Raw genomic sequence first — 57,671 nt, 5'->3', positions numbered from 1 at the left:
AACAATTCCTAATATAAGTGTCGTTGTCATTTGTTAATAAAAAATTATATATAAAAAAAGCCTACATTGATAAGAGTTTTGTAAACTCCTAAAAACAGGTTTAGGGCTACTGAGTTGGTCAAGTATCCGTTCTAGGACGGCTCGCTTTAACAACTCCACTTACCCTTTATTAGGTTGTAAATGTTGAGTTTACTAAAAAGTGCAATCAATGTAGGCAGTAACTTTGCTATTCTAAAGAACTTATTTTATTTAAATAATGGAATCCATTATTCTACTAATATTTTCCAATTTTTCTTTGATTGTTAAATCTTGGTTATTTTCATCAATCTTAGTTTGCTCAATTTTTGTTGCTAAAACAATGGTACACATTGCCAAAGCGTCTCTTTTATCTTTCAATTCGTAGTTTCGTTCAAAATTATGAATCATCTCATTAATCTCCTTTGCAGCTTTTCTGAATCCTTCTTCTTGCTGAGGCTCAATAACCAACGGATAAACTCTGTCAGCTATAGAAAGCTTTATTTTCAAGGTGTCATTCATTATTGAAACTATTTTGAAAGCTGAGCGATACAAGTATCAATCTCGCGAATTAAAGAGTTTATTTTTAATTTCGCTTTTGCTTTATCTTCATTACTGCCAAGAATACTATTTGCAATTTTTGCGGCTTCATTTTTTTCTTTCCAAACTAAAACTTCCCTTTCTAAATTTTCTTTTTCTTTGGTAAGAATTTCTATTGTTTGGTTAAGTTTTTGATTTTCAGATTTTAATTCATCTACTTTTTCTTTCAAAGAAGTCGCTTTTTCCTCAAGTAACTCCACCAAATTACTTATGTTATTCATTGCAAATTCTTTAATATTCTCTGGTTTGCAAAGTTAAAACAGAAATATGTAAAAAACAATTTTTTAATCAACTAATTACTTTCGTAGTTGAGTTTATCATTTATTTATGAATTTTATTTTTCAAGTAATCGCATAATATTTAAAGCTTTATCTATTGAGGTTATGCCTTCAAAGATAAGCAACAACCGTAGTCCGTTGCGGGTTTCTTTTTCTTGCATTCTGCATCGGTCGGGGTGGCGTTGCACAAATTGCAATACTTTTTGAAAACGAGAACTTTGATAAAACGGACTTTCTTGGTCGGAAATGAAATATCCTGTCATTTTTCCGTTTTTCATTACTAATTTTTCGATTCCCATTTTGGTCGCAAACCATTTCAGACGTACGCTATTGAGCAAATCGACAGCCTGAGGAGGCAACTGACCAAAGCGGTCAATCAGATTCTTTTCGTAGGTTAGTAAATCGGCTTCCGAACTGATGTTACTTAGCTCATTGTAAAGATTTAATCGTTCCGCAACTCGGTTTACGTAAGTATCCGGAAATAAAAGCTCAAAATCACTATCAATTTGTGTGTCATTCAGATATGATTTGTCTTCTTCCTTCGTTTGATACAATTCCGAAAACTCGTTTTCTTTCAGCTCCACGATGGCTTCTTGCAAAATCTTCTGATAGGTTTCAAACCCGATTTCGTTAATGAAACCGCTTTGCTCTCCACCAAGTAAATCACCCGCTCCTCGTATTTCCAAATCCTTCATCGCAATATTGAATCCGCTTCCTAAGTCCGAAAACTGAGCAATGGCTTGTATTCGTTTACGAGCATCATCGCTCATCGCTACAAACGGAGGTGTGATGAAATAACAGAAGGCTTTTTTGTTGCTTCTCCCCACACGTCCACGCATTTGATGTAGGTCAGACAAGCCAAAATTATGAGCGTTATTGATGAAAATCGTGTTGGCATTAGGTACATCTAAACCACTCTCGATGATGGTCGTTGCTACCAAAACGTCATAAGCTCCGTCCATAAAGGCAAGCATCGTTTCCTCGAGTTTTTTGCCGTCCATTTGCCCGTGACCTACGGCTATTTTGGCATCGGGAACGAGTCGTTGTAGCATTCCTGCCACTTCACGGATATTTTCCACTCGATTATTGATGAAAAATACTTGTCCGCCTCGCTGAATTTCGTAAGCAACGGCATCACGGATAATTTCTTCATTGAAATGGATAACTTGACTATCAATAGGATATCGATTTGGTGGAGGTGTATTGATTACTGACAAATCCCTTGCTGCCATCAAGCTGAATTGTAATGTTCTTGGAATTGGAGTTGCCGTAAGTGTCAGTACATCAAGGTTTTCTTTTAGTGTTTTGAGTTTGTCTTTCACACCCACACCGAATTTTTGCTCCTCATCAACGATTAGAAGCCCTAAATCTTTGTACTTAACACTTTCATTTACAATTTGATGTGTCCCGATGATGATGTCTAGCGAACCTTTGGCGAGTTCTTCCAGAATGTTTTTTTTCTCTTTTGCCGTTCGGAATCGATTTAAGTAATCAATCCTCACTGGAAAATCTTTCATTCTGTTACTAAATGTCTGATAATGTTGAAATGCCAAAATGGTTGTAGGCACCAAAACGGCTACTTGTTTTCCGTTATCAACCGCTTTAAAGGCTGCCCGAATAGCAACTTCCGTTTTTCCAAAGCCAACATCGCCACAAACGAGCCTATCCATTGGTTTGGGACTTTCCATATCGGCTTTAACTTCGGCAGTAGCTTTGCTTTGGTCGGGCGTATCTTCGTAAAGAAATGAGGCTTCCAATTCGTTTTGCAGATAACTGTCGTGAGCAAAAGCGAAACCGCTAGATTCTTTTCGCTTGGCATACAATTGAATAAGGTTGAAGGCGATTTCTTTAACCCGAGCTTTTGTCTTCTGTTTCAGGGCTTTCCACGCTCCCGAACCCAGTTTGTAAATCTTCGGAGGTTTGCCGTCTTTGCCGTTGTATTTCGTAATTTTATGCAAGGAATGAATGCTGACAAAAAGTACATCGCGGTCGCCATAGATAAGTTTGATGGCTTCCTGCATTTTGCCTTCTACTTCAATTTTTTGTAATCCTGCAAACTTTCCGATGCCGTGGTCGATATGCGTAACATAATCACCAACAGTGAGTTGAGTAAGTTCTTTAAGCGTAATGGCTTGTTTTTTAGCATATCCATTTTTTAGGTGAAACTTATGATAACGTTCAAAAATTTGATGGTCGGTAAAGACGTTGATTTTATTGTCCGAATCCACAAATCCGCTGTGTAGCGATAAAATGGCGGTTTGATAATGCACTTTTTGTTCCATTTCTTTGAAAATATCATCAAAACGCTTTGCTTGTTGCTCGGTGGAACAAATAATGTAATTGGTAAAACCTTCTTCGTGTTTTTCGTTTAAATAGCTGATTAATAGTTCAAATTGCTTATTGAATGCAGGTTGTGGATTAGTTCTAAAAACGATTTTTTCTGAAGAAAATAATGAGTTTGCTCCCGTAAAAATGGATTGAAAAGAGCCGATACGTTCCAAAAGTTCATTACTTTGACAGAAAAGCACTTCAGGAGCAATATGTTTAACTTCGTTCGATAGTTTTTCGTAAATTTCAACGGATTTATTGAATAATTTATCGATTTTTTGAGGAAAACTGTCAATATCTTTGGCGATAAAAAGCGTTTTTTCCGAAATGTATTCCAAAATGGACTGCCTTACTTCTTCATTTTCCTTATTTTCGATGTTTGGAATAATCGTGATTTTTGATAATTGTTGTGTAGAAAGCTGTGTTTCAACATCAAAAGTTCGGATACTTTCGATTTCATTGCCGAAAAACTCAATGCGATAAGGTTCGTTGTTCGAGAAAGAAAAAACATCGACAATACCACCACGAACTGAAAATTCCCCAGGTTCAGTGACGAAATCTGTTCGGTTGAAGTTGTAGGTGAAAAGCATTTCATTGAGGAAGTCCAAAGATAAAGAGTCTCCTTTTTTAATTTTTAAAGTGTTCTTCTCGAGTTGTTTGCGAGTAATTACCTTTTCAAAAAGAGCCTCAGGATAACTCACCACAATCAAAGGCGTTTGATGTGAACCCAATCGGTTTAACACTTCGGCACGAAGCAGAACATTGGCGTTATCCGTGTCTTCAATCTGATACGGACGGCGGTAGCTATCAGGGAAAAATATTACCTGCTCATCGCCTAGTAGGCTTTCCAAATCATTCAGAAAATACGCTGCTTCTTCTTTGTCCGAAAGCATCACAAACAAATTTCGCTTCGTGTTTCGGAAAAGATTGGCAATGACAAATGATAATGAAGCTCCTGATAAATGGTTGATAGTTAAACAACGTTCGCCTTCGTTTATTTTTGAAAGCAATTCGGTATATGATGTGTTTTCAGAGGTCTTTTGAAGAATAGGATTCGTTTTCACAAAAATTTTTCTGCAAAATTACTATTTATTTTTCAGAATGAAACAAAGAGAAATTAGTTTTTGTCTGGAAAATACAGAAGATTAAGACGCATTTTGGGATTTTCTTAAACGATTTTTCGCAAATTATTTTCTTTTTTATATGCTTAAAAAACAGATAATTTCAAAAACAATGTTTCTTTTTTTTGCGGTTTGTGTTTTTTTCTTAACTTAGCCGAAACAAATAAAAACGTGAAAGAAAAGATTTGATTACTTTTACGTAATTTCATCAATTTAAAATAGTAATAACAATGGGAAAAGGATTTTTTAAAGTGCCAAAGGCTGTGAACGAGCCTGTAAAATCATATGCCAAAGGAACACCTGAAAGAGAGGCAGTTCTGAAAGCATATAAAGAACTCTGGAACAATTCCGTAGATGTTCCTTTGTATATCGGGGCAGACCAAATCAGAACGGGGAAAACTAAAAATATGATTGCTCCGCACGACCATCAGCACGTGGTAGGCACATATCATCTTGCGGAAAAACAACACGTAGAGAAAGCAATTGCAACTGCTTTGGAGGCTCGTAAGAAATGGGCAGCACTTCCTTGGCAAGAGAGAGCGTCCATATTTTTAAAAGCAGCCGAACTCATTGCGGGACCTTATCGAGCAAAAATCAATGCCGCTACAATGATTGCACAATCCAAAACAATTCATCAGGCGGAAATTGACTCGGCTTGTGAACTTATCGACTTTCTTCGGTTCAACGTAGAATTTATGGCAAATATCTACAACGACCAACCAATATCATCAGAAGGAATTTGGAATAGAGTGGAATATCGTCCGTTGGAAGGATTTGTATATGCAGTTACACCTTTCAACTTTACAGCCATCTCAGGAAATCTACCAGCCAGTGCCGCTCTGATGGGGAACGTAGTAATTTGGAAGCCAAGTAACGCCCAAGTATTTTCGGCCAACGTAATTATGGAAATTTTTAAAGAGGCTGGACTTCCTGACGGGGTAATCAACTTTATTAACGGCGACGCTGCAATGATAACCGAAACATTGTTGGCAAGTCCCTATTTCGCTGGAATTCATTTTACAGGGTCAACAGGTGTGTTCCAAGATATCTGGAAAAAAATAGGTAATAACATACATAATTATAAGACCTATCCGAAAATAGTAGGCGAAACTGGAGGTAAAGATTTCATCGTTGCACATCCGTCGGCAATTTCTAAACAAGTGGCAACGGCAATCACACGTGGGGCATTCGAGTTTCAAGGGCAAAAATGTTCAGCAGCATCGCGGGTATATCTTCCCAAATCGAAAGCTGATGAAATTTTGAATTTTGTTAAAGAAGATGTACAATCTTTCAAAATGGGGTCACCAGAGGATATGGAAAACTTTATTACTGCCGTGATTCACGAAAGTTCGTTCGATAAATTAGTTAAGTATATAGACCAAGCGAAAAAAGACAAGGACGCTGAAGTATTTGTTGGGGGTAACTACGATAAATCGAAAGGATACTTTATTGAACCTACCGTTATTGTAACTACAAATCCGAAATATACAACAATGGAAACGGAGCTTTTTGGTCCGGTGGTTACAGTATATGTATATGACGATAATAAATGGGAAGAAACACTCAAATTAGTAGATGAAACTTCTGAGTATGCACTTACAGGGGCTGTTTTCTCACAAGATAGATACGCTCTTAACCAAGCAATCAAGGTATTGGAAGATGCAGCTGGTAATTTCTATATCAATGACAAGCCGACTGGAGCTGTGGTAGGGCAACAACCTTTCGGTGGAGCCAGAGCATCAGGAACTAATGATAAAGCAGGTTCAGCTCAAAACTTATTGCGTTGGGTTTCTCCTCGATTGATTAAAGAAACCTTTGTTCCGCCTGTAGATTATCGTTATCCGTTTTTAGGTTAAGAAATCTCGAATAATAAATCTTTGTCAGAAAACTATTTTGACAAAGATTTATTTTTATAAAAGAATAATGTATTTAGAAGTATATTTTCTATACTATAGAAAAAGTATTCTGAAAATTAAGATGATTACTTTTTAATGTGATAGTGAGATTAAAACTATAAAATAATTTTCTCAAATTGAGTGAATGAAAAATGAGTTGTGTAAATGAAATCTCATATCGAGAAAATATAAATTGTAGTTTTTTAATTTTTTACTCTTCTTTGTTTTTGTTAATTTTGTTGTTGTTTAGCTAATTACAAAAGAAGATTTTTAAAATAAATTTTTGTGTATAATTTTTCAAAGTGAGATGTGTTTGTTTTAAAATAGTTTTTATTTTCCTGTTTTGTATTTTATATAAAATAAAATTGATGATTGATAAAACAAACTATTTTATATGTATAATGAAAATATTGATAATATCTTATTTTGAAAAATTGTAAAATATAAATCGATTAAGTATAACTATAAAAAAATAACTTATTATGAAAAATTTAAAATTAACAACCATTCATCTTCCCAGTTTAAAAAATGCAGAGTTTGCACAATTGTTAGTTCGTTTTTTTGAAGATTTTGAAAAATCAGGATTGGATATAGAAACAGATGCTGATTTTAAAAGATTGTTTGAAGAAATTAAAACTAAAAAACCTATCTTTAATGAAGCAATAGACCAAGTTCGTGGTAATGCTGACTCTACTAAAATATTACAGGCTCATAAAGAACGTAAGTTTTCTTTAAAATCATTTAAGTCGGCATTAAATGCATATAAGTATTCAAGTAATCAAAAGGAAAAAGATGCATACACAAGTATAAATTTGCTCCTTGCAGAATACAAGGGCGTAGAAAATGAAGGATATGAGCAAGTGACATATCGTTTTGCAAATCTCACAGAGAGACTACAAAATGAAGAATATAAAAATCAGGTTAAAGAACTATCTTTAGCTAAATTTATTACAAATCTGTCAGAAGCTAATCGTCATTTTAATGAACTATTTGCTAATCGTTCTTCTCAATCATTGAAAAAACCTACTTATAATGTAAAGGAACTTAGAAAAGAAATTACCACTATTTATAAAGATTTGTCGGATTATATCTATATTTTAGCTCGTGTGCGTGATGATGAATTTTTTGTAAAATTACTTGGTGTTGTTAATAATGGTCGTAAATACTTTGATGATATGATTATCGCCAGACGCAACGCAGCTAAAATGACTTCAAAAAAAGATAAAAACAAAACCGAATAAAATATTCTAATTAAATTATTAATTGTAGATTTGGACTTTATCTTTTGTTTAAAGACTTTAGTAAGTGATTTTTGTGTGCATAATAATCATTTAAGTATTATCACATTACTTACTAAAGTCTTTATTTCTTTTTTATTATATTTACAATTATATAAAAACTAAACAATAATGTAAAGAATTAAGTATGAGAAGTAAAAGTATATTTTATATTTTTTTATTAGCTATTTTATGTATAAATTTTAGTTGTAAATCTCCTGTAAAGATATTAAAAAAAGGAGAAGTAATCATTACTGAAAATATAACGAAAGTTCCAATTGATATTAAGACAAAATTATCTTTTGTGAAAGTAGAAATAAATGGAAAAGAGTATAATTTTTTATTTGATACTGGAGCTATAACCTGTATTAGCTTCGATTTATATAAAGAACTTCAACTAAAATCAAAAAGTGTTTCTAACATATATGATTCACAAGAAAACAAAAAAGAAGAAACGATAACTATACTCCCACAGTTAAAAATGGGTAGTATTTTGATGAAAAATGTAGGTTGTGCTGTAATTAATTTTGATTCTTTTGAATTTAAATGTACAAAGATTGATGGAGTTATTGGGTCTAACCATATCAAAGATTTGTTTGTTAAGGTTAATAATCAAGAAAAGGTTATTGAATTTACAAAGGATTTTTCTCTTTTGGATAAAACAGGATTTGATAAAGAATGGAGCTTTATTGAAGATAAACAATACAGACCTATACTAATTTCAAACTTTTATGGTAAAAAAATGGGTTTTGTATTTGATACAGGAGCTAATTCATATATAGATATAACTAAAAAATTTGTTGATGAAGTAAAAGATAGTATTAAGTCACCTATTATTACTTTCGAGGGGCATAATTCTGTAGGTATTTATGGAAAAGATAAAAAGAATAAATCTATATACTATTTTAAACCTGAACAACTTGAAATAGCTGACCATTCTTTCAATAGTGAATTAGTTTCTACAGGTTCTACTAATCTTATTGGCAATGATTATTTGGAGCATTTTGATTATATTTTAGACTGGAAACATAAAAAAATATATTTCAAAGAACTTGATAGACCCAATACAAAGAAAAAATTTTCTTTCTCACCTGGTTATTCAGATAATAAATTCATTGTTTCATCTATTTTAAAAACAGAAAATCATCCTCTCCATTTGGGAGAAGTTATCGTAAGTATAAATGGGCAAAAAATAGATAAAATGTCGCAAGAAGAGTTATGCAATCTATTCTTAGACAATTATAAATTGGATACTATAACAGTAGAAGTTCTAAGAGATAATCAAGTTTTGCCTTTCACATTTACAAGAGAAGATTTTTTCAAGTAGTAATGTAGCAAATAAATATCTTATATCTATTTCTAAAAAATAGAAAACGAAAACAAAAAACCTGTTTCTTAATCAAGGAACAGGTTTTATTTTGTATGATTCACGATGATAGAATTTTAAAAATTTTCTTCTTGAACTGATAATTTTTAATGATATATAATTTTGAAAAAATTAGGTTGCTATATTTTTGATAATATCAATATTAATTTCTGCGGATAATTTCCCTGCTTCTACCACAAATTTTTCATAGGAAATGGCGTTTCCTTCTCCAGCCTTGTCCGAAATAGCACGAAGCATAATAAATGGCGTTTTGAGAAGATGACAAGTTTGTGCAATTGCCGCTGCTTCCATTTCAACGGCTAATGCTTGAGGAAAGAAAGCCTCAATCTGTTTCAATCGAGCAGGGTCAGAAATGAAAGCATCGCCACTGACAACCAATCCGCAATGTAACTGATTGCTATGCTTTCCTGCAACTTCTTTTGCTATGGAAAACCATTTAGTATCGGGCAAATAGGCAGGAGGCATCTGAGCTTGTTGCCCAACTTCGTACCCAAAAGCTGTAACGTCCACATCGTGATGACGTACTTCGGTGGCTAAAATAATATCGTGTACAGATGAAGTTCCTAATCCACCCGCTGTTCCTGTGTTGATGATAACATCAGGTTGAAAATGCTCAATAAGCAACGTAGTAGCCACAGCAGCACTTACTTTTCCTATCCCTGATAGCAAAACGACAACAGAAACATTATTTATCAATCCCTCATAAAATGAAAAGGAGCTAATTTGGGTTGTTTTTATGTTCGTTAATTCTTTTTTTAACGTATTTATTTCAAGCTCCATAGCCCCTATAATGCCTATTTTCATAGTATTAACTGAAAAAATGTGAATTAATTTTGTAAATCTTGAAATCCTTTTGTTGCAAAGGTCAGTACTTCGTTGTTTTCGTTATTGTAGATGAGTAATACGTTTAATTCAGGGTGATTTTCCAAAAACGCTTTACTTGCTTCTGTCCCTAAAACCATAAACATCGTAGCATATCCGTCGGCATACATCGCTGAATCGGTAATTACGGTGGCACTTAGTAAATTGCTCTGTTTGGCTAATCCTGTTTTTGGGTTGATGGAGTGGACGAACTTCTCACCTGTAAGGCTATCGGTTCTAATTTTGCGATAGTTTCCTGAAGTTGCCAATCCCTGATTCTCGAACTGAACGGTAGTTATTAATTCTCGTTTGTCCGAAGGCAAGGTTGGGTCTTCTATCCCGATAGTCCATTTCTTGTCGTCAATAGTGTTTTTTCCACTCAAATATATTTCGCCTCCCACTTCTACAACAAAGTTTGTAATGCCTTTTGATTTGAGGAAGTCAGCAATTACATCAACTGTGTAGCCTTGAGCAATGGCGTTGAAATCAAAGAAAATAGCTGGGTTCTCTTTTTCGATAAACTTCTCATCGGTAAGCTGAACTTTGTTAAACCCAACGAAGTTTTTCAAACTATCAATCTGTATTTGTGTGAGATTGTTTTGGTTTTTGTTGGCTCCAAATCCCCAAGCGTTCACCAAAATCCCAACGGTAGGGTCAAACATTCCATCACTTTGTTTCCAAATGGTTTGAGATGCTTTAAAAACATTTTCGAAGTGATTGTCAATCTGTACACGTTCTCCTCGATTGATTTTTGAGATGATGGATTCAGGACGATAGGTGGACATTGATAAATCGATTACCTCCAGAATAGAATCAACCGATTGTTGTAAGTTTTTGTCGCTGTTTGAGATGTATTTAATTCCGTAGGTACTTCCCTGAGCTTCTCCTCTGATGGTTTGTATTTTCTCGGTAGGAGAAACGCAGGAAGCAACTGCTATAAGCATAGCATAAAATAATATTTTTTTCATCTGAAGATAGATGGCGTAATTTATAAAAGGGTTAGAGGATTTCCAAAAGTCCTTTGAAATTTACTCGGTAGGGTTTGTTCTTGTAGATAGGATATTGCTCATTCTCAATATTAACCAGCCCCACCCCAGCAAAATAGGTTTTGGCACTATGTGTGTCGGCGTGTTTCTTTACGATTTGCATCAAAGCAGGGTCGTACTCATCGGGGTCGTCTCCGTAAGGGACAGCTCTTACAATGATGAAATGCTTCTGTTTGTTCTTGTCGACACAAACAAATTGTGGGTCTTTCTTCAACTGGCTATTAACCAGCAGAAATTCCCAATGCAATTCGTTCCGCAGAGCTTCGCCCACGATATTCATAGCTAAGTTATGTAACTCCTGACCCGTTAGAGGAATAGCCGACATAGTTTATACGTTCTTTGCAATTTGGTTCAACCCAAAAACAATTAGTTTTTCCACCGCTTGTTTTGTGTCCTTAGTGAACGTACCATTGGCTCGGTTCGCAATGATTACATTGAGGGAAACTGCTTGATGCCCCAAGAGTTTTGATAATCCGTAGATGGCAGATGTTTCCATTTCCAAGTTCGTTACTCGCAAATCATTGTGGCTAAAGTTGTGTAATTTGTCATTCAAGTTTGTATCCTGAACAGCCAACCGGAGAACTCGCCCCTGCGGACCATAGAAACCTGGAGCTGTACCTGTAATTCCTTCAAATACTTCTTGGGAGAGTAATTTCTCTTTGAGTTTCTGTCCACAACTTACGATGTAAGGTCGCCCTTTGTTGGTATTCCATTGTGTGTGTTTGATGAAGGCATCTTCAAGTTCTTTTTCGCTTATCTTATTAAGGTCAAGGTAGGAATGCATCATATTGTCCATACCCAACCCAAACGATGATAGCACGAAACTATCCACAGGAATATCAGTTTGTAGGGAGCCAGAAGTTCCAAAACGAATGAAATTCAGGCTTGTGAGATGCTTTTTCGGTTGTCTTGTTTTCAAATCGATATTGAAAAGAGCATCTAATTCATTGATAACAATGTCAATATTATCAGGACCAATTCCAGTTGAAATAACACTGAGGCGTTTGCCTTTGTAAGTACCCGTATGCGTACAGAATTCGCGTTTCTGAACTTGGTGTTCTATCGTCTCGAAATGAGAACTGATACGTGCCACTCGGTTCTGGTCACCTACTAATATAATCGTGGTCGCCACTTGTTCGGGCTTGAGATTTAAATGATAAATACTGCCGTCTGGGTTTAGGATTAGCTCAGATTCTTGAATCATATCTTTCAAAATATTAGTGTTGATGATATCTATAATTTTAGAAGTTTGCCTGAAGTTTCGTAGTACAAAAAGTCATATTTTAAAGCTCCGCCCAAATATTCATTTTCGTTTCTTAAAAGTGGATACATATTCATATCATTTTTTAAGACGTCGTTTCCTTGTAAGTTTATCTTCAACGGATTTAGAGAGGCGAATAAAGGTTTTAGTTTTTCGATGATTGCTTCGTATTGCAAGGTAGAATAACCTAAAGAAGGTTCCGTTTTCATTAAGTGATTAACGAACGCATCTTTGTTTCCTTTGAAAGAAGAGGCTTGGGTGAGAATATCATTTTCAACAAGGTTCAACCCATTTCTAACTGAGGGGAATCTCTTTAGGTGAATTTGGAGAATTGGGGCAAGGGCAGTAAGGTTCGTGTTTGTATTTCTGATGTGGTTTTCCAGTTGAATTGGGGATTCACTGCAATAAAGCTGCCATATGTAGTCGGCATATTCAACATCATCTTGATTGAAGAGAATTCGGTATTGGTAACTTGTTCTCAGTTCTTTCTGCGTTGGATTGTTTGTGATTTGGCTTATCCACGAAATTTGTATGTTCTCTCGATATTTTTTTAGCCAACTTATTACTGCAATCATATTTATCTGACTTTGTAAATCCTCGCCAAACCATAAAACGGCCTCATCTTGTGTCTTTTGATTGCATAAATTTCTGTATTCTTTCAGTACACTTTCAATAAAAGAAGATTTCCCAGTATTGTACTCATTTTTGAAGAAATTATAACGATTTTTCCAAAAATTTTCACTTCCAACATCTATTGAGGTTTTTCCCTCGCAAAGCATTTCATTCCAAGTAATTACTTCTGAAGTAGTATCTATTTTTTTTAGCGTTTCAGAAGCATTTTTGTTCCCTATAACGTGTAGTACTTTTCGCATAATAATCATATTTTAGTTTTATACGCAAAGGCAAACCTACAAAAAAAATAATTATGTTGTTCAAAAAACGTGTTTTTAACACAATTACATTTTCTTTTTCTATGTCTGTTTTGGTTGTTTAATTGTTTTATTTTCAGATTATTGTTTTTTGTTTTCAGATGGTTAAATTTAAGAATTGTTTGGATATTTTAAGTTTTAGATTTTTTTTACAAAAGAAAAGCTTTGGGGCGGAAAAATATAAAATTTTATTAAAAAATAATGTATGTTTCTCAGAATTTGTATATTTGTCCTGTTTTAACTGAGAGAAGAATTTTATGGAAAAATTTGGCAATGTAATTGATGTAAAAGTCCCTGTACTTATCTGCTTTTTTGCGGATTGGCACGAGGCTTCAATGCATATGAACGCTGTTTTGAGGGAAATACTTTCAATGATGGGAAATCGTGTGAAGGTTGTTAAAATAGACGTTGATAAAAATAAAGAACTTACTAAGGCTTTGAAAATCAATGGATTGCCTACTCTTGTTATTTACAATAATCGTGAGCTTGTTTGGAGAGGTGAGGGTTTTCACGATAGCGATGTGATTTCTTTGGAATTGAGTAAGTATATCTAAAAATTATAATGATGTTTGCAAATCATTTTATAGAAATTTGACAACCACTTTAGGGTTGTTTTTTTTTATAAAAATGAATCGTGAAATTATATTGTTCTGTCTCTGTTAAAAACATCAAACTTTAAGTTTTAAAATAAAAAAAATGAATATCAGATAAATATGGCTAATACAATTACAACCACGAACTTTAAGTTTCCAAAACAGAAATCTGTTTATAAAGGGAAAGTAAGAGATGTTTATCATTTGGATAACGATTTATTGGTGATGATTGCTACTGACCGATTGTCGGCTTTTGATGTAGTAATGCCTAAAGGAATTCCGTATAAGGGTCAGATTTTAAATCAGATAGCTACTAAATTTATGCGACAAACGGAAGATATTGTTCCAAACTGGTTAACCGCAACTCCCGACCCCAATGTAGCGATAGGGCATTTGTGTGAACCTTTTAAAGTTGAAATGGTAATACGTGGTTATTTGGCTGGTCATTCGGCACGTGAATATAAAGCAGGGAAAAGAGTTTTATGTGGTGTGCCACTTCCTGAAGGGCTGAGAGAGAATGATATATTTCCCCAGCATCCCATTATAACTCCTGCAACCAAAGCTGATAATGGTTTGCACGATGAGGATATATCCAAAGAAGAAATCATAAATAAAGGAATAGTAACTGCTGAGGACTATGCTCTTTTGGAAAAATATACGTATGCTCTTTTTGCACGTGGAACAGAAATTGCATCCAAACGAGGACTTATTTTAGTGGATACTAAATATGAATTTGGGAAGACAAAAGATGGGAAAATAGTTCTGATTGATGAAATCCATACTCCTGATTCGTCTCGTTATTTTTATAAAGAAGGCTATGAAGAACGCCAAGAGAAAGGAGAGCCTCAAAAGCAACTTTCTAAGGAGTTTGTTCGGCAGTGGCTTATATCGAATGGATTTCAAGGAAAGGAGGGGCAAAAAGTTCCAGAAATGACCGATGCTTACGTGGAATCTGTTTCTGAAAGATATATTGAGCTTTATGAGAATATTATGGGAGAAAAATTCATTAAAGCAGATACCTCAAATATAGAAGAAAGAATTTACGAGAATGTTTTAAGTTACCTCGATAAATAATTTTAAAAATACAAAAACTCAAAACCAGAAGTTACAAAACTTTTAGTTTTGAGTTTTTCTCTTTACATATCATTATGAAAACAAGAATAACAGAACTTTTTGGTATAAAGTATCCTATCATTCAAGGAGGAATGGTCTGGGCAAGTGGTTGGCGATTAGTTTCGGCAGTTAGTAATGCTGGAGGATTAGGATTGCTCGGAGCGGGGTCAATGTATTCTGAAGTGCTTCGAGAACATATTCAGAAATGCAGAAAAGCAACTGATAAACCTTTTGGGGTCAATATTCCCATTATGTATCCAGATATTGATAAGTTAATGGAAATTATTATTGAGGAAGGAGTGAAAATCGTTTTTACTTCAGCAGGAAATCCTAATATCTGGACATCTATTTTACAAAAAGAAAACATAAAAGTTGCTCATGTGGTAAGTAGTTCCAAGTTCGCCCTAAAAGCACAAAATGCCGGAGTAGATGCTATTGTAGCAGAAGGATTTGAAGCTGGTGGGCATAATGGAAGAGAAGAAACAACAACGATGGCATTAATCCCTTCTGTAAAACAAAATGTTAGCATTCCTTTAATTGCTGCAGGAGGAATTGCCACAGGAAGAGGAGTACTTGCAGCAATGGCATTGGGAGCAGAAGGTGTGCAGATAGGGAGTCGTTTTGTGGCAACTGAGGAGGCTTCTTCTCACATCAATTTCAAAAAACGTGTTTTAGAGACAAATGAAGGAGATACGATGCTTACTTTAAAAGAATTAGCTCCTGTACGTTTGCTTAAAAATCCATTTTACGAACAGGTTTTAGAACTTTATTACAAAGGAGAGGCTTCTCCGGAGAATCTTAAAACACTTTTGGGTAGAGGACGTACCAAAAAGGGAATGTTCGAAGGTGATTTGGTTGAGGGAGAACTTGAAATTGGGCAGATTGCTTCTGTGATTAACAAGATACAACCAGTTTCGGAAGTATTTCAGGAAATCATAGAGGAATACAATGTAGCTTTGTCAGAATTGAACCAAATAGGAAAGTTTAAATAGTAAAAACATTTTGTGTTTTAGATTGTTTCCTAAAAAAAATATCTGTACCTTTGGAACTCAAATTATAAGATTATTTAATTTAAAATCACTTAAAACATATGAGTTTTCCAATTGATTTAGAAATCGTACGAAATCGGAAGATGCAGCAGCAGATAAAAAATTTTAAAAGATTCAAAATTTATACTTTTTTGATTTGCTCTTTCTTTATTGTCCAAAATATTCAATCACAAACAAAAGTTGCTACCATTTCGGGGAAAACTGCCGGTAAAAATTATAATTTGATACTCGTAGAAGATGGAGGTAAAGTACGAAAAATTATCAAACCTAATGAAAATGCTGAATTTCGTGATACGCTTCATATTAAAAGCGAAACATATGAAATGTACGAAGTCAAATTTTCAAAAGGCTTTAACGTTGCACTTCGTGAAAACTCTGATATCGTTCTTGATTTGACTGAACCCACCGAGAATGTAAAGGAAATTATATCAGGGAATGATGCTTTTATATCGCATTTCTATATCGACAAAGAAAATTTCTTTAATACGCACTACGATGGGAACATCTATAAAGAAAAACCTGTTGTGTTTAAAAACAAACTTAAAGAACTGTTTGCAAATTGGGAAAAACAGTGGAAATCACATTCTTTCGAACCTATCCGTAAAAATGAAGAAAAGTGGAGTAAATATGCATTTGTACAAATGCTTGTGCACTACCCCAGAGCTAATCAAATGCATCGAAAATCATTTAAAGAGACCAAAGTTCCAGCAGATTTCTTTGAAGAAGAAAAAAGTATTGATTACGACAATGCTGATGAATTTGAAAAAGTAAATACATACCGAAAATTGGTTATGAGTAAGCTATTAAGTTTGCTGACCAACCCTAATGACACCAAACAAGTTCAACAACTTATTGATAAGACCGAAAAAGTTCGTTCGCAGAACATAAAAGCTGCTTATCAAGAAGCTGTTTCAGACCTTATTGATCACGGAAATCCTAATAACGAGCTCATTTATAATTATATAATGAAGAATTCGGCAAGTGAGAAGCTACGTAAAGAATGCGAATACATTTTTCTAAATACCGAAAAAAGTGTCAAAAAAGGAAGTAAATCACCATCGTTTTCATTTGAAAATGAAAAAGGAGAAAAAGTATCGCTCGAAGATTTTAGAGGAAAATTGGTTTATATTGACGTATGGGCTTCGTGGTGTGGACCTTGTATTTCAGAAATTCCATACTTAAAGAAATTGGAGGCTGACTTTAAAGGTAAAGAAGTGGTTTTTGTTAGTATTTCAAAAGACATAAAGAAAGAGCATTGGCAACAAGCCTTAGAAAAACATCAATTGAAGGGAATTCAATTGTGGGGAGGAAGTAAATCTGATTTCTATGATGCGTATTTTATAAATTCAATTCCTCGTTTTATATTGATTGACAAAAAAGGAAAGGTAATTTCCCCGAGTGCACCTGAACCATCAGCTCTTAAAATTAAAGAATTGATTGAAGAATCATTATAATAGAAATTTTAGTCATAAACAATTTATTAATAATTATTTACAAAAACATAAAACATATGAGTTTTCCAACCGATTTAGAAATCGCACAAAATGCGAAGATGCAAAACATTAAAGAGATTGCTAAAAAACTGAACATTAACGAAGACGATTTGGAGCAATATGGTAAATACAAAGCCAAATTGCCACTCACGCTCATCGACAAGGAGAAAATCAAGAAAAACAAACTGATTTTAGTTACTGCTATCACACCTACACCTGCTGGAGAGGGTAAAACGACCGTCAGTATTGGGCTTACCGAAGGTCTTAACAAAATCGGCAAACAAGCTGTGGCTGTTTTGAGAGAGCCTAGCTTAGGGCCTGTTTTTGGAATTAAGGGCGGAGCTGCTGGTGGAGGGTACTCGCAAGTGGTACCAATGGAGGACATCAATTTGCACTTCACTGGGGATTTTTCTGCTATCGAAAAAGCCAATAATTTACTTGCCGCAGTTATCGACAATAATATCCAAAGCAAAACTCATTCCATCGGAATTGACCCTCGTACTGTTGTTTGGAAACGTGTGATGGATATGAACGACCGAGCTCTTCGCCAAATTGTTATCGGGCTGGGCGGAAGTGCTAACGGTATTCCCCGAGAGGACGGATTCAATATTACACCCGCTTCCGAGATTATGGCAATCCTTTGCTTGTCAGAAAACTTTTCGGATTTGAAAGGCCGTATCGGAAACATTTACGTCGGAAAGAAATTCGATGGTTCTGCTGTTTTTGCACGTGATTTGAACGTTGTGGGAGCGATGGCTTTGCTTCTAAAAGATGCTATCAAACCTAATTTGGTGCAAACTTTGGAGAATAATCCTGCCATTTTACACGGAGGACCTTTCGCCAGTATCGCACAAGGAACGAACACAGTTCTGGCAACGAAGATGGGAATGTCGCTCAGTGAGTACACCGTTACGGAAGCTGGTTTCGGAGCCGATTTAGGAGCTGAAAAATTCTTGGACATCAAATGCGTTTCGGCGGGAATTGCTCCCAATGCTGCGGTGATTGTTGCTACAGTTCGTGCATTGCGTCATCACGGAGGAGCTTTGAAGGAAGAATACAATACACCAAGCCTCGAAAAAGTAAAAAAAGGTATCGGAAACTTGGAAAAACACATCGAGAATGTGCAGAAGTTTGGCTTGAAAGCCGTTGTAGCGATTAATAATTTCCCGAATGATAGCGAAGAAGAAATCAAGTACATTCAGGAAGTATGTCAGCAAAAAGGCGTTAAAGCTATTGTTTCTAAAGGATTTGCACAAGGTGGCGAAGGAACCAAAGAACTTGCCCAAGCAGTGGTAGAGATTGCCGAAAGCGGAGAAAGTAAATTCAAACCTTTGTACGACCACGCTATTTCCATTGAAGAGAAAATCGAAACAATTGCCAAAGAAATTTACGGAGCAAGTAATGTGAACTACACTTCAAAAGCTCGTACTCAACTGAAAAACATCAACAAACTTGGCTTTGATAAGATGCCTGTTTGTATGGTAAAAACACCAAAATCGTTGAGTGATGATGATAAGAAATTAGCTCGTCCTACTGGTTTTGAAGTTACTGTACGCGAGTTCGAATTTGCTTCAGGAGCAGGTTTTGTCATTCCTATTTTAGGAGATACAATGCGTATGCCAGGTCTTCCGAGTGTTCCCGCAGCCGAAGGAATGGATATTGATGACAACGGCGTAATCACTGGGCTTTCTTAAAAGAAGTATTAAGAAATAGGTAAGAGTGATTAGAATTTAGTTGTTAGTGATTAGAGGACTGGAAATATGCCTCTTGTACTGAAAAGGCTGACTTCTACTTTAATTCTTGTAATCTATTTTATAGGATATATCAAAAAGACATTCGTTAATTAGTTAATTATAAGTTAATTGATTGGCGAATGTTTTTTCTATTTTATAAATTTGTGCAATGAGTAATCCTAATCTAAAAACCATTTTGGGTATAACAAAAAACAGAATACTATGACTACTAAAAAGTTTACTAAATATTTAGAAAAGCAATGCAAAGAAATAATCAATTTTTCTTTAGAACCTATCTTTGAGGAATATATTGCCAGAGTAAATGGAAAACGTATAGGAGTAGTTTGCAAAGAGAAATTCTATGTGATATATGCTTCTACATTTAATAGATTTAAAAAAATAATGCCTGATGTAACTCCCGTAAATCCGTTTGGTTGGGGATATTACAATCTTGTTGAGGTAGAAAGCCTTGAAGATACACAAAAATTGAAAGAAATTGTATTAGCTGTGTATGATGATATGTATTTTAATGATGAATTTGTTGTAGATATTTCATCTTATTTTTATAGCTATAAAAACTATCCTGATGTGATTGAGAAAATTTACAACTTTCATATTACCTTTCTTAAGTTCTGTTATGAGAAGGAATTATTAGAGATAAACTGGATTGATAAAAATGATAGAATATTAAAATTCTATTTTAAAAATGAGGATTTAACAGAGAAAGGATATAAAATATTCAATGCTTTGTATATGAAATGGCTTACTTATAATGATAAAAATGATAACAGGTCTGAAATAAGAGCCAAAGATATTAAAAAATTAGAAAAATATTATCAAGAATTGATATAAAAATTTATTTTTAATCTTGAATAGAATAAAAGTGAGATGATTTATTCTTTGGGAAAGCTCTCCCAAGTGTTGGGAAAGATAAAAAATGCTTTGGGAAAGATGGATTTTCTCTTGGGAAACCTTTCCTAAAGAATGGGAAATATAAAAAATGACTTGGGAGAGATGAAAAATACTTTGGGAAAGATATTTTTTAAATAAAATTATATTGAAAATATAAAAAGTAATATAAATTAATTGTTTAATCATTAAAATTAGTTATTATGCCAAAATCATATGCGGAAAAGATAGCACAAGTTAAAGTGTTAATCGATGGACTTAGAGAATCAAAAGATGCTCTACCAGCAGGAATTACAGAAGAAGCTATTGATGAGTTAGAAAACTTACGAAATGAAGTAGAAAAACTCAATAGTGAACAAGAAAGCCTAAAAGCTGAACTGAAAAAGAAAACCGAAGAAGCTACTCAAAAGCAAAAACAGATGGAAGAACGTTCTTCAAAGATGAGAAAACGTATAAAAATTGATTACGAACAATCAATGTGGCGTAAATATGGAATAGAAGATAAGAGATAAAAAATAGTTAATGTAGAAACATTAAAAATCCAAGATTATGAATAAAGTTTAATCTTGGATTTTTTGTTTTTTGTAATATCTTAAAAGATAATAATTGTAAATGAATGCGTATTTCAGAATAAAAATCTAAAATTGGAAGTAGATGAAAGGATGTAAATCAGCTGAATAGGCTTGGTAACAAATGATAACAACAACAACAGCAATAGCACCTTTTACGGCAATGTGGCTTTCTGAAAAGATATGCTCTACAGCGTCTTTCCACTTCTGAGGAAGCCAATGGGTAATGTATCCGATAAGCATAATGAAGAATACATCTTGATAATGCGTCAGTACTTGCCAAGCGGAATCCCACCCCATATTGTTATTCACTTGGTCGAACCATTGGGAGATAGATTCCATATCTTTGCCACGAAAGAAAATTCTTGTAAAGGTAATGAAAGCAAACGTAAAGGTTATTTTCCAAGCAGTAGCAATCCAGTGCGTGGATTTTTCATAAGGACTTATCTTTCTCCAATACTTGTAAACAAGAATTCCTATCCCGTTTAATCCTCCCCAGATGACGTATTTCCAAGAGGCTCCGTGCCAAAGCCCTCCGATAAGCATCGTTAGCATTATGTTGATGTTAGTTACAACGTGGCGTTCAATGCTTCGGCTTATGTACATCATTCCCGAAACAACAACCAGTATGAGACCAACAAGAAGCGTAAAGTAAATTTCATTAATGGCAACGGTTACTCCTATGATGAAGATTAATGAGATGATAATCGTCCCGACGGAACTATTTCTATTCCCTCCCAAAGGAATATACAGATAATCCTTCAGCCAAGTGGAAAGAGAAATGTGCCAACGCTTCCAGAAATCACCGCAGTTAATAGCTTTGTAAGGAGAATTAAAGTTGATTGGCAGTTGGAAGCCCATAAGCAAAGCCAAGCCAATAGCAATATCGGTATAGCCCGAAAAGTCTCCGTAAATTTGTAGAGAATAACCAATCAAAGCCATAATGTTGGAGAATCCGGAGAACATTGTAGGGTTGTCGAACACTTGGTCTAAGAAGTGCATTGCAATGAAATCGGCAAAAATCATCTTCTTTATGAGTCCTTTCAGAATCATAAACGTTCCTTTATTAAAGGAATCGGTTGTGACTTGAGTTTTACTGATGATTTGAGGAACAAAATTCTCTGCACGAACTATCGGACCGGCAACTAATTGAGGAAAAAAGCTCACGTAAAATCCAAAATCAAGAATAGATTTAAGCGGAGTTGTTTTTCTTCTATAAATATCGACTGTGTAACTTATCGTTTGGAATGTGTAAAATGAAATACCTACTGGGAGAATAATCGTATCCGCTCGGAAATATCCCTGCGAGTTAAATCCATTTCCCCAATATGCCAGATAATTAAAAACTTGATGATTTGTATTAAAAAGAGCGTTGTAAGTATCTGTAAAAAAGTATGCGTATTTAAAATAAGCTAAAACACTTAAATTAATAATAACGCTGACAACTACCGCAATCTTTCGCTTTTGTTGCTGTGTTTGTTGGTAAATAAAATTACCTAAATAGAAATCAGTAATGGTGCTAAAGAGAAGTAGAAAAACGAATAATCCACTTGCCTTATAATAAAAATAAATACTTGCAAAGAGTAGGAAAAGATTCCTAAGGCGTATTCTTCGATAAATAAAGGAAAAGATAGTATATACAATGGCAAAGAATATCCAAAAATCAATTCGGACAAAGTTCAGAGGACTTTTTTCATCAAAAGAAAAGAAGTTTGTAATAAAATCCATATCTATTTAATTGCCAAAATATCGTTATGCAAGTGTTGGAAGAATAATTCCGAAATGATTTGCGTTCCTTTTGGTTTTAAATGCACATAGTCAGAGGCTGCCATACCTTTTTCTACCCAAGCCACCATTGAGTTTTCTCCTCCCATTGCTTCGTAAATGCTCCAAAAGGCAATATTATTATTGACACATTGGTTTTTCATCTCCTCATTGAGCTTAATAAGGAATGGATAGGTAATCATCTTGCCGTTTTCGGAAGTGGACATATCTCCTGGTCCGATAACAATCACGGAAGCCTTTGGGTTGCTTCGTTTTACCCATTTGATGTTCTGTATTAGCGAACGGACGTAATCGGTAATTTGCTTTTCTTGCTCAATGTAAGGAATAGTATTTCCTCCGAACTGAAAAATAAAGATGTCAGGCTTTCTTTCGGCAGACATTTGTTGGAAATTCTCGTGATTAAGCCTTGTGAAAATCCTTCCCGCTTCGCCTCGCATCGCTACATTGTCCATACGTACACCTTTTGCCTCATCGAGTGTGATGCCGTAAAAGTCGGGACTTGTAACGCCTTCCAATTCCACTTTGATTTCCTGTGGAGTTTCATCGAAATCCAATCTGAAGTTGTGATATTTTCCGTCTGTCTTTAAGAAATCTTCTTTGAGAAGTTTGCCATTCTGATAAACGATTATTTTGGTAGGGTAGGAGCAATTCCCGTAATGTAATCCAAATTTCGTGAACTTTCGCAAACGATTATAAGCCGTTGAGGAAGGTTTAATAGTGAAAGAGGCTTTTTTAACAGAAATGGTATCAGCAGGATTATAGTCCGAGAAACGAGAAAGAGTCGCATAAAGACCATATTTTTGATGTGGGACTTTCTTTCTTTTAAATCGGTCAAATGACGCAAACCGAAGCCAATTAGCGCTTGCCTGAATGTTTACACTATTTTGAGTATATGCAATTTTAATAGGAATAAAACCAGGTCCGCCACCCCCAAAAAGAGCTTGAAAACGATTGCGGACATATACCGTAATGCGGTCGCCTTCTATCTGTGAATCTCCGTAATGAATAATCTGGCAATTAGGTTGTTGCAGTTTTTCTTTTAATTGTGAAATAAACTCCGTAGCATTCTCTGGATAGTAAATCTTGCCTTCTGTATTGCTTACTAACTTTGAATCTTCTTCCTCATAGGACGTTGCAACTGAATCCTTTTTTACCGAAGGAGTGGTTTTTCTCTCTTCTTTGGCTTTTGTAACCTCTTCAATGATTTGAGTCGCTTTTGAGTTTTTGGGAGAGTTGTCTTTTAGTAAAATATTAGATGTTGGGTATTTAATCATTGTGTTGCCTAATACAATTCCTTCTTTCACAGAGCCTTGCGAGGTTTTGTACTGCCCACTGATGAAAGTAATTGCAAAAAGTGCTAATAATACACCAATAAAGAATATTGCTATTTTTCTGGGATTCATTCTTTTTTCTAACGTTTTAAACTGCGAAGGTACATTTTTTTAATGGTTTACAAAATTTTTGATGAAAAAGAGATAAAGCGTTACTCCTCAAGATATCGAACACCATATTTTGATGAAAAGCTTTTATTTATCCCATTAATTCTTCCCATTCTTGCATTAATTTTTCAAGTTCTTTTTTCTTTAAATCGTACTTTTTATAGAAATCATCACTTTGAACTTCTTGTCCCATCTGGAAATTCATTTGTTCTATTTCTTTTTCAATGTCAGTAATCAAATTTTCGATTTTATTAATCTTATTTTGTATTGTTTTCTGTTGTTTTTGTTGCTCGAAGGATAGTTTTTCTTTTTTTTCTACGTTTTTTGCTTCCGAAACGACTTCTTTGTTTTGTTCAATCTCTCGGAAATTTTCGACAGCTCGTTGTTCCAAATAAAAATCAATATCCCCTAAGTATTCTTTGATGTTTTTATTTTTGAATTCGTAAACCTTATCGGTTAATCCTTGTAGAAAATCACGGTCGTGCGAAACGATAATGAGCGTTCCCTCAAAGTTTTGCAATGCTTTCTTTAATACATTTTTTGATTTGATATCCAAATGGTTCGTAGGCTCGTCCATTACCAGAACGTTAAAGTCGGAAAGTAGCATTTTCGCTAAAGCCAAACGATTGCGTTCTCCTCCCGAAAGAACTTTTACCTTTTTTTCAACATCATCGCCTCGGAAAAGGAAAGAACCTAAAATATCTCTGATATTCATTCGGTTACTATCGTTGGCTGCGTGAAACATCGTATCGACTACACTCACTTCTCCGTCCAGATATGCTGCCTGATTTTGAGCAAAGTAACCTAATTGAACGTTGTGACCCAATCTGATGCTTCCTTCAAACGGAATTTCATCAACAATCATTTTGGCTAAAGTAGTTTTTCCTTGTCCGTTTTGCCCTACAAAAGCAATTTTACTTCCTCTTTCAATCAGTAAATCAATATTTTGTAAAACTTCTTTTTCGCCGTAATTTTTTGAAGCATTTTGGATTTCCAAAACTACTTTACCTGGAGTTACCGAAACAGGAAAACGAACGTTCATCACAGCATTGTCTTCCTCATCAACTTCAATGCGTTCGATTTTGTCCAACTTTTTCATAAGCGACTGAGCCATAGAAGCTTTTGTGGCCTTTGCTCGGAACTTTTCAATAAGTTTTTCTGTTTGTTGAATTTTCTTTTCCTGATTTTTCTGCGAAGCTAATTGTTGCTCACGAATTTCCTGACGAAGTTCTAAAAATTTGGAATAAGGTTTGGGATAATCGTAAATTTTTCCGACAGAAATTTCAATAGTTCGGTTTGTTACGTTATCCAAAAACATTTTGTCGTGAGAGACAATAACTACCGCTCCAGCATAAGTTGTCAAAAATTGTTCTAGCCAAATGATGGATTCAATATCCAAATGGTTCGTAGGCTCGTCAAGTAATAGAATATCATTGTTTTGCAGGAGCAATTTAGCAAGTTCAATTCGCATTCGCCACCCCCCTGAAAATGTATCTGTTTGTTTTTGAAAATCAGAACGTTGAAAACCAAGTCCGAGCAATACTTTTTCTGTATTTCCTTTATATTGATAGCCTCCGATGATTTCATAACGATGTGTTATCTCGCTCAGTGTGTCCATCAAGTTATGATAAGATTCGCTTTCGTAATCTGTGCGGAGTTCCATTTCGTTATGGATTTGGTCTATTTTCTCTTCCAAATGTTTTATTTCCTGAAAAGCTTGGTAAGCTTCCTCCAGAATCGTTCTTCCGTTTTCAAAATCAATATCTTGTTTTAAAAAACCGATGTTTATCTCCTTGTCTGTAGCAATAGTTCCCGAATCGGGTTTGAGTTCCTTTGCCAGAAGTTTCAACATTGTAGATTTTCCAGCTCCATTTTTTCCGATAAGCCCTACGCGGTCACCTGCATTGAGCATAAAAGCAACATTTTCAAACAAATATTCCCCCTGAAATGAAACGGATAAATCGTGTACGTTCAGCATAAATTAATTTTAATATGAAAAATTTAGCGGGTGCAAAGATATGTATTAAACTCAAATAAAAGAAAAGTGATGAGAAAAAAATATCTCATTTTTAACTCTTTACTATCTTTTCCTCGTCCAGATAAATTAAATATTTTCCGATGACTTCCCAACCCAAATCGGATAGAATGTGAGCATAGTTTCGCATTTGTAAATGATGCTTGTCGTTGGGCTTTCCGGTTTTATAATCGATGATTACAGCTTGTTTGCTCTTCGGGTTGAATGCAATTCGGTCAGGGCGAAAGAATTTCCCTGATTTATCGATAAACTCTCTTTCGATGAAATAGGTATAATTTTCAGAAAAGAACTCACTGATTTTTTTATCTTGGATTAATTTTAAAAGTTGTTCCAAAACAATTTTGTACTGCTCATCGGTTAGCATACCTTCTGCCAAAGCATTTTTCAAGACGGATTTCAAATCAGAATGATAAACCACTTTTGCAAGAAGCTCGTGCATTAAGTTTCCTTTCTCAATAGATTCTTTTCGGGCAGTATCCCATAGCAGAGAAGCTCCCGTAGCTATTTTGTAATTAGGTGTTGTCCAACCTTTTTGAAAATTAATTAATCCTTCTGTAGTTGAGGTTTGTTTTTTTTCTTTAATAGGAAAAATAGGATTTCCGAATTCGTATCTCAAGAAATCATCATTCCATTGCCCTTTCATTTCGATAAAACTTTTAAAAAGAGAACCATAGGTTTCTGTTTTTGTGTCGGACTTGATGTTCTTCTTCGTGGCAGCTTTTGGCAAAGATGTGATTACATACAGAAAAGATTCTGGGCGTGTCATTGCAACGTAAAGCACATTAATCTGGTCTAACAAATGTTGCTCGTGATGCTGACGAATAATTTCCTCTGTTTGGGGTTCAAAATTTATAAGAGATTTGTTTGTTTCTATCAAAAGAGTATCAAATCCGCTAAAATCTTTGTTTGAAACAGGATACCAAATCGTTTGGTTACGCGATTCGATGAGTTTACTATCTGCAAAGGCATAAATAATGACGGGAGCTGATAAACCTTTACTTTTATGAACGGTCATTACAGTAATAGCGTTCAATCCTTCTGGGAGACTAATACTTAACTTTTCTTTTTCTTCCTCCCAAAATGTTAAGAACTCTGCAAGTCCGCCCTTATGTGTATTTTTAAAATCGAATATCAAATCCAGAAAATGCGTTAAGTAAGCATCCGATTTTCTTGATAAATCAAAACAATTTATAATCAAAGTAATTCCTTCGTACAAAGAATGCGAATGAAATTTGCTCACAGAAAAGTTGTGGTCATCGAAAAAAGTTTCGATAGGCTCCTCTATATATTTTGTAATGAATTGATGTATCTGTTCGATACCTTTAAGTCCTGCAAACTCAAAAAGCATCTTAACTTTAAGCTCCTGACTATTTTTATTATACAATAAATGTAACAACGAGATTAAAAATTGTATGGAAGCAATGTTCTTAAGCAATAACGAATCAGGAGAAATAACATTTCTTCCTTTTGAAGACAAGAAAGAAGCAACAGCAGCTCCTTCTTTGTTTGTGCGAACCAAAATGGTAATATCTTTGTCTTCTGCTCCTGATTGATTCGCGTGATTGATTGCTTCAAAAATAGCGTTACAGTATGTGATTTCTCTTTCTGTGAAAATATCAAAAAGACTACTTTCTTCTGAAGGGATTTCTTCAAAATCTTCTGTTGAATCGGTTGTATCCAAGTTTACAAACTGAATGCTTAAATATCCTTCTGGTAAAAACTTATTTCGTTTGCTTTCAGGATAATTCTGCATAGCATTTAAGTACAACGCTCTGTATTTTTCTGATTCAAACTTACCTGCCACAAAACTAAAGAAATGATTATTGAAATTGATGATAGTTTCAAGGCTTCGGTAATTATCTTCCAAATTTATGGTTTGCCCTTTGATGAAAAAAGGATTTTCTTCGTTGGAGTACAAACTCATAAATTGTTCTGCTTTACCTCCACGCCATCGATAGATGGATTGCTTAGCATCTCCTACCAATAACAAACTACCTTTTTGTTTGGTAACGTTTTCACTCTGTACAGCATTTAAAATAAGCGGAATAAGATTTTTCCATTGCAAAACAGAAGTGTCCTGAAACTCATCAATAAAATAATGCCTGTAACGTTCCCCGATGCGTTCATATATAAACGGAGCTGGTTGAGAAGAAATTTCGCTGGAAATAACACCATTAAATTCCCAAATTGGTAAAATATCCTCTTCATCTTTTATAAGCTCTATTTCGTTTTGGATACGATTAAGCAATGCCAAAGGCACAACAAACTTAAGTGCATTTTTTGAGAAATTAAACAATCCAAAAGCCTCTTTAACAGTTGAAAAGTAAGAGAAAATTTGTGGCTGAAGGCTATCTATTAAATCTGTGTTTAAGTTTTTTGCATTGGTTTTTGCATACAAAGGCTCGGAGGCTAAATTTTCTTGCCACGCAGCTCCCCAATTAAGTTCTTTTTCAGGATTTTCATCAATACCTTTAAAAAAATTATATGCATGACCTCCTTTAAAAGCAGATTTATCCAAATTATTTTCATCTAACAGATTTAAAAATGCAACGGCTGTTTCTTTTATTATTGAAATTGATTCATTTTTTTTCTTGAATAAATTTCTTTTCAGGGCTTTAAAATCTTCTAAATCTTTCTTCTTTAAAGTATTGAGTTGCCAGTAATGATTTTCATTAGTTAGCATATTAGCTACTCGGAAAAGCTCATTGCTGATATCCCAATTTTTATCTTCTTTTATCTTATCATTTGAAAATTCTGTAAGCAAATTTGTTAATTCATCATCAGTTCCTGCCAGATTTAATAAGTTATCAACAGCACGTTGTAATAATGTCTTTGCATCTAACTGAACTTCAAAAAATTGGTTTAGTCGCAAATCAAAAGCAAAGCTACGAATAAGCTGGTGATTAAAACCATCAATGGTACTGATATTAAAAGAAGCGTAATTATGCAAAATGTGTTTGAGAATGTCTTCCGAACGCATTTTTAGCTCCATTGGTGCAAGTTTTAGCTCCTTACAAAGTTCATCAAACATTGCATCAGGCTCGGAAAGGCTCTTTTCATCTGAAAATAACGTGAGATATTCTATAATTCTGTTTTTCATCTCAAAAACAGCCTTGTTGGTAAAGGTTATAGCCAGTAAACTTCTGAATAACTCAGGATTTTTGCTCGATAAGATAATTTTTAAATAGGATTTGGCAAGACTATACGTCTTCCCAGAACCTGCAGAAGCATTATAAATAGTATAAGAAGATGAAGATTGCATACTAAAATTTTGGTGCTAAAATAAGAAAAAAGCATAAACAATGAAAATTCTTCTCTTTACTTTAAATTTTTACAAAGATGTATCATATTTTTTGATGTAAAATCGTATTTATGTCTGTCAGGATTACAAAATTTGAGGTTAATATACTTGTATATTCATTATTTTATTTATGAATGGTGTTGTTTTTTATAAAAGTAAGGTTATTTATGTCTTTTTTATTATGATTTAATTTTAAATGTATTAGAAAAATATTTTTTTAGATAAGATGATGAGCAATCTTTTATGAATAAAAAATTTTCAAGAAAGATTGTATACAATCTTGCATAAAAAAAACTTTTTCAGATAAGATTGTATATAATCTTATTCCAAAAACTTTTTTTAAGATGAGACGTTCTGCAATCTAAGCTCAAAAACATTTTTTTAAAAAGAATTAAAAACATTCCTGATTTATATTTCATAAAATTATGTTTTGAAAAAGAGAGAAAGTATTAAAATATTGTGAATTAACAAAATAACATACAAAATGGCTTGTTTTTTGTGGTTTAAAAATTAAATAATTGTAAATTTAATCAAAATGGAAAAATTGGTAAAAATTAAAAACATTTATTTAACGAGGTTAAATAATGCTCAGTATTTGCACTTTATGATTGAAGTGGAAAAGTTGGTTCGTACTACTACGCTGGAAAAACTGCAAATCAGTGAAAAGTTATTCCAAAAGTTTCAGGAAAATATCAAAATTTTAACTGAAAAGGCGTACGAAAATCGTTCCGAACAGCAAACCAAAGAATTAATGAAGCTGGATAAGGAACGAGATAATATCGTTAGATATTTGTTGGCAAGTATTCGTAATGAGCGTAAGTCACACATTGTTAAACGTAAAGAAGCGTCCGAAAGTTTGTATGAAGCAACTAAGAATTACAAAAATGTACCTACAATGGAGTACAACGAAGAGTCGGTTGCTATTCGTGCATTGTTAAGCGACCTTGCATCGGACAAAAATGCGAAAGATGTTGCTACACTGGGGCTTACAGCAACGTTAGAACACCTAAAAACGCTAAACGAAGACTTTGAAAAACAAATGGGTGACCGAACTTTTGTGCAATCTTCCAAAGAAACAGGAAGCACGAAAAAGGTTCGTAAGGAAACCAATCTGATTTATGATGAAATTGCCTTGAGAGCCCAATCGCAAAGCATTGCTATTCCATCGGTAGAGGCGAGTACTTTTGTTGCGGTATTAAACAAACTTATTGATGATTCTTTAATTTTAAGTCGTTCCAAACAAAAGCCTGACACTTCGGAATAAACAAGCAACAACCTCAATTAAAATGAATCACTTAAAAAACAAAATCAAGCTAAGTAAACCACTTTATGTGAATGTTACTTAACTTGATTTTTTATGTAAACAAGAAAATTATCCAATTTTTTGTTTTACAAACGTCGAGTTTTGTTTTTTTCAAAAAGTATTGCTTGAATTACAATCCTAATTGAGTGAAAAGCTCAACGATTTCTTTATCGGAAGGTCTTGGAGCATCTGCACTAACGATTTTTCCTTCGGTATCAATCAGAATAAAACGTGGGATACCTGTAATAAGATAGTTTTTCACAAAATCAGATTTCCAGTCGCTATCTGCAATAAGTTGCGTACCTACCAAACCTTGGTCAGTAACAAATTGTTTCCATTTTTCGTAGTTTTTCTTCTCATCAACCGAGATGCTCACGAATTCTACATTTTTTCCGTGATATTGCTTTTCGAGTTCTTTTAAATGAGGTATTTCACCAATGCAAGGACCGCACCACGTAGCCCAAACATCAACATACACTACTTTTCCTTTCAAATCCTCCAGTGAAGTGTTTCCGCCTTTGTGGTTTTCAAAGTTGAAAGAAGGCGATGGCTTACCAGCTTCCAAGGCTTTGATTTTTTCGTAACGTTCGTTGATATTTTTTTTCAGGCTCTCATTTGCAATGTTATTAGTTAAATCCTCATAGAAGAAATTGAGAACTTTTGCACTTGGAAGCCCCGCATTCATTATTTGAGACGAAGCGATGCTGTTTTTGATGTTTCTACTTTTTATTTTCTTAAAATTCTCGATAACAATGTCATCATAGATATTTTTAGTTTCTTTTTCGTTAGCTTCTCCTTCGGCAATTCCTTCAGTTTTCTTTTTCAAATCTGCGTTTACATTTTCTCTGAATTTTAACATTGAAAGATCTACATATCTTGGTGAAAAATCAAAGTCAGCAGCGTTGTCAAAGTCAGATGTTGTTACTTTAGGGAAGTTTTCCGAAACTTTAAAGTCATTATTTTTGATAAAATATCCGTGATAGAATTCGTAATTTGTAAGCCAAAGGTCTTTTCCGTATTCAATACTTCTTAGCTCATTTTCTTTAAAATCAGCTACAGAAGGTGTGATTTTGTTGAGTGTTTTTTTTTGTTTGTTTGTCAGCTCGTTAACTTTGTTTACAAACTCGGTCTCTTCAAGCGAATAGATGTGTTTTCCTAAGGCTTTTAAATCCTCACGAATTGTTGCTTCTTTCTGAGCTAAGTAATTGTTCTCTACAGCCAAATCGCCAGTGTATGTGATGGGATCCATCGTCTCATTTTCTGCTTCGAACGATAAGTTTTTACCTTTGTGCAGATACACATATTGGCGTCCTATTCTGTATGAGCCATTGTGTGTAATGTGCAGTGTGTCAGAGAACGACCCATCGGCATTGATGCTAATTTCTTTTTCAAAGTCGTGGCTTCTTACGGTAATTTTTTCTTCTTGCGGACTTGTGAATTTTCCTGAAATAACTACATATTCAGGTGCTTTTTTTTCACACGACTGAAGCAAAATAATAGCCAAAAGTGCAGTGATACTTCTTTTCATTTCAATAAGTTTTGTGAATTATAATGCCACAAAATTACAAATTGTTATTGAATAAAAAAATGTTTTTTATATTATGTGGTAACAGAAATTTGAAGATTTATGTTGTTTTTGTAATTTCTTAATTTTGTTTGTGGTACTTTGTTTTATTTTTTCTAATTCTGAAGTTTATTTCTGAACGAAAACTCATAGTTCTACCATTATTAAAAGTAAAATGATGTTATAAAGGTTTGTTTGATTGTATTTAACAAAAATATGATGTGCTAATAATTGATTGTATGAGTTTTGTAATCGATATATTCGGAAATAAATGTTTCAAAATGATTTTTTCTTCCAAATTATTCAACAAAAAGAAAGGCAGGAGAGTATAAAATTTTTAACTGATTACCAATGTTTTTTGACTTAGTTTTGTTTAGCGTTTAACCTGCTTATAATTTTGGCAAATAGATATAAAAATAAATCCCAAATGCATAACTTTTTGGGTGTATGTATTTGGGAGTAATTGATTGTATGTGAAGTTTTAAGCTATTTTTTTCCGTTTACCTTGCTGATATATTGTTCCAAAGCCATTGTCATTGACGGAGTTTCAGGCGAAGGTGCTTTTATATCAATAACGAGTCCAGCTTCTTGTGCTGCTTTCAGTGTAGAGTCGCCATACACAGCAATTCGCGTCTTTTTTTGGCTGAAATCAGGAAAGTTTTTAAATAAAGATTCAATACCTGCAGGGCTAAAAAAAGCTAAAATATCATATTTGAAATCTTTTATTCCTGACAAATCACAATGAACAGTTTTGTAAAAAATAGCTCTTTCCCATTTGATTTTCAAGTCGTTCAGTGATTTTGTGATGTCCGCTTTGTGCACATCTGAACACGGGAATAGGAAATTTTCATCTTTGTATTTCTTCAGGATAGGTAACAAGTCCGAAAATTCTTTTTTACCCACGTATATTTTTCTTTTTCTGTAAGTTATGTACTTTTGTAAGTAAAAGGCAATCGTTTCGGATTGGCAAAAATATTTCATTGTGTCAGGAACTTTAAAACGCATTTCCTCTGCAATTCTGAAATAATGGTCTACTGATTTTCTGCTGGTTAAGATAATGGCAGAGAATTTTGTTAGGTCAATTTTCTGCATCCGAATGTCTTTGGCAGTCATTCCTTCAACTTTAATGAAAGGAATAAAATCTATTTTTACTTTTTGGTTTTCAATAATTTGAGCATAAGGAGAAGTCTCCATCTTAGGTTCTGGTTGTGAAACTAAAATTGTCTTTACTTTCATAAGTTTGTTCTATTGTTCATCTAAGCTAAATCATATTCTATAAAAGATATGAATAAAGCAAATTAATTTCTATAAAATATTACTTTTACAGATTAAAAACACATAGGGTGCTATTTCAAAGGTGCAAAGATACAAAATAAAATAAATAATGTATGGTTTTATTGTTTTTTGATTTATTTTAATTATGTTAATCCACCCTAAAATATTGATAATTAGTAGTATAGTTAGAAGTATATAAAAGTAAATTTCACGCAAAGAAGTTGAGAACATCAAGAAAAACAAAAAAGTAGTTATAAAGATGGAAGCATAACTTGAGTAGGCAATTCGGCTAAAAATATAAGTTTTGCTAAATCCTTTTAAATCAAATAAATAGCTTATCCCTTTTTGAATAAATAATTTTAAAATCAGAAAACATAGAATAACTAAGGCTATATCCAAAAAAAGAAAGCCCGTGCTGAGAGAAAGATTTATTTTAAAAAATTGTCCCCAAATGTAGAAAAATAAACTCAACGAAAACCACTGCAAAAAGAAAGAAACCACTGTGAAGAGTTGTACTTTGCGTTCTTTTTTTTCGTAAATAATGATGTATTTATTGTTAAAAGGAAGTTTCAGGTATTCTGAAAAATGATGTGGATAAGTAGCTTTCAAAAGGGCTATTATCACAAAAATGAAAAGAAAAAGTGGAAATGTCCAAGATAAAAAGGCTTCTTGTAGTAATTTGGATTCCAATGTTTTAACTATTTTAAAGGTTCGTTGTTCTCCAATGAATCAATAGTTGGGATTGTTTCATCAGAAAGGAGTTTTTCCGTTTCATTTGGCTTTTCTGACAATTTATCGCGTTCTTTCTGTAGCAATGTATCTACGTTTTTGATTATTTTGTCATACTTTTTAGGGAAAGAAGCATAATAAACCATATTTTCAGCAAAAGAAAGGCTGTCAATTCCGTATTTTTTATAAATAATTTCATTAACATTGAAACTTATTGTGTCCATTAATTGATAATCTACACTTTTTATGGCGTCAAAAACAGCTAAATCATACATTAAGCTCTCCATTTCTTTCTCTGAAAGTAATTTTTCTGGTTTTGAAACGATATTTCGTCCGCAAGAAACTAAAAAAAGTACAAATATGATATAAAAAAACTTTGATTTCATAAAACTCATCGATTGAAAGTAACACGCATTCCCTGTGGAATTGGATTTACTTTTCCGTTTTCATAAACTAAATTTCCGCCGACAAAGGTAGCAATTATTTTTGAATGAAATGTGTTGCCTTCAAAAGGAGACCAGCCGCACTTGTACAATATGTTTTCTTTGCTTACTTGCCAAGGATTGTTCAAATCAACCAAAACTAAATCAGCATAATAACCCTCACGAATAAATCCTCGTTCTTTGATTTCGAATAAAATAGCTGGATTGTGACACATTTTTTCTACAATTTTCTCAATAGAGATTTTCCCTTTTCGAGCATTTTCAAGCATTGCTACGAGAGAATGTTGTACTAATGGTCCTCCTGACGGGATTTTTGAATAAATTGTGTTTTTCTTCTCGTCGAGGGTGTGTGGAGCGTGGTCTGTTGCGATTACGTCCAATCGGTCATCAAGCAGTGCTTTCCACAACTGCTCTCGGTCGTTGGAAGTTTTTACAGCAGGATTCCATTTAATGAAGTTACCTTTGCTTTTGTAATCTTCATCGGAAAACCACAGATGATGAACACATACTTCTGCGGTTATTTTTTTGTCTTTCAGAGGAATGTCATTTCTGAAAAGTTCTGTTTCTTGAGCTGTAGAAAGGTGAAAAACGTGTAATCTTGCTCCTGTTTTTTCTGCCAAACGAATGGCTTTTGATGAGGATAAAAAACAAGCCTCACTGCTTCGGATAAGTGGATGGTTTTCTATTGGTATATGTTCGCCATAACGCTGGGTGTATAATTCTGTATTTCGGCGAATGGTTTGCTCGTCCTCACAATGTGCGGCAATAACCAAGTCAATATTTGAGAAAATGGTTTCGATGGTTTTTTCGTCATCCACCAACATATTTCCTGTTGAAGAACCTAAAAAGAGTTTTATGCCCACGCAAGCATTTCGGTCTAATTGTTTGAGCTGTTCTAAGTTATCGTTGGTCCCACCGAGAAAGAAAGAATAATTAGCAAAAGACGTTTTGGAAGCGATGGCAAATTTTTCTTCTAAAAGTTCTATAGTTGTAGTTTGTGGAGATGTGTTGGGTTGCTCGAAGAATGTTGTTACGCCTCCTGCTATGGCAGCAGCACTTTCTGTTGCAATATTGGCTTTATGAGTTAGTCCAGGTTCACGAAAATGGACTTGGTCGTCAATCACTCCTGGTAGTAAATACTTTCCGTTAGCGTCAATAATTTTATAATTATTTTTGGCAGAAATTTCAGAAGCGACCTTCTCAATACGATTTCCGTTGATTAACAAGTCACCTTTTAAAATCTGATTTTCATTTACAATATTTGCATTTTTGATGAGTGTTTTCATAAGTTTAAAAAGTGGATAAACTACGCCAAAGGTAGTATATTATTCTTTAGGATACAAGTTATTGTAAAAGATAAATAATTAAATTGTTAAATAAATAAAAAAGTGAAAATGTTTTATTTATGGATACGTTGAATCTAACTTTTTGTAAATGAGTAATTCGAGAAGAATTAATTGCATATTTTTATTGATTTGTTGATAATGAAATTCTTAAAGTTTTGTGATATTATAATTCGGTTTGTTTTATTTTCTATATTTGTGCCGTATAATTTAAATATAGGTAGATGAAAATGAAATTTTACACATTTATTATTGGATTGTTTTTAGTGCAAATATCTTTTGCTCAGGAAAATACAACTCCAAAGGATACACTGATAACAGTATTGCCTGTTACCAAAACTGAAGCTGAGTTGAAAGCTGAAAAAGAAATGCTGAAAGCTGAACAAAAGGCTCAGAAACAGAAGGAAAAAGCACTGAAAGCTGAAGAAAAAGCCAGAAAAGCTGAAGAGAAGGCTAAAAAAGACGCAGAAAAAGCAGAACAAAAAGCTAAAAAAGCTGAAGAGAGAGCTAAAAAGGAGGCTCAGAAAGCAGAAAAAGAAGCTCAAAAAAACAAACAAAATTTAGCAAAAGCTAATCAGGAGGTTCTGAAAATACAAACTCAAATCAAAAAGAAAGAGAATGAGTTAGCTCGAGAAGAAAATAAGTACAATGTGAAGAAAGCCAAAGGGAATCTTTCACCTAATGATGAGGCTAAGTACAAAGGAAAAATTCTTAAAAAGCAACAAGATATCAATAATTTGAATCTTAAGTTGATAAAAGCACAAGGGAAAGTAAACAAATATTCTAAGTAGTAAAAAATAATAAAAGCTGACCTAAAAGTCAGCTTTTTTATTACCACAAAATGCCTTTCTTTCCTATTGATTCCAAAAATGCGTTTGTTTTGCTAAAGTGTTTATTACCAAACCAATATCCTCTATTGGCGCTCAAAGGTGATGGATGCCCAGAAGTTAATATGTAATGCTTTGAAGCGTCAATTAATGCTGATTTTTTCTTGGCATATCCGCCCCAAAGTAAAAAGACAACTTGATTACTTTTTTCTGAAACTACACGAATAACTGAGTCAGTAAACGTTTCCCAACCTTGATTTTGATGGCTTCCAGCCTGATTAGCACGAACCGTTAATGTAGCATTTAGGAGTAAAACACCCTGTGAAGCCCATCTTTCTAAGTTGCCACTTGCTGGGTAAGGAATGCCCAAATCTTGTTCAATTTCCTTGAAAATATTTACAAGAGAAGGAGGATGTTCTATTCCATCTTGTACGGAAAAACATAGTCCATTAGCTTGATTTGCACCGTGATATGGGTCTTGTCCTATGATGACAACTTTCACATTTTCAAATGGGCAATGTTCAAAAGCTGAAAATATTTGACTTCCTTTGGGATAGCAAATTCCCCTTGAATATTCATTTTTTACAAAAGCGACTAAGTTTTTAAAATAATCTTTCTCAAATTCGTTTGCTAAATGAGGTTTCCAGCTTGAATGAATGTTTACTTCCATTTTTTTAATACTTTTGCCAATCAATTCACCTACAAAGGTAAAAAATAATTTGGAATTATAAAACAATTCAATATACAACAACATAAATGATTCATTCAAAAACACTTGAAGATTTAGAATTTAGCACAGTATTACATCAAGTTTCCGAAATATGCCAAACCGAATTAGGTAAGAAATACGCCTTGCGAATCAAACCTTTTCAGGATAAAGAAACATTGCTTTTTGCGTTGCAACAAACCAATGAATATTTGTCGTCTTTCCAGAACAATAACGTGATTCCTGCTCATAGTTGTGAAAAAGTTAGTCACGAAATTAAACTTCTTCAAATTGAGAATACTACACTCGAAATTGCAGGTATTCGAAAGCTTTACACATTGTCGCAAACGGTAAATACACACATTCTTTTTTTCAGAAAGTTCAAAGAATTATATCCTATATTGCATCAAACTTCGGAGAGCATTGAGTACACTACCGAAATTGTAGAAGCCGTTGAAAAAATCATTGATAAATTTGGTGAAATAAAAAATGAAGCATCACCTGTTTTAGCTAATATTCGTAAGGAAATCAATCAGTTAAAAGGTAAAATTAACGAAAGTTTCAATCGAGCATTAGCTGAATACAATGCTTCTGATTATTTAGATGATATTCGCGAAACGGTGGTGGAAAATCGTCGTGTACTTGCTGTTAAAGCGATGTATCGAAGAAAAATTCAGGGAACTGTTTTAGGAAGCTCAAAAACAGGTAGTATCGTGTACGTCGAGCCACGCCAAACTGAGATGTATTCACGCGAACTTACCAATTTGCTCTATGACGAAAAGGAAGAAATACAACGAATTTTAAAGCAACTCACTACATTTTTAAGTGAATTCGTATCACTTTTTAGGGATTACCAAAGTTATATCACAGCGATTGATATTATCTATGGAAAGGCAAAATATGCTTTGAGTATGAATGCTTTACTTCCTGAAATCACTGACGAACGTATTTTGGATTTGAAAGAAGCCTATCATCCTTTGTTGTATTTGAATAACTTGAAAAAAGGAAGTGTCACTTATCCACAAAACATTCAACTTTCCGACGAATCACGCATAATTGTTATTTCTGGTCCTAATGCAGGAGGGAAAAGTATCACCTTGAAAACCATAGGGTTATTACAGTTAATGCTACAAAGTGCAATGCTTATTCCTGTTCATCATCGTTCAAAGATGTGTTTGTTTGAGCGGATACTAACTGATATTGGAGATAATCAATCTATTGAAAATCATTTGAGTACATATAGCTATCGACTTAAAAATATGAATTATTTTTTAAGGAAATGTAATGCTAATACGCTATTTTTGATTGATGAATTTGGAACGGGAAGTGACCCCGAATTAGGTGGAGCTTTGGCAGAAGTTTTTCTTGAGGAATTTTATCATAGAAAGGCTTTTGGAGTAATTACAACGCATTATGCTAATTTGAAGATTCTTGCCAATGAGCTTCCAAATGCTACCAATGCTAATATGTTGTTCAATGACAAGACGTTAGAACCTATTTACAAACTCATTGTAGGTGAGGCGGGTAGCTCATTTACCTTTGAAGTAGCACAGAAAAATGGAATTCCGTTTGGACTTATAAATCGAGCAAAGAAAAAAATCGAAAAAGGAAAGGTGCGTTTTGATGCTACCATAGCTAAGTTGCAGAAAGAACGTAGCAAAATGGAAAAAACTACTGAAAATCTGAAAGATGAAGAGATAAAAGCCAGAGAAGAAGCTAAACGTTTGGAGGAATTGAATGAAAAAATAAAATCTAAATTAGTAAATTATCAGGAATTGTACGACCAAAATCAAAAAATGATTTACTTAGGAAATAAAGTTGATGAGATTGCCGAACGTTACTTTTATGATGGTAAAAAACGAGCTTTAGTTTCTGATATTCTGAGGATTATAGAGAGTGAAAACGCCAAACGGAAGCAACTTTCCAAGCTAGAAAAGGCTAAACAAAAGCAGCAGAAAAAAGAAACCGAATCTGAAGTTCAAAAAGAAATGGAGGTTATTCGCATTCAGAAGAAAACAGAGAAAAAAGAAAAAATAAAACAAGAAAAGGTTGCCAAAGAAAAAATGCAACGAGCCTTGAAAGTGAATGATAGAGTGCGGATTAAAGACAGCCGAAGCGTGGGAAGTATTGATAAAATTGAAAAAGATAAAGCTGTTGTTAATTACGGAATGTTTACCACTTTAGTCGCTCTTTCTGAATTGGAATTGGTAGAGAAAAAAAACTAAAAAACTTATTTTCTAATTATATGATTTTTAAATTTTTACATTGTTTTGTAAATTAGATTTAGTTAATAAAAGGTTAAAGTTGTTGTGCGTTTTCTGATATTGCAGTACCTTAGTGGTCGCTAGTTTGATGGGACGGGAGTTCCACAATCTAAGTTTTTTTCATGCTATATTAGATTTTAATTAAATTATTAGAGAATAGGCTGTCGGGGTGATAGCCTTTCTTTTTTCTGAAAGTTCAAAAATACACATTTAATGTGTGTAAAAATTATATGCTTTTTGTGTAAATTACACATTTTTTCTTCAGTGTGTAAAGCCGTTTTAAATTTTTGTATCTTCTTTTTTATTCTGATAAACAGGTTTTTATGAAATTATTTTTGAGCTAATGCCGATTTGGTATGCTTTTTTCAATATACATAATGCAAACAAAAACTCACGTATTATGACAACAGAAAACATAACATCACCAAGATTAGGTAAGCTGTCAGATATGAATCCAATTATGATTTATGATGGTATAATGGAAATGATTTTTCAGGAAGAGGGTAAATCTTCTGAAAGAGTTGTAAAACAGAGAAGTATGTTTGTAATGTTATCAGAGATTTGTAAGAAGGTTGGAAAACTTTTGAAAAAGTAGCATAAGATTGGTATAAATAAAATTAGTACAAAACAAAAAATTAGAAAAAAATTACTCATTTGCAGTCAATTGATTGTTGTTAAAACAAAAAATTAGAAAAAACTAAATTACAAATTAAAATCTTTACTAAGCAGAAAAAAACAATTACTTAAATTAAAAATTAGAACTTATGAAAAAAACTTTGTTTTTAAGCGTATTGGCGTTAGGGAGTATGACAGCCTTCGCACAGGAGAAAAATGTAGAAATTGAAAAATTGGCGGTTGCTGCTGTTCAAGAGGAGGAGTATACTGAAATCGTGAAAGATAAGCTCCCTGCAGCTGTGGTTGAAGCTTTTGAGAAAACCTATGAAGGTGCAAGTATCAAAAAAGCGTATGTAAATGCAAAAGAAGAGTACAAAATTGAGGCTGTAGATAGCAATTCACAAGATTTTGTTGCTTATTTTGACAAAGACGGAAATTTGTTGAAAAAAGATAATTAGGAGTTAGTAGTAGTATTTATATGCATTGTGAGAAAAGGACTTTCTGTTGATAGAAAGTCCTTTTTTTATGAAAAACCTCTTTAAAAAATTTGTTTCAAGTTTATGAAAAAAGAATTCTGCTAAAAGTACCGCTTGGTTGCATTGCAGCATATGTTTTTTGTTCGTTAGGCGAATAGTAACCCTCTATACTGATGCTTTTTCCTTGAACTTCGGCAAGTTCTGCAACGATTCGTTCTTCGTTGTCTTTTAGTTGCTTAGCTATTGGGGCGAATTCTTTTGATAAGTCGGTATCTTTAACTTGTGAGGCTAAGGCTTCCGCCCAGTAAAGTGCTAAGTAAAAGTGACTTCCACGATTGTCCAATTGCCCTAATTTTCGTTGTGGAGATTTGTTGTTTTCCAAAACTTTTTCGGTAGCTTCTCCCAGCGTATTTGCTAAAATAAGTGCTTTCGGATTATTGAATGTGTTTGCCAAATGTTCCAGCGAAACTTCTAAAGCCAAAAACTCTCCAAGTGAATCCCAACGCAAATAATTTTCTTCCAAGAATTGTTCCACGTGTTTTGGAGCAGAACCACCAGCACCTGTTTCAAACAATCCGCCTCCATTCATCAAAGGTACAATGGAAAGCATTTTGGCACTTGTTCCGAGTTCCAGAATAGGGAACAAATCAGTCAAGTAATCACGCAGAACATTTCCTGTAACTGAAATGGTGTCCTCGCCCTTAACCAAACGTTTTAGTGTAAAAAGAGTAGCTTCTTCTGGTGAAAGAATCTTGATTTCCAGTCCGTTTGTGTCGTGATTAGCTAAATATTTTGTTACTTTTTTGATGAGTTCAGCATCGTGGGCACGTTTTTCATCTAACCAAAAAATAGCAGGTGTTTGTGTGGCTTTAGCTCTTGAAACAGCTAATTTAACCCAATCTTGAATAGGAGCATCTTTCACTTGACACATACGCCAAATATCTCCAACTTCCACATTTTGTGATAGATATATAGTTCCGTCTTCGCTAATAACATTTACCACACCATTTTGTGAAATTTCGAAGGTTTTGTCGTGCGAACCATATTCTTCTGCTTTTTGAGCCATTAGACCAACGTTTGGAACTGTTCCCATTGTGGTAGGGTTAAAAGCTCCGTTTTCTTTACAAAAAGCGATAACTTCTTTGTAAATACCTGCGTAACTACTATCGGGAATTACAGCCAAAGTGTCTTGTGTTTCTCCTTTTGCATTCCACATTTTTCCTGAATTGCGAATCATTGCAGGCATTGAAGCGTCAATGATTACATCGCTGGGAACGTGTAAGTTAGTAATTCCTTTGTCGGAATTTACCATTGCCAAATCAGGAGCATTTTCTAACGCAATTTGAATGTCTTTTTCTATTTTTTCTTTTTCAGAAGCTTCTAAATTTGCAATTTTAGCAATCACATCACCAAATCCGTTATTGGCATCAACTCCTATTTTTTTGAATGTATCAGCGTGTTTTTCAAAAACATCGGCAAAGAAAGTACGTACTGCGTGTCCGAAAATAATTGGGTCAGAAACTTTCATCATTGTGGCTTTCATATGCAATGAAAACAAAATGCCTTCATTTTTAGCCAGTTGTACTTGTTCTTTCAAAAATGCAAGTAGTGCTTTTTTACGCATTACTGCAGCATCAATGATTTCGCCTTTTTGCAGGGTGGTTTTTTCTTTTAAAACGATTTTTTCGCCCGAAGTTGTCGTTAATTCAATTTTAACATTATCAGGCTTTTCCATCGTAACAGATTTTTCGCTATGATAGAAATCCCCTTCGGACATTGTTGCTACTTTTGTCAGTGAATCTTTTGACCAAGCTCCCATACTATGCGGATGTTTTTTAGCGTAGTTTTTTACAGCTTTTGGGGCTCTTCGGTCTGAATTTCCCTCTCGAAGCACAGGGTTCACGGCACTTCCTTTAATTTTGTCGTAACGAGCTTTGATGAGTTTTTCGGCTTCTGTTTTTGGTTCTTCAGGATAGTTGGGAAGGTCATAACCTTTTGATTGTAACTCTTTTATAGCTGCAACCAATTGAGGTACGGAAGCACTGATGTTAGGAAGTTTTATGATATTTGCTTCGGGTTCAGTTGCCAATTTTCCCAACTCGGTTAAGGCATCTTCCACTTGCTGTTCTTTTTTCAGAAAATCAGGGAAGTTTGCTAAAATACGCCCCGCAAGTGAAATATCTTTCAACTGAAAATCAATGCCAGAAGATTTTGTAAAACGCTTAACGATAGGCAATAAAGAATGTGTTGCTAAAAAAGGAGCTTCGTCTGTTTTCGTATAAATAATAGTTGCTTTTTTTGACATATTTATGTTATTTTATTTCATAAGTAACAAATGTATGGAAAATAATTTTAATAAAGTAATCTTTTTGGAATAAAAGTTCCAGTTTAAATTACTCTTGATATGGTTAGTCCGTCGCGAATAGGCAAGAGTACAGTTTCCACACGCGAATCCTCTTTTAATTTTTGATTGTAAGCCAATAGTGCTTTGGTTTGTTTATCATTTGATTTGATTTCCTCTACAACTTTTCCGCTCCAAAGTACATTGTCCGAGAGAATTATTCCACCAGAATTCATTTTATTGATGACTAAATCGAAATAATTAGCGTAATTTTGTTTGTCAGCATCAATGAAAACCAAATCAAAATTGGTGTCTAATTTTGGAATAATATCAATAGCTTGTCCTAAATGTTGAATAATTTGGTTTCCTTTACCACTTTTGTCAAAAAATTCTCTTTGCAAATCTTGTAATTCTTCTTTTATGTCGATTGTGTGTAAAATTCCTTCTTTTTGTAAACCTTCTGCTAAGCAAAGGGTAGCATATCCTGTATATGTTCCGATTTCTAAAATGGTCTTTGGTTGAATCATTTTTGAAAGTAAGCTTAATATACGCCCTTGAAAATGACCACTTAACATTCTGGGTTGTAATACATTCAGATGTGTGCGACGTGATAGTTCTTGCAGAAGTTTGGGTTCTTCTTCGGAGTGTTGTGTTGCGTAATTTTCTATTTTTTGAGGTAAAAAGTGCATTTTTTGTAATTTATTTAAGAATAAAATTATTTTTAAGGCAAAGATATAAAACATTTTAGCTAAAAGATTATTGTAAAGCAGAATTTATTTGTTCCTTTTTCAAATCTTCGCTATTTTTGCGGAGATATTTTTAAAAATAAAAGAAATGCAGAACGGAATTTATGCAAAATTTAAGACAACCAAAGGAGAAATTTTGGTTAGACTAACGTATGACAAAACCCCTGGTACAGTGGGGAATTTTGTCGCATTGGCGGAAGGAAAACAAAAAAATACAAGCAAATCTCTTGGAGAACCTTACTATAATGGGTTGAAATTTCATCGGGTGATTCCTGATTTTATGATTCAAGGAGGTTGCCCGTTAGGAACAGGAACAGGAAATCCTGGTTATCAGTTTGATGATGAGTTTGTTTCGGAGCTAAAGCACGACAAACCAGGTGTTTTGTCAATGGCTAATGCGGGTCCAGGTACTAACGGAAGTCAATTTTTTATCACACACGTTCCAACTCCTTGGTTAGATGGGAAACACACTGTTTTTGGTCAAGTGGTTGAGGGGCAAAATATTGTGGATAGCATTGTTCAAGGTGATAAAATTGAAGAAATCAACATTGTTCGAGTAGGTGAAGAAGCAGAAAACTGGGACGCAGTAAAGGCTTTTGAGACCTTTAATGCTGAAAAAGAAAAGCGAATAGCTGAAGAACGCAAGAAAATAGAACAAGTATTAGCTTCTGAAACCGCAGGTTTTGAGAAAACAGAAAGTGGGCTGTTTTACAAGATAACTAATCAAGGAAGTGGAAAGAAACCTAAAGCAGGAGATGAAGTTGCGGTTCATTATACGGGAATGCTACTTGATAAAACGGTTTTTGATTCTTCTTATCGTAGAAATCAGCCATTAACTTTTACCGTGGGAGTAGGGCGTGTAATTGAAGGTTGGGACGAAGGTATTTTATTACTTCGTGAAGGAGACAAGGCTCGTTTTGTAATTCCGCCCGATTTAGCTTATGGTAGTCAGGGAGCTGGAGGTATAATTCCACCAAATGCACTTCTTATTTTTGATGTTGAACTAGTTAAAATTATTGACTGACAAATAAAACGATAGAATTTTAAAATAAAAAAGCTGACTTTAAAAAGTCAGCTTTTTTATTTTATTTCGGAAAACAATATTATTTTTCTAAACCAAATATTACTCTGAAAACGTGTTTTACTTTTTTAGAGAAGTAAGAGAAATAAGACTCAGCTTTGTTTGTTGTTCCATCAAGGAAAACTACATCTGGATCATATTTTCCATTGTTATCTTCGTTGTATCTTAAATTAGCAACTTTTTTGCCAGAGCTTATAACATCAACATTTACAAACTTATTTATATCTTCAATAGAATAAACATTTTTGTTTAAAGATTTAAGTCCTGCGATGTCAGCTTTTGCTTTAAGTTCTAAATCCTCGAAGTTAACGCTAAATTCTAAATCTTTGAAGTTTTCAAACGCAATTGTTTTCAAATCTACATTATCAGTAGATATATTAGAATTATTTGTTAAATTAATAACTCCTTTTACAGTTGTTGTGCATCCATCAGGTGCAGAAGTATTTGAAGTTAGATTGTAAGCAAGACCATTTTTTTCTAACTTAATAACTGTTGTGAAAGGAGCTCCATAAATTGTGATATCAGCACTATTTATAAGTGTAGGAATAAGTCCATACTCAATTTTGCGCATATCAACTTCAATAATCTTTTTGTTGTTAACAGTTATCGTAGCTTTACCTTTTGTTGGTAAGCTGTTCTTTCCAATGTTCAAACTTGTGTAGTTTTCAAGAACTAACATTGCATTGTTAGAAGAAGTAGCGTTGTTTTCAGGGAAATGAAGAGTAACGTTTGTGCTGTTAGCTGTTTTATCCCACATTTTTGTAGAGTTATTCCAAGTGTAAGTCCCTAAAAGAGTTTCATAAACAAAACTTCCTTTAACGTATTGCTCTCTGAATTTACCATCTAAATACTGATACCAAGTTTTGTTTCCAGTAGCTGTAGAAGGTAAAAAGAAGTTGTCATAGAAAAAGTCTGAAAAACCACTGTATTTCAGCTTTTTTAGGCAATCATAAAAGTTAGCCACTGTTGTCTCAATAGATTGCTGCTCAGCACTTCGTGCTGTTATTTTTGAAGCTTCTTGTGCTTGTTCAGTTTCGTTTTCGTTTTTCGAACAACTCACAAATAGGACTACTCCTAACAAAGCAATCATTAGTTTTTTTGTTAAATTTTTCTGTCTCATTGTAGTGCGTGTATGAAATTATTAAAGGGCAAATGTATAACTTTTTTTTGGGTGGATAAAATATATTTTAATAAAAAACACTTTATTTAGAATTATGTTTTTTATTTTGCTTTAAATCAGGTTGTTATGTTTTATTTTTGTTTTTCGCCAATTCGGTAATTTTCATCTTCTCCTCTCAGAATTTGTAAGTAACTTCTATAACGAGACCAAGCAATTTCATCTTTTTCTAAGGCTTCTTTCACAGCACAATCTGGTTCGTCGATATGAAGGCAATTGTTGAACTTACATTCTGATTTTAGAGAAAAAAATTCAGGAAAGAAATCACTTAGTTCTTCATTTTGAATCTCGACAATGCCAAAACCTTTTATACCTGGAGTATCGATTATTTTTGCTCCAAAATCAAGGTCAAACATTTCTGCAAAAGTTGTAGTGTGCTGACCTTGTTGATGTTGTTCTGAGATTTCTTTGGTTTTTAGGTTCAGATTTGGGGCTATGGCATTTATTAAAGTTGTTTTTCCAACGCCGGAATGTCCAGAAATGACACAAGTTTTGTTTTTCATTAAATCAATTACTTTGTCAATATTTTTGCCACTAATAGCTGAAATTCCTAAACATTCATAACCGATTTTACGATATATCGAAGCTAAATACTTTATTTCGAGCAATTCTTCTTCGTTATAAGAATCAATTTTATTGAATAGAAGAACCACAGGAACGCGATAAGCTTCGGCAGTAACTAAAAAACGATCAATGAATGTTGTAAAGGTTGGAGGATTGTTCAGTGTGATAACCAAAAAAGCTACATCAATGTTTGAAGCAATGATATGTGTTTGCTTTGAAAGATTTACTGACTTTCGAATAATGTAATTTTTACGCTCGTGAATTTCTTGGATTACACCATTTCCTGATTCTTCAAGTTCAAAACTGACATAATCACCAACAGCTACAGGATTGGTGTTTTTGATGCCTTTAATTCGAAATCTTCCTTTTATCCTACATTGATAGAATACTCCTTCTGAGGATTTTACGGTGTACCAACTTCCAGTAGATTTGTAAACAATTCCATTCATAATTGCTGACTTATTGACTGAAGATGAAGTAGTTCTTCAACATACTGGCGATTATTTGATAATCTTGGAACTTTGTTTTGTCCGCCAAGCTTGTCTTTATTTTTTAGCCAGTCGTGAAATAAGTTTTCTCGAGCGATATGAATTTTTGGCATATTCAAAGTCATATTATTGTAGCGTTTTGCTTCGTAATCCGAGTTTAGTTTTTTTAATTCTTCATCTAAAATTTCTGTAAACTTCTCAATATCGCTTGGTTTTCTGCTAAATTCAATAATCCATTCGTGGCCACCTTTTAGTTTGTCTTGCATAAAAATAGGAGCTACGGTGTAATCAATTATCTCACTATTAGTTGCTTTACAAGCTTTTTCTAATCCTTTTTCTGTGTTTTCAATGATGAGTTCTTCACCAAAAACGTTGATAAAGTGCTTTGTTCGTCCCGTAATTTTGATACGATATGGTGAGATAGAAGTGAAACGAATAGTATCACCAATAATATAACGCCAAAGCCCTGCGTTTGTTGTGATTACCATTGCATAATTTTTTTCAAGTTCAACTTCAGATAGAGGAATTACTTTTTGCTGATTTGTTCCAAAAGTCTCCATTGGGATAAATTCGTAAAAAATTCCATAATCAAGCATCAAAAGCAGTTCGTCTGAGTTATTCCGGTCTTGAATTCCGAAGAAACCTTCAGAGGCATTGTATATTTCGTAATATCTAAAACTTTCTGAAGGAATGATTTTTTTATATTGGTCTCTATAAGGGATAAAACTCACTCCTCCGTGAAAATAAACTTCTAAGTTTTTCCAGATTTCTAGTAAATTTTCCTTCTTTGTTTCTTCCAAGATACGATTTAACAAAACTAACATCCACGAGGGAACTCCTGCCATACTTGTAACGTTCTCACTTCGAGCTTCTTTTACAATTGCGTTTAGCTTACTTTCCCATTCGCTCATTAGTGATACTTTGTTGCTTGGAGTGCAACTGAACTCTGCCCAAAAAGGTAAATTTTCTATCAAAATTGCTGATAAATCGCCAAAAAATGTTCCATTTTCTTCGTAAAGTTCTTTGCTTCCGCCGAGTCTTAAACTCTTTCCTTTGAATAAATTAGAGTTTTCATTGTTGTTCAGGTATAGGCAAAGCATATCTTTTCCTGATTTGTAATGACAATTCTGTAATGCCTCTTCACTTACAGGAATGAATTTGCTTTTGGCATTGGTGGTTCCACTACTTTTTGCAAACCATTTGATAGGAGTATTCCAAAAAATATTGCGTTCACCCTTTCTTGCCCGCTCAATGAAAGGCTCAAAATCTTCATAAGTGACTAAAGGAGTATTTCTTGCGAATTGAGTATAGTTTTTTATGTCTGAAAATCCGTACTTTTTTCCAATTTCGGTATCTTTTGCAGTATTTAATAATTCCAACAAAACACGTTCTTGAGTTTGATGGGGATTCTTCGTAAATTGCTCAATTTGGTCAATACGCCGTTTTAAAAACCACGAAGTTATAGAATTGAATAGTGTTAATGGCATTTTTTTATTACTTTTGAAAAAAATCTGTCATTTGTATCACAGAGGTCAAATTTTATTAAAATCGGGTAAAGTTAAAAAAAAAATTAAATATGTTTCAAGGTGTATTACAAAAAATGCTTACTGAGATAGGTAATCCAGTTCGTTATTACTTACAACTTCAGAATGATTTTTTGGTTGTTAATGAGTTGATTAATAGAAAAATCAAATTGTCTTTCTCACACTTTCAATGCTTGAATTGTGGAAGTGAGCAGCCTATTTTCCGTCAAGGATTTTGTAAAAAATGTTTTTTCGAAGTCCCTCAGGCAGCCGATTGGATTATGCATCCAGAATTGAGTAAAGCACACTTAAATATCGAAGAACGCGATTTAGATTACGAAAAACGTATGCAATTGCAACCACATTATGTTTATTTGGCAAATTCAAGTAGTGTAAAAGTCGGGGTAACTCGAAAATCACAAACCCCCACACGATGGATAGACCAAGGTGCTCACGAGGCTTTGGTCATTGCAGAGTTACCAAATCGGTATCTGGCAGGAGTTACAGAAGTGGCTTTAAAACAACATATTTCGGATAAAACCAATTGGAGAAAAATGCTTACAAATTCCATTGAAAACATTAATTTAAAGAAAGTTAAATTAGATTTGTTGCCTTTTATTCCAAAGGAAATAGAACCATATCTTATTCAAACAGAAGAAATACACATACATTTTCCTGTAGAAAAATATCCAAAACAGATAAAAACACTAAATTTATTAAATACACCTACATACGAAGGAACATTAACAGGAATTAAAGGTCAATATCTTATTTTTGAAGACGATACAGTTTTTAATGTTCGTTCAAACGAAGGTTTGGTTGTGAGACTAACCATTGTTAATTAATACTTTAAGAAGAATTCAATGAGAAAAATAATCAATGTAGGATTGGCTTCTTTTGGAATGAGTGGAAGGGTGTTTCACGCTCCTTTTGTATCGAACAATCCAAATTTTAGGCTAACCGCTATCGTAGAACGATATAAGAGCGATTCAAGAGAAAAATATTCAGATTCTAAATTATATCGTTCTTATAATGAGTTACTTAATGATTCAGAAATTGACTTAATTGTAGTTAATACGCCTGTGCAAACACATTTTGATTATGTGAAAAAGGCACTAGAGTTAGGTAAAAATGTTTTGGTGGAAAAGCCATTGACTGTAAATGCGTTACAAGCGGAAGAGCTTCATAAGTTGGTAAAGATTAGTAATTGTCTCATAAGTGTTTATCAGAATAGAAGGTACGATGGAGATTTTCTAAAAGTAAAAGAAATTACAGCAAGTGGAGTGTTAGGAAATTTAAAAGAAGTTGAGATTCGCTTTGACCGATTTCGTACGCAAATCAGTGAGAAAACACATAAAGAAATATCGGAAGGCTCAGGAGCTTTGCACGATTTGGGAGCTCATTTAATTGACCAAGCTCTTCAGCTATTTGGCAAACCAAAATCGGTTTTTGCTGATTTAGGCTTTTTTCGAGAGAAAACACAAACGAATGATTATTTCGAGCTGATTTTGTTCTACGAAAATGAACTTCGAGTGCGATTAAAATCATCTACAATGGCAAAAGAAAAACAATGGGAATATGTTTTGCACGGAGATAAAGGCAGTTTTTTGCAACAAAGATTTGATAGTCAGGAATATGAGTTGGTTAAGGGAGCGGAACCTACAAAAGAGAAATGGCTTCCTGAAATAATTAATCCTAATGGTGTTTTACATACATTTGATTTTCGGGAGGAAACAACAGCCCAAAATGGAAATTATATGAATTTTTATGATGATTTGTACGAGTTTATGATTTATGGGAAATCTAACCCTGCACCGATTGAACAAGTTGTAAATGTTATGAGAGTTATTGATAAAGCTTTCGATAGTTTTGAAAGTAGAAGTGTTGTTTCTTTTGATAATCAATAAATTAAATAGATTTTGATTTTCTAATTTTGAAAAAACTTTAAAAAAGAGTTGGTTTTTGAAAAAAAAACTATATATTAGCAACGTTTAAAACATTTCTAATTAAACTATAACACTATGTCGGAAACAGTAAAACTAACATTTGAAGGAAAAGAATATGAGTTCCCAATCGTTGTGGGAACCGAAAATGAAAAAGGAATAGATATTGATAAACTACGAGCTTTAACAGGTTTAATTACTTTGGATTCAGGGTATAAAAATACAGGGGCTTGTAAGAGTTCGATTACATTCTTGGATGGAGAAAAAGGAATTCTAAGATACAGAGGTTATAATATTGAGGAGTTAGCTGAAAAGGCTGAGTTTTTGGAAGTGGCTTATTTATTAGTTTTCGGAGAGTTACCAACTAAAGCAGAGTATGACAAGTTCATCAAAACCATTCATAAATACACCTTGGTTCACGAGGAAATGAAAGGCATTTTGGACGGATTCCCCAAAACAGCTCACCCAATGGGGATTTTAGCCTCGCTTACCAGTGCCTTAACAGCGTTCAATCCAAAATCGGTGGACGTTTCTTGTGAAAAAGATGTGTATGAGGCTGTTTGTAAGGTGATTGCGAAAATTCCGGTATTGTCTTCTTGGGTGTATCGTAAGCGTGAGGGGCTTCCGCTTAATTACTATAATAACGAATTAGGCTATATTGAGAATATTTTACAGATGACTTTCTCAATTCCTACGGAAAAATACGTGATGAATCCGAAAGTGGTGAGTGCTTTAAACAAATTGCTTATTTTGCACGGCGACCACGAGCAAAACTGCTCTACATCAACGGTTCGTTTGGTGGGTTCATCACACGCGGGGCTTTTTGCAACCATTTCATCAGGAGTGTCGGCACTTTGGGGTCCGTTACACGGGGGGGCAAATCAGGCAGTTGTGGAAATGTTAGAGGATATCAAAGCCGACGGAGGCGATGTGGAAAAATACATCAACAAGGCAAAAGATAAAGACGACCCATTCCGACTTATGGGCTTCGGGCATCGTGTGTACAAGAATTTTGACCCACGTGCTAAAATCATCAAGCAAGCTGCGGACGAAGTTTTACATTCTTTGGGCATTGATGACCCAATTTTTGACATCGCTAAGCATTTAGAGAAAGTAGCTTTGGAAGATGATTACTTCAAATCGAGAAATTTGTACCCGAATGTTGATTTCTATTCAGGAATTATTTATCGTGCGTTAGGAATGCACGTGGAAATGTTCACGGTACTATTTGCTATTGGACGTTTGCCAGGTTGGATTGCTCAATGGAAAGAAATGCGACAAGGTAATGAACCTATCGGGAGACCGAGACAGATTTATGTTGGGCAAACACAACGAAAATTTGTCGATATCAGTAAAAGATAACAACAAATTCCTATTAAAAAGCCTCGTTTTGTTCGGGGCTTTTTTCTTTTTGAATAAAAAAATAGGTCTATCAAACTAAAAAAGCAATTTATAACGACAAAAAATCTATCTATCAATTAAAATAAATAAAGTTTTTCGATATAAAAGTATAGTTTAAATTAAAATATGTAGCAAAATTCAGAGAATAAGATAAAAACTAAACAAAAAAATATAGTAAAACAAAAAATAAGTATAGAAATACGAAAAATAATATAAGTGTTAAGTAAAAAGTGTAAGGAAAACACAAAAAAAGTATCGTACTAAAGAAAAATAAGAAAGGAAATTACAAAATAATATAAGAGCAGAAGAAAATAATATGCGAAAACTAAAAATAAGTATAGTAATTAAGTAAATTAATTTATAAGGTGTTTGTTGTATGAAGAAGATAACTCAAAAATATATCAGTATTGTACTGTTGCTGTTATGTTTTATTCCTTTCTTGTCGTATGGTCAGTTTAATAAATATGATTATGTGTCGTATCATTTAAGTAATAATCGAAAAATAGCCAAGCTTAACGGAAAATGGGGATATGTTAATAAAAGAATGAAAACAGTTATCCCATTTGAGTTTGATGAAGTCAAAACTTTTAAAGGAAAAGTAGCTTGGGTGAGAAAGAATAACAAATGGGGATTGATAAATAAAAGAGGTAAGATGAGAACTGCTTTTATTTATGATAGATTTGAAGACTTTACTGACGGGTTAGCTCTAATTAAACGTGATAATAAGTATGGTTATATCAATATTAAAGGAAAAGAGATTATCATTCCTCAATATACTTCAGCAAAGAGCTTTAAAAATGGAGGTGGTAAAGTATCTATAGAGAAAAAAATGGGAATTATTGATAGAACAGGAAAAGAAATCATACCAATTGCTTATAATAGAGTAGGTGATTTCTCTGAAGGAATGGTATGGGTTGAAAATGAAGAAGTAGGTGTTATGGATAAGTCAGGAAATATGATAGTTCCTTTACGATATGATATAATTAGTGACTTTTCTGAAGGGTTTGCACGAGTAACATCAAAAGGTAAAACAGGTTTTATCGATAAAAAGGGGCGTGAAGTTATTCCTTTGAAATTCAGATTTGCTTATTCGTTTAGTGATGGAATGGCTGTGATAAAAAGTGGAGATGAAGATGGAGCGATTGACACTTCTGGGAAGGTTATTGTTCCAACCATTTATGAGTTTGTAGATACTTTCAGCGAAGGACTTTCTTACGTGAAGATGAATGGAAAATACGGATACGTAAATAAGCAAGGTAAATTAGTAATCCCGATGATTTATGATAGAGCTTATCCTTTCAATAATGGGACTGCAAGAGTGATGAAAGGTAACGTGACTTATTTGATTGATAGTGCAGGAAAGGAGTTACATATTATAGGAGATGAAAATACAAAAAGGCTAAATAAGAAATTAACAGCGATAAAAAAAGACGGAAAGTGGGGGATTTTTAAAAGAAAAAGATTGATTGTGCCATATAAATATGATGATATAGGAAGGTTAAGCTCTGATGGATTAGTAGCAGTCATTCAAAATGGTAAAAAAGGATTTATAAATAAAAGAGGAAAAGAAATAATTCCGTTAGTGTATGATAATATATCAGGAAACTTTCTTGGAGGTATCGCAAAGGTAGGTATAAATGGAAAACAAGGGTATATAAATACAAAAGGAGAAGAAATTATCCCAATACAATACGATTGGGTAGATGATTATTTTAATGATAAAACAGGGACTTTAACTGTAGAACGCGATGGAAAGCGATTTGAAGTTAATATGCGAAATGAATGTGAAGTAAACTGTCCTTAATCTATCCAACTATCCTAAATAAGTTAAGAGTATTAGAATCTAAAATTGCTATATAACAAAGAAAAATCATATTTATTATGTTAAAGGTAAATATTAAAAACGAAACGAACCGACTAAAAGCAGTTATCCTCGGTACTGCTCAAAGTAATGGAGCTACTCCGACAGCTGAGGAGGCGTATGACCCAAAATCATTAGAGCATATCAAAGCTGGGACGTATCCTATCGAAAAAGATATGGTGGCTGAAATGGAAGCTTTCAGGAGTGTGCTGGAAAAGTATGGAGTTACGGTATATCGACCTGAAATCATCGAGAATTGTAACCAAATCTTCACTCGTGATATTGGTTTTGTGATAGATGATGTTTTCATCAAAGCAAATATATTGCCTGATAGAGAAAATGAGTATCAGGCTATTGAGTATATTGTGAACAAAATCGAAAAATCGAAAGTAGTTATTCCTCCTGATGAAGTACATATCGAAGGTGGGGACGTAATGCCTTGGAATGAACACATCTTCATAGGAACTTATAAAGGGAGTGACTATAAAAATTACATCACTGCCCGAACTAATATGCAAGGTGTAGAATTTATTAAGGAATTATTCCCAAATAAAATCGTAAAAGAGTTTGATTTGGTGAAATCTAACTTAGAAGCGAGGGATAATGCGTTACATTTGGATTGTTGTTTTCAACCTGTGGGCAGAAATAAAGGAATTATCTACAAAAATGGCTTTCGTGAAGAGGCAGATTATGTATATTTGTTAGAACTTTTCGGAAAGGAGAACCTATTTCATATCACAAGAGACGAAATGTACCATATGTATAGCAATATCTTCTCAATTGCTCCCGATGTGGTGGTTTCGGAACGGAAATTCACGCGTTTAAATAACTGGTTGCGAGATAATGGCTTCGTGGTGGAGGAAATCCCGTACTATGAAATTTCAAAACAAGAGGGACTGCTCCGATGTTCTACCTTACCGCTTATCAGAGAGTAGGGAGTTCATAAAATAAGAAGAGTAATGGAGAAAGAAGAATAGGAGGTAAGTTGATTAAATTGAAATAATTTGTTTCTATAATTCCCCCTTTTAAAGGGGGTAGGGGGATGTATAAAAAATGTATTATATTTTTAGAAAGCAAAGAAATCATCATAACAAAAAATAAAAATCTATTATAAAAAATAATAAAAATATCCAATGAATAAACAAATAACAGATACTATATTGATGGTTCGTCCCGTAGCATTTCGGATGAATGAAGAAACAGCAGTGAACAACTATTTTCAGGAACAGATTGACTTGAAAAATGAAGAAATCAATAAGAAAGCACAGCAGGAGTTTGACGAATTTGCTCAGAAGTTACGAAATATTGGTGTGAACGTCATCGTAGTTGATGATATCAAGGAACAAGATACGCCGGACTCGATATTTCCGAATAACTGGATAAGTTTTCATCAAACGGGGAATATTGCATTATATCCGATGTTCGCTGAAAATAGGAGGAGAGAGCGTAGAGAAGACGTGTTGGACTTACTTGAGGAAAAGGGGTATGTTATTGAAAATGTGTATGATTACACCGAAGCTGAGAATGATGATATTTTCTTAGAGGGAACGGGCTCAATGATATTAGACCGCGTAAACCGAAAGGCGTATTGTGCGTTATCGCCTCGTGCTGATGAGGAATTGTTTATCGAGTTCTGTGAAGATTTTGAGTACACGCCCGTAATTTTCAAGGCATATCAAAAAGTAGATGGAGTTTCAAAACTTATCTATCATACCAACGTGATGATGTCCGTAGCTGAAACGTTTGCTATCATTTGTTTGGATACTATTAAAGATAAGAAAGAACAAAAGAATGTGATTGCTCATTTAAAAGAAGATGGTAAAGAAATTATTGCCATTACCGAAGCACAAATGCATCAATTTGCAGGAAATATGTTGCAGGTGCAAGGAAAAGACGGAGCATACCTTGTGATGAGTGGTGCGGCGTATCGAAGTTTAAATCTAGAGCAGATAAAAAAAATAGAGAAGCACTGCAAAATATTACATTCTGATTTAGAAACTATTGAGACTTGCGGTGGCGGAAGTGCACGTTGTATGATGGCTGAAGTTTTTCTTCAGAAATAAAAAGCGAACAAAAAAATATTAACTTTGTAGGGTTTAAATTACATACACAAAACGCATATTTTTGTTAGATTTATCAAACTTTTAATTAAGAAGTATGAAGTCAAAAAATAAAAAAAGCAATACGGAAAAGGAGAGTAAAGCAACTATTTCGGGTATTTCATCTCCAAAGAAAAATACTTCGATGAATTTGTTAACGACTGTTCTATTAATAGCGTATGGTTATGTTACTGTGCTTACTCCTAACTGGTTAGCATTCGATTCCAATGCACCTAAGTTCTATACTTTCGCTATTTTGAATCTGATTACGGTAGCTTTATTGTTTTTTATTAAAGATTTCAGAGAAAAATCACAGATACTATTCGGTTTTTTTACTAATAAGATAGGGATTGCATATAGTGTAATTATTTTATTTTCAATATTGTCTTTCACTAAAGTGATTAACGTGGAAGAAGCAATTTTGCATTTTTTTAAAGTTTTTACGGCTTTTTCTGCTGCGTGGATGGTTTCAGCATTGGTGATTTATAATCCCAAAGCGGTTACTTCACTGGCGGTTGCAATGATAATTTTGCTTTTCTACGATTCATTGAAAACTTTTGAAGGTGTATCAAAAATAATTAAAGGCACAGGAACTGATGGGGATATAAAATCTTCATACTCAAATAAAAATATACTTTCTTCGGCTATATTTATTAAAATTCCGTTTGCAATTTGGCTATTTTATTTCAAGAAAAAGACTTTACGAATTTTAGGAGGAATTGGAATTGTATTTGGCACACTTTCAGTATTTTTTATGAGTACACGTGCTTTTTACATAGCCACTTTTATTGTTCTTTTTGTTTTAGTAGTTTATGTCTTACTGAATTATTTTTTGTTGAAAAGAAAACGAACAGCGACTAATGTTGGGACACACGTTCTCTTTGTAGCGTTGGCTTTTGGGGTGTTTTCATTTGTTCAAGGGGTTATGTACCCGAAAGCGGTTCGGGAAAATACCAGCTTTACAGCTCGTTTGGCAACAATTGCAGATGAGGAAAATATAAGTAATAATCTCAGAAAAACAGCTTGGACAACGACCATTACTGAAATGATTCCGAATGACCCTATTTTGGGAGTAGGAATAGGCAATTGGAAGGTGCGGTATCTTGAATATGAAAATTCACATAGTCCACATTACATTTATATGTACAAGGTTCATAATGATTTTCTTGAACTTACTTCAGAAACTGGAATTATCTCAGGATTAGCTTTTTTGAGTATATTTCTGTTAATGGCGTATTATTTTTTGAGAGCAACATATAAGAACAAAAATGAAGAGCAGGAGAAGTGGCTGTTTTTGCCTCTTTTAGGATTATTTTCATATTCGTTTGATGCTTTTTTTAACTTTCCGCAAGACCGACCTGAAATACAATCGCTTTTTGCAATATATGTAGGTTTGGGAGTTGCTTTCGCTGTTATTTATTTTAGCAGAAATGGAGTTAGAGAGTTTAGAAAAATTAGTTTGTCTATTATTGGAGTTGTAGCTGTTGCAGCAATTATGGTGAATCTAGCAAATGTTTTGGTTGAAAAAATGTATTTCGACTCTTCAAAAATCCAACGAATGATTAAAGAAGAGCAACAAGGTATCAGAAAAGCGAAATCACCATCAGCATATTTGGTGCAAAACTATCCTAAAGTACCAAACTTAACGGCGGTTGCTGAGCCTGTAGATGTTGAAAAAGCTCGTTATTTGATTGATGAAAAGAAATTTGCAGAAGCACGTGAAATTCTTTCTTCAATAAATTATCATCCTTGGGACGGACGTAAAGAGTATTTTATAGCTGTTTCTTATTTTATGGAGGAAAACAAAAAATTTGATAGCATCTACAAGTATGCAAACAAAGCCAGAAAAATAAAGCCTAACTTCTTCGGAAACACAAATTTAGAA

General features: G+C 33.9%; 47 protein-coding genes and 1 other RNA gene (2 of these 48 cut by a window edge). 23 read left to right on the top strand and 25 right to left on the bottom strand.

Translation table 11 applies throughout. The annotated features are described in order from the left end of the window. From rny to mfd, 5 genes are all read right to left on the bottom strand, one after another. Window positions 1–30, bottom strand: the beginning of a protein-coding gene (gene rny / locus YW9_RS0105805) for a ribonuclease Y (RefSeq protein WP_018279250.1). 1,542 nt of this gene lie to the left of the window's left edge; the window shows 30 of its 1,572 coding nt (coding positions 1–30); its start codon is at window positions 28–30; the stop codon falls past the left edge of the window. 52 nt (window positions 31–82) lie between these two features. After that, window positions 83–189: non-coding RNA, 6S RNA (gene ssrS, locus YW9_RS13290), on the bottom strand. Between the two features lie 60 nt (window positions 190–249). Continuing rightward, window positions 250–537, bottom strand: coding sequence for a cell division protein ZapA (locus YW9_RS0105800; RefSeq protein ID WP_018279249.1), 288 nt, complete (start codon window positions 535–537; stop codon window positions 250–252). A gap of 8 nt (window positions 538–545) precedes the next feature. Then, window positions 546–785, bottom strand: a complete 240-nt coding sequence (locus YW9_RS0105795; protein WP_316929440.1) for a hypothetical protein — start codon at window positions 783–785, stop codon at window positions 546–548. A 164-nt stretch (window positions 786–949) separates the two neighbouring features. After that, a complete protein-coding gene (gene mfd, locus YW9_RS0105790) occupies window positions 950–4,285 on the bottom strand; it encodes a transcription-repair coupling factor (protein ID WP_018279247.1) in 3,336 nt (1,111 codons plus the stop codon). 287 nt (window positions 4,286–4,572) lie between these two features. Here mfd and pruA point away from each other — a divergent pair, with 287 nt between their 5' ends. The 3 genes from pruA (at window position 4,573) to YW9_RS0105770 (ending at window position 8,841) form a co-directional block, all read left to right on the top strand. After that, window positions 4,573–6,198 carry an L-glutamate gamma-semialdehyde dehydrogenase gene (gene pruA / locus YW9_RS0105780; protein ID WP_018279245.1) on the top strand — a complete coding sequence of 542 codons (1,626 nt, stop codon included), beginning with the start codon at window positions 4,573–4,575 and terminating at the stop codon, window positions 6,196–6,198. A 521-nt stretch (window positions 6,199–6,719) separates the two neighbouring features. Beyond that, a complete protein-coding gene (locus tag YW9_RS0105775; RefSeq protein ID WP_018279244.1) occupies window positions 6,720–7,478 on the top strand; it encodes a DUF6261 family protein in 759 nt (252 codons plus the stop codon). A 184-nt stretch (window positions 7,479–7,662) separates the two neighbouring features. After that, window positions 7,663–8,841, top strand: coding sequence for an aspartyl protease family protein (locus YW9_RS0105770; protein ID WP_018279243.1), 1,179 nt, complete (start codon window positions 7,663–7,665; stop codon window positions 8,839–8,841). Window positions 8,842–9,012: 171 nt separating this feature from the next. Here YW9_RS0105770 and YW9_RS0105765 read toward each other — a convergent pair whose 3' ends face one another. The 5 genes from YW9_RS0105765 to YW9_RS0105745 are packed head-to-tail and all read right to left on the bottom strand — an operon-like array spanning window position 9,013 to window position 12,941. Continuing rightward, on the bottom strand, window positions 9,013–9,705 hold the full coding sequence (locus tag YW9_RS0105765) for a 5'-methylthioadenosine/adenosylhomocysteine nucleosidase (RefSeq protein WP_018279242.1): 693 nt from the start codon (window positions 9,703–9,705) through the stop codon (window positions 9,013–9,015). A 23-nt stretch (window positions 9,706–9,728) separates the two neighbouring features. Then, entirely contained in the window at window positions 9,729–10,730 is a 1,002-nt protein-coding gene (locus tag YW9_RS0105760; RefSeq protein ID WP_018279241.1) for an FAD:protein FMN transferase, read from the bottom strand. 31 nt (window positions 10,731–10,761) lie between these two features. Then, complete coding sequence (locus tag YW9_RS0105755) at window positions 10,762–11,133, bottom strand: hypothetical protein (protein ID WP_018279240.1); 372 nt, start codon at window positions 11,131–11,133, stop codon at window positions 10,762–10,764. Between the two features lie 3 nt (window positions 11,134–11,136). Next, complete coding sequence (locus YW9_RS0105750) at window positions 11,137–12,012, bottom strand: nucleoside phosphorylase (RefSeq protein ID WP_018279239.1); 876 nt, start codon at window positions 12,010–12,012, stop codon at window positions 11,137–11,139. Between the two features lie 29 nt (window positions 12,013–12,041). Next, a complete protein-coding gene (locus YW9_RS0105745; RefSeq protein WP_018279238.1) occupies window positions 12,042–12,941 on the bottom strand; it encodes a DUF1835 domain-containing protein in 900 nt (299 codons plus the stop codon). Between the two features lie 314 nt (window positions 12,942–13,255). On the opposite strand from YW9_RS0105745, the gene YW9_RS0105740 reads away from it, so the two are divergent. The 7 genes from YW9_RS0105740 (at window position 13,256) to YW9_RS0105705 (ending at window position 20,400) form a co-directional block, all read left to right on the top strand. Continuing rightward, the gene (locus YW9_RS0105740; protein WP_018279237.1) at window positions 13,256–13,552 is read left to right on the top strand and encodes a thioredoxin family protein; all 297 of its coding nucleotides are present in this window, start codon (window positions 13,256–13,258) and stop codon (window positions 13,550–13,552) included. A 159-nt stretch (window positions 13,553–13,711) separates the two neighbouring features. Beyond that, window positions 13,712–14,665: a phosphoribosylaminoimidazolesuccinocarboxamide synthase gene (locus YW9_RS0105735; RefSeq protein WP_018279236.1), complete on the top strand. Its 954-nt coding sequence runs from the start codon at window positions 13,712–13,714 to the stop codon at window positions 14,663–14,665. A 74-nt stretch (window positions 14,666–14,739) separates the two neighbouring features. Further along, entirely contained in the window at window positions 14,740–15,696 is a 957-nt protein-coding gene (locus tag YW9_RS0105730; RefSeq protein ID WP_018279235.1) for an NAD(P)H-dependent flavin oxidoreductase, read from the top strand. A 98-nt stretch (window positions 15,697–15,794) separates the two neighbouring features. Next, window positions 15,795–17,207 carry a TlpA family protein disulfide reductase gene (locus tag YW9_RS0105725; RefSeq protein ID WP_081615890.1) on the top strand — a complete coding sequence of 471 codons (1,413 nt, stop codon included), beginning with the start codon at window positions 15,795–15,797 and terminating at the stop codon, window positions 17,205–17,207. 56 nt (window positions 17,208–17,263) lie between these two features. Continuing rightward, complete coding sequence (locus tag YW9_RS0105720; protein ID WP_018279233.1) at window positions 17,264–18,940, top strand: formate--tetrahydrofolate ligase; 1,677 nt, start codon at window positions 17,264–17,266, stop codon at window positions 18,938–18,940. Between the two features lie 261 nt (window positions 18,941–19,201). Then, entirely contained in the window at window positions 19,202–19,831 is a 630-nt protein-coding gene (locus YW9_RS0105715) for a hypothetical protein (protein ID WP_018279232.1), read from the top strand. A 260-nt stretch (window positions 19,832–20,091) separates the two neighbouring features. Next, window positions 20,092–20,400 (top strand): coiled-coil domain-containing protein, encoded by a 309-nt coding sequence (locus YW9_RS0105705; protein WP_018279230.1) that lies wholly within the window; start codon window positions 20,092–20,094, stop codon window positions 20,398–20,400. Between the two features lie 126 nt (window positions 20,401–20,526). On the opposite strand, the gene YW9_RS0105700 is transcribed toward YW9_RS0105705, so the two are convergent. The 4 genes from YW9_RS0105700 to YW9_RS0105685 all read right to left on the bottom strand — a co-directional run bounded on the left by YW9_RS0105700 (window position 20,527) and on the right by YW9_RS0105685 (window position 28,978). After that, window positions 20,527–22,185, bottom strand: a complete 1,659-nt coding sequence (locus YW9_RS0105700; protein ID WP_018279229.1) for an MBOAT family O-acyltransferase — start codon at window positions 22,183–22,185, stop codon at window positions 20,527–20,529. 2 nt (window positions 22,186–22,187) lie between these two features. Next, entirely contained in the window at window positions 22,188–23,645 is a 1,458-nt protein-coding gene (locus YW9_RS0105695) for an SGNH/GDSL hydrolase family protein (protein ID WP_018279228.1), read from the bottom strand. A 127-nt stretch (window positions 23,646–23,772) separates the two neighbouring features. Beyond that, a complete protein-coding gene (locus YW9_RS0105690; protein ID WP_018279227.1) occupies window positions 23,773–25,659 on the bottom strand; it encodes an ABC-F family ATP-binding cassette domain-containing protein in 1,887 nt (628 codons plus the stop codon). A 91-nt stretch (window positions 25,660–25,750) separates the two neighbouring features. After that, window positions 25,751–28,978, bottom strand: coding sequence for a UvrD-helicase domain-containing protein (locus YW9_RS0105685; protein WP_018279226.1), 3,228 nt, complete (start codon window positions 28,976–28,978; stop codon window positions 25,751–25,753). Window positions 28,979–29,552: 574 nt separating this feature from the next. Between YW9_RS0105685 and YW9_RS0105680 the strand changes: the two genes are divergently transcribed. Further along, window positions 29,553–30,281, top strand: coding sequence for a DUF6261 family protein (locus YW9_RS0105680; protein WP_018279225.1), 729 nt, complete (start codon window positions 29,553–29,555; stop codon window positions 30,279–30,281). 169 nt (window positions 30,282–30,450) lie between these two features. Here YW9_RS0105680 and YW9_RS0105675 read toward each other — a convergent pair whose 3' ends face one another. The 5 genes from YW9_RS0105675 to YW9_RS0105655 all read right to left on the bottom strand — a co-directional run bounded on the left by YW9_RS0105675 (window position 30,451) and on the right by YW9_RS0105655 (window position 35,617). Further along, entirely contained in the window at window positions 30,451–31,848 is a 1,398-nt protein-coding gene (locus YW9_RS0105675; protein WP_018279224.1) for a TlpA family protein disulfide reductase, read from the bottom strand. A 522-nt stretch (window positions 31,849–32,370) separates the two neighbouring features. Next, window positions 32,371–33,120, bottom strand: coding sequence for a uroporphyrinogen-III synthase (locus YW9_RS0105670; protein ID WP_018279223.1), 750 nt, complete (start codon window positions 33,118–33,120; stop codon window positions 32,371–32,373). 69 nt (window positions 33,121–33,189) lie between these two features. After that, entirely contained in the window at window positions 33,190–33,849 is a 660-nt protein-coding gene (locus YW9_RS0105665) for a DUF4271 domain-containing protein (RefSeq protein ID WP_018279222.1), read from the bottom strand. A gap of 8 nt (window positions 33,850–33,857) precedes the next feature. Then, on the bottom strand, window positions 33,858–34,274 hold the full coding sequence (locus tag YW9_RS0105660; protein ID WP_040353839.1) for a DUF4296 domain-containing protein: 417 nt from the start codon (window positions 34,272–34,274) through the stop codon (window positions 33,858–33,860). A gap of 5 nt (window positions 34,275–34,279) precedes the next feature. After that, window positions 34,280–35,617 carry a dihydroorotase gene (locus tag YW9_RS0105655; protein ID WP_018279220.1) on the bottom strand — a complete coding sequence of 446 codons (1,338 nt, stop codon included), beginning with the start codon at window positions 35,615–35,617 and terminating at the stop codon, window positions 34,280–34,282. Window positions 35,618–35,898: 281 nt separating this feature from the next. On the opposite strand from YW9_RS0105655, the gene YW9_RS0105650 reads away from it, so the two are divergent. Next, a complete protein-coding gene (locus YW9_RS0105650) occupies window positions 35,899–36,465 on the top strand; it encodes a hypothetical protein (protein ID WP_018279219.1) in 567 nt (188 codons plus the stop codon). Window positions 36,466–36,505: 40 nt separating this feature from the next. On the opposite strand, the gene YW9_RS0105645 is transcribed toward YW9_RS0105650, so the two are convergent. Further along, entirely contained in the window at window positions 36,506–37,171 is a 666-nt protein-coding gene (locus YW9_RS0105645) for a uracil-DNA glycosylase (RefSeq protein WP_026193851.1), read from the bottom strand. A gap of 86 nt (window positions 37,172–37,257) precedes the next feature. Between YW9_RS0105645 and YW9_RS0105640 the strand changes: the two genes are divergently transcribed. From YW9_RS0105640 to YW9_RS0105630, 3 genes are all read left to right on the top strand, one after another. Next, window positions 37,258–39,432, top strand: coding sequence for an endonuclease MutS2 (locus tag YW9_RS0105640; RefSeq protein ID WP_018279217.1), 2,175 nt, complete (start codon window positions 37,258–37,260; stop codon window positions 39,430–39,432). A 439-nt stretch (window positions 39,433–39,871) separates the two neighbouring features. After that, window positions 39,872–40,066, top strand: coding sequence for a hypothetical protein (locus tag YW9_RS0105635; protein ID WP_155848735.1), 195 nt, complete (start codon window positions 39,872–39,874; stop codon window positions 40,064–40,066). Window positions 40,067–40,235: 169 nt separating this feature from the next. Continuing rightward, window positions 40,236–40,544, top strand: coding sequence for a hypothetical protein (locus tag YW9_RS0105630; RefSeq protein WP_026193849.1), 309 nt, complete (start codon window positions 40,236–40,238; stop codon window positions 40,542–40,544). Window positions 40,545–40,644: 100 nt separating this feature from the next. Here the strand turns inward: YW9_RS0105630 and YW9_RS0105625 are convergent, their stop codons facing one another. Then, the gene (locus tag YW9_RS0105625; protein ID WP_018279214.1) at window positions 40,645–42,867 is read right to left on the bottom strand and encodes an NADP-dependent isocitrate dehydrogenase; all 2,223 of its coding nucleotides are present in this window, start codon (window positions 42,865–42,867) and stop codon (window positions 40,645–40,647) included. Between the two features lie 83 nt (window positions 42,868–42,950). Beyond that, window positions 42,951–43,592, bottom strand: a complete 642-nt coding sequence (locus YW9_RS0105620) for an O-methyltransferase (RefSeq protein WP_026193848.1) — start codon at window positions 43,590–43,592, stop codon at window positions 42,951–42,953. Window positions 43,593–43,737: 145 nt separating this feature from the next. Between YW9_RS0105620 and YW9_RS0105615 the strand changes: the two genes are divergently transcribed. Beyond that, the gene (locus YW9_RS0105615; RefSeq protein WP_018279212.1) at window positions 43,738–44,673 is read left to right on the top strand and encodes a peptidylprolyl isomerase; all 936 of its coding nucleotides are present in this window, start codon (window positions 43,738–43,740) and stop codon (window positions 44,671–44,673) included. A gap of 79 nt (window positions 44,674–44,752) precedes the next feature. Here the strand turns inward: YW9_RS0105615 and YW9_RS0105610 are convergent, their stop codons facing one another. The 3 genes from YW9_RS0105610 to YW9_RS0105600 form a co-directional block, all read right to left on the bottom strand. Further along, complete coding sequence (locus tag YW9_RS0105610; RefSeq protein ID WP_018279211.1) at window positions 44,753–45,850, bottom strand: hypothetical protein; 1,098 nt, start codon at window positions 45,848–45,850, stop codon at window positions 44,753–44,755. Window positions 45,851–45,981: 131 nt separating this feature from the next. Continuing rightward, entirely contained in the window at window positions 45,982–46,920 is a 939-nt protein-coding gene (gene rsgA, locus YW9_RS0105605) for a ribosome small subunit-dependent GTPase A (protein WP_018279210.1), read from the bottom strand. Then, complete coding sequence (locus YW9_RS0105600) at window positions 46,917–48,446, bottom strand: GH3 auxin-responsive promoter family protein (RefSeq protein ID WP_018279209.1); 1,530 nt, start codon at window positions 48,444–48,446, stop codon at window positions 46,917–46,919. The genes rsgA and YW9_RS0105600 overlap by 4 nt, the downstream gene beginning before the upstream one ends. 89 nt (window positions 48,447–48,535) lie before the next feature. Here YW9_RS0105600 and YW9_RS0105595 point away from each other — a divergent pair, with 89 nt between their 5' ends. From YW9_RS0105595 to YW9_RS0105565, 7 genes are all read left to right on the top strand, one after another. Then, complete coding sequence (locus YW9_RS0105595) at window positions 48,536–49,327, top strand: DUF2797 domain-containing protein (protein WP_018279208.1); 792 nt, start codon at window positions 48,536–48,538, stop codon at window positions 49,325–49,327. Window positions 49,328–49,345: 18 nt separating this feature from the next. Continuing rightward, the gene (locus tag YW9_RS0105590) at window positions 49,346–50,389 is read left to right on the top strand and encodes a Gfo/Idh/MocA family protein (protein ID WP_018279207.1); all 1,044 of its coding nucleotides are present in this window, start codon (window positions 49,346–49,348) and stop codon (window positions 50,387–50,389) included. A 114-nt stretch (window positions 50,390–50,503) separates the two neighbouring features. Further along, a complete protein-coding gene (locus YW9_RS0105585) occupies window positions 50,504–51,787 on the top strand; it encodes a citrate synthase (RefSeq protein WP_018279206.1) in 1,284 nt (427 codons plus the stop codon). 415 nt (window positions 51,788–52,202) lie between these two features. Then, complete coding sequence (locus tag YW9_RS0105580) at window positions 52,203–53,630, top strand: WG repeat-containing protein (protein WP_018279205.1); 1,428 nt, start codon at window positions 52,203–52,205, stop codon at window positions 53,628–53,630. 77 nt (window positions 53,631–53,707) lie between these two features. Beyond that, a complete protein-coding gene (locus YW9_RS0105575; protein ID WP_018279204.1) occupies window positions 53,708–54,622 on the top strand; it encodes a dimethylarginine dimethylaminohydrolase family protein in 915 nt (304 codons plus the stop codon). Window positions 54,623–54,820: 198 nt separating this feature from the next. After that, on the top strand, window positions 54,821–55,750 hold the full coding sequence (ctlX, locus tag YW9_RS0105570) for a citrulline utilization hydrolase CtlX (protein ID WP_026193847.1): 930 nt from the start codon (window positions 54,821–54,823) through the stop codon (window positions 55,748–55,750). Between the two features lie 94 nt (window positions 55,751–55,844). Further along, window positions 55,845–57,671, top strand: partial view of an O-antigen ligase family protein gene (locus YW9_RS0105565; RefSeq protein WP_018279202.1) — the 5' portion only. It continues 666 nt past the right edge of the window; the window shows 1,827 of its 2,493 coding nt (coding positions 1–1,827); it begins with the start codon at window positions 55,845–55,847; its stop codon lies off the right edge, out of view.

Origin of the sequence: Capnocytophaga cynodegmi DSM 19736 (genome assembly GCF_000379185.1) — a bacterium.
Classification (GTDB): domain Bacteria; phylum Bacteroidota; class Bacteroidia; order Flavobacteriales; family Flavobacteriaceae; genus Capnocytophaga; species Capnocytophaga cynodegmi.
Note: the sequence above shows the minus strand (reverse complement) of the source record. Positions and strands in the feature narration are given on the sequence as shown.

Excerpts from the sequence above, each read along its gene's own strand:
- YW9_RS0105800 (WP_018279249.1), bottom strand. The coding sequence starts at position 537 with ATGAATGACACCTTGAAAATAAAGCTTTCTATAGCTGACAGAGTTTAT.
- pruA (WP_018279245.1), top strand. The coding sequence starts at position 4,573 with ATGGGAAAAGGATTTTTTAAAGTGCCAAAGGCTGTGAACGAGCCTGTA.
- YW9_RS0105775 (WP_018279244.1), top strand. The coding sequence starts at position 6,720 with ATGAAAAATTTAAAATTAACAACCATTCATCTTCCCAGTTTAAAAAAT.
- YW9_RS0105770 (WP_018279243.1), top strand. The coding sequence starts at position 7,663 with ATGAGAAGTAAAAGTATATTTTATATTTTTTTATTAGCTATTTTATGT.
- YW9_RS0105765 (WP_018279242.1), bottom strand. The coding sequence starts at position 9,705 with ATGAAAATAGGCATTATAGGGGCTATGGAGCTTGAAATAAATACGTTA.
- YW9_RS0105760 (WP_018279241.1), bottom strand. The coding sequence starts at position 10,730 with ATGAAAAAAATATTATTTTATGCTATGCTTATAGCAGTTGCTTCCTGC.
- YW9_RS0105755 (WP_018279240.1), bottom strand. The coding sequence starts at position 11,133 with ATGTCGGCTATTCCTCTAACGGGTCAGGAGTTACATAACTTAGCTATG.
- YW9_RS0105750 (WP_018279239.1), bottom strand. The coding sequence starts at position 12,012 with ATGATTCAAGAATCTGAGCTAATCCTAAACCCAGACGGCAGTATTTAT.
- YW9_RS0105745 (WP_018279238.1), bottom strand. The coding sequence starts at position 12,941 with ATGCGAAAAGTACTACACGTTATAGGGAACAAAAATGCTTCTGAAACG.
- YW9_RS0105740 (WP_018279237.1), top strand. The coding sequence starts at position 13,256 with ATGGAAAAATTTGGCAATGTAATTGATGTAAAAGTCCCTGTACTTATC.
- YW9_RS0105735 (WP_018279236.1), top strand. The coding sequence starts at position 13,712 with ATGGCTAATACAATTACAACCACGAACTTTAAGTTTCCAAAACAGAAA.
- YW9_RS0105730 (WP_018279235.1), top strand. The coding sequence starts at position 14,740 with ATGAAAACAAGAATAACAGAACTTTTTGGTATAAAGTATCCTATCATT.
- YW9_RS0105725 (WP_081615890.1), top strand. The coding sequence starts at position 15,795 with ATGAGTTTTCCAATTGATTTAGAAATCGTACGAAATCGGAAGATGCAG.
- YW9_RS0105720 (WP_018279233.1), top strand. The coding sequence starts at position 17,264 with ATGAGTTTTCCAACCGATTTAGAAATCGCACAAAATGCGAAGATGCAA.
- YW9_RS0105715 (WP_018279232.1), top strand. The coding sequence starts at position 19,202 with ATGACTACTAAAAAGTTTACTAAATATTTAGAAAAGCAATGCAAAGAA.
- YW9_RS0105705 (WP_018279230.1), top strand. The coding sequence starts at position 20,092 with ATGCCAAAATCATATGCGGAAAAGATAGCACAAGTTAAAGTGTTAATC.
- YW9_RS0105700 (WP_018279229.1), bottom strand. The coding sequence starts at position 22,185 with ATGGATTTTATTACAAACTTCTTTTCTTTTGATGAAAAAAGTCCTCTG.
- YW9_RS0105695 (WP_018279228.1), bottom strand. The coding sequence starts at position 23,645 with ATGAATCCCAGAAAAATAGCAATATTCTTTATTGGTGTATTATTAGCA.
- YW9_RS0105690 (WP_018279227.1), bottom strand. The coding sequence starts at position 25,659 with ATGCTGAACGTACACGATTTATCCGTTTCATTTCAGGGGGAATATTTG.
- YW9_RS0105685 (WP_018279226.1), bottom strand. The coding sequence starts at position 28,978 with ATGCAATCTTCATCTTCTTATACTATTTATAATGCTTCTGCAGGTTCT.
- YW9_RS0105680 (WP_018279225.1), top strand. The coding sequence starts at position 29,553 with ATGGAAAAATTGGTAAAAATTAAAAACATTTATTTAACGAGGTTAAAT.
- YW9_RS0105675 (WP_018279224.1), bottom strand. The coding sequence starts at position 31,848 with ATGAAAAGAAGTATCACTGCACTTTTGGCTATTATTTTGCTTCAGTCG.
- YW9_RS0105670 (WP_018279223.1), bottom strand. The coding sequence starts at position 33,120 with ATGAAAGTAAAGACAATTTTAGTTTCACAACCAGAACCTAAGATGGAG.
- YW9_RS0105660 (WP_040353839.1), bottom strand. The coding sequence starts at position 34,274 with ATGAAATCAAAGTTTTTTTATATCATATTTGTACTTTTTTTAGTTTCT.
- YW9_RS0105655 (WP_018279220.1), bottom strand. The coding sequence starts at position 35,617 with ATGAAAACACTCATCAAAAATGCAAATATTGTAAATGAAAATCAGATT.
- YW9_RS0105650 (WP_018279219.1), top strand. The coding sequence starts at position 35,899 with ATGAAAATGAAATTTTACACATTTATTATTGGATTGTTTTTAGTGCAA.
- YW9_RS0105645 (WP_026193851.1), bottom strand. The coding sequence starts at position 37,171 with ATGGAAGTAAACATTCATTCAAGCTGGAAACCTCATTTAGCAAACGAA.
- YW9_RS0105640 (WP_018279217.1), top strand. The coding sequence starts at position 37,258 with ATGATTCATTCAAAAACACTTGAAGATTTAGAATTTAGCACAGTATTA.
- YW9_RS0105635 (WP_155848735.1), top strand. The coding sequence starts at position 39,872 with ATGACAACAGAAAACATAACATCACCAAGATTAGGTAAGCTGTCAGAT.
- YW9_RS0105630 (WP_026193849.1), top strand. The coding sequence starts at position 40,236 with ATGAAAAAAACTTTGTTTTTAAGCGTATTGGCGTTAGGGAGTATGACA.
- YW9_RS0105625 (WP_018279214.1), bottom strand. The coding sequence starts at position 42,867 with ATGTCAAAAAAAGCAACTATTATTTATACGAAAACAGACGAAGCTCCT.
- YW9_RS0105620 (WP_026193848.1), bottom strand. The coding sequence starts at position 43,592 with ATGCACTTTTTACCTCAAAAAATAGAAAATTACGCAACACAACACTCC.
- YW9_RS0105615 (WP_018279212.1), top strand. The coding sequence starts at position 43,738 with ATGCAGAACGGAATTTATGCAAAATTTAAGACAACCAAAGGAGAAATT.
- YW9_RS0105610 (WP_018279211.1), bottom strand. The coding sequence starts at position 45,850 with ATGAGACAGAAAAATTTAACAAAAAAACTAATGATTGCTTTGTTAGGA.
- rsgA (WP_018279210.1), bottom strand. The coding sequence starts at position 46,920 with ATGAATGGAATTGTTTACAAATCTACTGGAAGTTGGTACACCGTAAAA.
- YW9_RS0105600 (WP_018279209.1), bottom strand. The coding sequence starts at position 48,446 with ATGCCATTAACACTATTCAATTCTATAACTTCGTGGTTTTTAAAACGG.
- YW9_RS0105595 (WP_018279208.1), top strand. The coding sequence starts at position 48,536 with ATGTTTCAAGGTGTATTACAAAAAATGCTTACTGAGATAGGTAATCCA.
- YW9_RS0105590 (WP_018279207.1), top strand. The coding sequence starts at position 49,346 with ATGAGAAAAATAATCAATGTAGGATTGGCTTCTTTTGGAATGAGTGGA.
- YW9_RS0105585 (WP_018279206.1), top strand. The coding sequence starts at position 50,504 with ATGTCGGAAACAGTAAAACTAACATTTGAAGGAAAAGAATATGAGTTC.
- YW9_RS0105580 (WP_018279205.1), top strand. The coding sequence starts at position 52,203 with ATGAAGAAGATAACTCAAAAATATATCAGTATTGTACTGTTGCTGTTA.
- YW9_RS0105575 (WP_018279204.1), top strand. The coding sequence starts at position 53,708 with ATGTTAAAGGTAAATATTAAAAACGAAACGAACCGACTAAAAGCAGTT.
- ctlX (WP_026193847.1), top strand. The coding sequence starts at position 54,821 with ATGAATAAACAAATAACAGATACTATATTGATGGTTCGTCCCGTAGCA.